This window comes from Novosphingobium sp. BL-52-GroH (assembly GCF_044813085.1).
In the GTDB taxonomy this organism is placed as follows: Bacteria; Pseudomonadota; Alphaproteobacteria; order Sphingomonadales; family Sphingomonadaceae; genus Novosphingobium.
In genome coordinates, this window is sequence record NZ_CP171151.1 from 342983 (window position 1) to 398057 (window position 55075).

General features: G+C 64.4%; 59 protein-coding genes and 4 pseudogenes (2 of these 63 cut by a window edge). 22 read left to right on the top strand and 41 right to left on the bottom strand.

Annotated elements, in window-relative coordinates; genetic code table 11:
- A protein-coding gene (locus ACFFDA_RS11675; protein WP_404478823.1) for an LVIVD repeat-containing protein crosses the window boundary here: on the bottom strand, positions 1-646 show its 5' portion. It extends 848 nt beyond the left edge of the window; the window shows 646 of its 1494 coding nt (coding positions 1-646); it begins with the start codon at positions 644-646; the stop codon falls past the left edge of the window.
- A gap of 343 nt (positions 647-989) precedes the next feature.
- Here ACFFDA_RS11675 and ACFFDA_RS11680 point away from each other — a divergent pair, with 343 nt between their 5' ends.
- The 6 genes from ACFFDA_RS11680 to ACFFDA_RS11705 all read left to right on the top strand — a co-directional run bounded on the left by ACFFDA_RS11680 (position 990) and on the right by ACFFDA_RS11705 (position 5308).
- A complete protein-coding gene (locus tag ACFFDA_RS11680) occupies positions 990-1838 on the top strand; it encodes a fumarylacetoacetate hydrolase family protein (protein WP_404478824.1) in 849 nt (282 codons plus the stop codon).
- Entirely contained in the window at positions 1829-2440 is a 612-nt protein-coding gene (locus ACFFDA_RS11685) for a carboxymuconolactone decarboxylase family protein (RefSeq protein WP_404478825.1), read from the top strand. Before ACFFDA_RS11680 ends, ACFFDA_RS11685 begins: the two co-directional genes overlap by 10 nt.
- Positions 2441-2574: 134 nt before the next feature.
- A complete protein-coding gene (locus ACFFDA_RS11690) occupies positions 2575-3861 on the top strand; it encodes a Rieske 2Fe-2S domain-containing protein (protein ID WP_404478826.1) in 1287 nt (428 codons plus the stop codon).
- A 23-nt stretch (positions 3862-3884) separates the two neighbouring features.
- Positions 3885-4268, top strand: a complete 384-nt coding sequence (locus ACFFDA_RS11695) for an aromatic-ring-hydroxylating dioxygenase subunit beta (RefSeq protein ID WP_404478827.1) — start codon at positions 3885-3887, stop codon at positions 4266-4268.
- A complete protein-coding gene (locus ACFFDA_RS11700) occupies positions 4226-4444 on the top strand; it encodes an aromatic-ring-hydroxylating dioxygenase subunit beta (RefSeq protein WP_404479251.1) in 219 nt (72 codons plus the stop codon). The genes ACFFDA_RS11695 and ACFFDA_RS11700 overlap by 43 nt, the downstream gene beginning before the upstream one ends.
- 285 nt (positions 4445-4729) lie before the next feature.
- Positions 4730-5308 carry a hypothetical protein gene (locus tag ACFFDA_RS11705; protein ID WP_404478828.1) on the top strand — a complete coding sequence of 193 codons (579 nt, stop codon included), beginning with the start codon at positions 4730-4732 and terminating at the stop codon, positions 5306-5308.
- Between the two features lie 6 nt (positions 5309-5314).
- On the opposite strand, the gene ACFFDA_RS11710 is transcribed toward ACFFDA_RS11705, so the two are convergent.
- Both ACFFDA_RS11710 and ACFFDA_RS11715 read right to left on the bottom strand, forming a co-directional pair.
- Positions 5315-6475 carry a 12-oxophytodienoate reductase gene (locus ACFFDA_RS11710; RefSeq protein ID WP_404478829.1) on the bottom strand — a complete coding sequence of 387 codons (1161 nt, stop codon included), beginning with the start codon at positions 6473-6475 and terminating at the stop codon, positions 5315-5317.
- Positions 6475-6795: a winged helix-turn-helix transcriptional regulator gene (locus tag ACFFDA_RS11715; RefSeq protein WP_404478830.1), complete on the bottom strand. Its 321-nt coding sequence runs from the start codon at positions 6793-6795 to the stop codon at positions 6475-6477. The genes ACFFDA_RS11710 and ACFFDA_RS11715 overlap by 1 nt, the downstream gene beginning before the upstream one ends.
- Before the next feature lie 130 nt (positions 6796-6925).
- On the opposite strand from ACFFDA_RS11715, the gene ACFFDA_RS11720 reads away from it, so the two are divergent.
- Positions 6926-7804 carry an SDR family NAD(P)-dependent oxidoreductase gene (locus ACFFDA_RS11720; RefSeq protein ID WP_404478831.1) on the top strand — a complete coding sequence of 293 codons (879 nt, stop codon included), beginning with the start codon at positions 6926-6928 and terminating at the stop codon, positions 7802-7804.
- A gap of 20 nt (positions 7805-7824) precedes the next feature.
- Here ACFFDA_RS11720 and ACFFDA_RS11725 read toward each other — a convergent pair whose 3' ends face one another.
- The 6 genes from ACFFDA_RS11725 to ACFFDA_RS11750 form a co-directional block, all read right to left on the bottom strand.
- Positions 7825-8040 carry a hypothetical protein gene (locus ACFFDA_RS11725; protein ID WP_404478832.1) on the bottom strand — a complete coding sequence of 72 codons (216 nt, stop codon included), beginning with the start codon at positions 8038-8040 and terminating at the stop codon, positions 7825-7827.
- Between the two features lie 15 nt (positions 8041-8055).
- Positions 8056-8250, bottom strand: coding sequence for a hypothetical protein (locus ACFFDA_RS11730; RefSeq protein ID WP_404478833.1), 195 nt, complete (start codon positions 8248-8250; stop codon positions 8056-8058).
- A gap of 12 nt (positions 8251-8262) precedes the next feature.
- The gene (locus tag ACFFDA_RS11735) at positions 8263-8784 is read right to left on the bottom strand and encodes a VOC family protein (protein WP_404478834.1); all 522 of its coding nucleotides are present in this window, start codon (positions 8782-8784) and stop codon (positions 8263-8265) included.
- Positions 8785-8871: 87 nt separating this feature from the next.
- A complete protein-coding gene (locus ACFFDA_RS11740; RefSeq protein ID WP_404478835.1) occupies positions 8872-9237 on the bottom strand; it encodes a VOC family protein in 366 nt (121 codons plus the stop codon).
- Between the two features lie 16 nt (positions 9238-9253).
- Entirely contained in the window at positions 9254-10210 is a 957-nt protein-coding gene (locus ACFFDA_RS11745) for a fumarylacetoacetate hydrolase family protein (RefSeq protein WP_404478836.1), read from the bottom strand.
- 108 nt (positions 10211-10318) lie between these two features.
- Entirely contained in the window at positions 10319-10612 is a 294-nt protein-coding gene (locus ACFFDA_RS11750; RefSeq protein WP_404478837.1) for a hypothetical protein, read from the bottom strand.
- A 14-nt stretch (positions 10613-10626) separates the two neighbouring features.
- On the opposite strand from ACFFDA_RS11750, the gene ACFFDA_RS11755 reads away from it, so the two are divergent.
- Positions 10627-10830 (top strand): nuclear transport factor 2 family protein, encoded by a 204-nt coding sequence (locus ACFFDA_RS11755; RefSeq protein WP_404478838.1) that lies wholly within the window; start codon positions 10627-10629, stop codon positions 10828-10830.
- Positions 10831-10852: 22 nt separating this feature from the next.
- On the opposite strand, the gene ACFFDA_RS11760 is transcribed toward ACFFDA_RS11755, so the two are convergent.
- From ACFFDA_RS11760 to ACFFDA_RS11780, 5 genes are read right to left on the bottom strand one after another with little or no spacing between them, the layout of a single operon-like run.
- Positions 10853-11281, bottom strand: coding sequence for a hypothetical protein (locus ACFFDA_RS11760; RefSeq protein WP_404478839.1), 429 nt, complete (start codon positions 11279-11281; stop codon positions 10853-10855).
- A 12-nt stretch (positions 11282-11293) separates the two neighbouring features.
- On the bottom strand, positions 11294-12058 hold the full coding sequence (locus tag ACFFDA_RS11765; RefSeq protein WP_404478840.1) for an SDR family NAD(P)-dependent oxidoreductase: 765 nt from the start codon (positions 12056-12058) through the stop codon (positions 11294-11296).
- 23 nt (positions 12059-12081) lie between these two features.
- Complete coding sequence (locus ACFFDA_RS11770; RefSeq protein WP_404478841.1) at positions 12082-12867, bottom strand: SDR family NAD(P)-dependent oxidoreductase; 786 nt, start codon at positions 12865-12867, stop codon at positions 12082-12084.
- 30 nt (positions 12868-12897) lie between these two features.
- Entirely contained in the window at positions 12898-13785 is an 888-nt protein-coding gene (locus tag ACFFDA_RS11775; RefSeq protein WP_404478842.1) for an LLM class F420-dependent oxidoreductase, read from the bottom strand.
- A 27-nt stretch (positions 13786-13812) separates the two neighbouring features.
- Positions 13813-14715, bottom strand: coding sequence for a 3-hydroxyacyl-CoA dehydrogenase NAD-binding domain-containing protein (locus ACFFDA_RS11780; protein WP_404478843.1), 903 nt, complete (start codon positions 14713-14715; stop codon positions 13813-13815).
- A 252-nt stretch (positions 14716-14967) separates the two neighbouring features.
- Here ACFFDA_RS11780 and ACFFDA_RS11785 point away from each other — a divergent pair, with 252 nt between their 5' ends.
- The 5 genes from ACFFDA_RS11785 to ACFFDA_RS11805 are packed head-to-tail and all read left to right on the top strand — an operon-like array spanning position 14968 to position 19529.
- On the top strand, positions 14968-16626 hold the full coding sequence (locus tag ACFFDA_RS11785; protein WP_404478844.1) for an AMP-binding protein: 1659 nt from the start codon (positions 14968-14970) through the stop codon (positions 16624-16626).
- A gap of 34 nt (positions 16627-16660) precedes the next feature.
- The gene (locus tag ACFFDA_RS11790; protein ID WP_404478845.1) at positions 16661-17449 is read left to right on the top strand and encodes an enoyl-CoA hydratase/isomerase family protein; all 789 of its coding nucleotides are present in this window, start codon (positions 16661-16663) and stop codon (positions 17447-17449) included.
- A 6-nt stretch (positions 17450-17455) separates the two neighbouring features.
- Positions 17456-17752, top strand: a complete 297-nt coding sequence (locus tag ACFFDA_RS11795; protein ID WP_404478846.1) for a hypothetical protein — start codon at positions 17456-17458, stop codon at positions 17750-17752.
- 5 nt (positions 17753-17757) lie between these two features.
- The gene (locus tag ACFFDA_RS11800; protein WP_404478847.1) at positions 17758-18333 is read left to right on the top strand and encodes a MaoC/PaaZ C-terminal domain-containing protein; all 576 of its coding nucleotides are present in this window, start codon (positions 17758-17760) and stop codon (positions 18331-18333) included.
- Positions 18330-19529, top strand: coding sequence for a cytochrome P450 (locus ACFFDA_RS11805; RefSeq protein ID WP_404478848.1), 1200 nt, complete (start codon positions 18330-18332; stop codon positions 19527-19529). Before ACFFDA_RS11800 ends, ACFFDA_RS11805 begins: the two co-directional genes overlap by 4 nt.
- On the opposite strand, the gene ACFFDA_RS11810 is transcribed toward ACFFDA_RS11805, so the two are convergent.
- On the bottom strand, positions 19519-20520 hold the full coding sequence (locus tag ACFFDA_RS11810) for a GlxA family transcriptional regulator (protein WP_404478849.1): 1002 nt from the start codon (positions 20518-20520) through the stop codon (positions 19519-19521). The two genes, ACFFDA_RS11805 and ACFFDA_RS11810, sit on opposite strands and share 11 nt — an antisense overlap.
- A 256-nt stretch (positions 20521-20776) precedes the next feature.
- Here ACFFDA_RS11810 and ACFFDA_RS11815 point away from each other — a divergent pair, with 256 nt between their 5' ends.
- On the top strand, positions 20777-21241 hold the full coding sequence (locus tag ACFFDA_RS11815) for a DJ-1/PfpI family protein (protein ID WP_404478850.1): 465 nt from the start codon (positions 20777-20779) through the stop codon (positions 21239-21241).
- A gap of 89 nt (positions 21242-21330) precedes the next feature.
- Here ACFFDA_RS11815 and ACFFDA_RS11820 read toward each other — a convergent pair whose 3' ends face one another.
- Together ACFFDA_RS11820 and ACFFDA_RS11825 are read right to left on the bottom strand one after the other, a co-directional pair.
- Positions 21331-22353, bottom strand: coding sequence for a TonB-dependent receptor domain-containing protein (locus ACFFDA_RS11820; protein ID WP_404478851.1), 1023 nt, complete (start codon positions 22351-22353; stop codon positions 21331-21333).
- Complete coding sequence (locus ACFFDA_RS11825; protein ID WP_404478852.1) at positions 22354-23628, bottom strand: TonB-dependent receptor; 1275 nt, start codon at positions 23626-23628, stop codon at positions 22354-22356.
- On the opposite strand from ACFFDA_RS11825, the gene ACFFDA_RS11830 reads away from it, so the two are divergent.
- The gene (locus ACFFDA_RS11830) at positions 23621-23962 is read left to right on the top strand and encodes a hypothetical protein (RefSeq protein WP_404478854.1); all 342 of its coding nucleotides are present in this window, start codon (positions 23621-23623) and stop codon (positions 23960-23962) included. The genes ACFFDA_RS11825 and ACFFDA_RS11830 overlap by 8 nt on opposite strands.
- A 203-nt stretch (positions 23963-24165) precedes the next feature.
- On the opposite strand, the gene ACFFDA_RS11835 is transcribed toward ACFFDA_RS11830, so the two are convergent.
- Positions 24166-25389, bottom strand: a complete 1224-nt coding sequence (locus ACFFDA_RS11835; protein WP_404478855.1) for a cytochrome P450 — start codon at positions 25387-25389, stop codon at positions 24166-24168.
- Positions 25390-25507: 118 nt separating this feature from the next.
- Here ACFFDA_RS11835 and ACFFDA_RS11840 point away from each other — a divergent pair, with 118 nt between their 5' ends.
- A complete protein-coding gene (locus ACFFDA_RS11840; RefSeq protein ID WP_404478856.1) occupies positions 25508-26491 on the top strand; it encodes an amidohydrolase family protein in 984 nt (327 codons plus the stop codon).
- On the opposite strand, the gene ACFFDA_RS11845 is transcribed toward ACFFDA_RS11840, so the two are convergent.
- The 9 genes and pseudogenes from ACFFDA_RS11845 to ACFFDA_RS11885 form a co-directional block, all read right to left on the bottom strand.
- Positions 26478-27272 (bottom strand): enoyl-CoA hydratase/isomerase family protein, encoded by a 795-nt coding sequence (locus ACFFDA_RS11845; protein WP_404478857.1) that lies wholly within the window; start codon positions 27270-27272, stop codon positions 26478-26480. The genes ACFFDA_RS11840 and ACFFDA_RS11845 overlap by 14 nt on opposite strands.
- Positions 27273-27299: 27 nt before the next feature.
- Entirely contained in the window at positions 27300-28544 is a 1245-nt protein-coding gene (locus ACFFDA_RS11850) for an MFS transporter (protein ID WP_404478858.1), read from the bottom strand.
- 150 nt (positions 28545-28694) lie between these two features.
- Positions 28695-29183 (bottom strand): VOC family protein, encoded by a 489-nt coding sequence (locus ACFFDA_RS11855; protein WP_404478859.1) that lies wholly within the window; start codon positions 29181-29183, stop codon positions 28695-28697.
- Positions 29180-30199: an isopenicillin N synthase family dioxygenase gene (locus ACFFDA_RS11860; protein WP_404478860.1), complete on the bottom strand. Its 1020-nt coding sequence runs from the start codon at positions 30197-30199 to the stop codon at positions 29180-29182. The genes ACFFDA_RS11855 and ACFFDA_RS11860 overlap by 4 nt, the downstream gene beginning before the upstream one ends.
- Before the next feature lie 20 nt (positions 30200-30219).
- Entirely contained in the window at positions 30220-30522 is a 303-nt protein-coding gene (locus ACFFDA_RS11865; protein ID WP_404478861.1) for a Dabb family protein, read from the bottom strand.
- A gap of 1 nt (position 30523) precedes the next feature.
- On the bottom strand, positions 30524-31372 hold the full coding sequence (locus ACFFDA_RS11870; protein WP_404478863.1) for a fumarylacetoacetate hydrolase family protein: 849 nt from the start codon (positions 31370-31372) through the stop codon (positions 30524-30526).
- 121 nt (positions 31373-31493) lie between these two features.
- On the bottom strand, positions 31494-32537 hold the full coding sequence (locus ACFFDA_RS11875; RefSeq protein WP_404478864.1) for a WD40/YVTN/BNR-like repeat-containing protein: 1044 nt from the start codon (positions 32535-32537) through the stop codon (positions 31494-31496).
- Positions 32538-32571: 34 nt separating this feature from the next.
- Positions 32572-33507: an NAD-dependent epimerase/dehydratase family protein gene (locus ACFFDA_RS11880; protein WP_404478865.1), complete on the bottom strand. Its 936-nt coding sequence runs from the start codon at positions 33505-33507 to the stop codon at positions 32572-32574.
- An 88-nt stretch (positions 33508-33595) separates the two neighbouring features.
- Positions 33596-33903 (bottom strand): annotated as a pseudogene (locus ACFFDA_RS11885) (integrase core domain-containing protein); the annotation flags it as partial.
- Positions 33904-34117: 214 nt separating this feature from the next.
- Here ACFFDA_RS11885 and ACFFDA_RS11890 point away from each other — a divergent pair.
- Positions 34118-35411, top strand: a pseudogene (locus ACFFDA_RS11890) (IS110 family transposase).
- A gap of 214 nt (positions 35412-35625) precedes the next feature.
- Here ACFFDA_RS11890 and ACFFDA_RS11895 read toward each other — a convergent pair.
- Positions 35626-36213, bottom strand: a pseudogene (locus tag ACFFDA_RS11895) (IS481 family transposase); the annotation flags it as partial.
- A gap of 57 nt (positions 36214-36270) precedes the next feature.
- Positions 36271-36948 (bottom strand): TetR family transcriptional regulator, encoded by a 678-nt coding sequence (locus ACFFDA_RS11900; protein WP_404478866.1) that lies wholly within the window; start codon positions 36946-36948, stop codon positions 36271-36273.
- A 187-nt stretch (positions 36949-37135) separates the two neighbouring features.
- On the opposite strand from ACFFDA_RS11900, the gene ACFFDA_RS11905 reads away from it, so the two are divergent.
- Entirely contained in the window at positions 37136-37579 is a 444-nt protein-coding gene (locus ACFFDA_RS11905; RefSeq protein ID WP_404478867.1) for a cupin domain-containing protein, read from the top strand.
- Between the two features lie 34 nt (positions 37580-37613).
- On the opposite strand, the gene ACFFDA_RS11910 is transcribed toward ACFFDA_RS11905, so the two are convergent.
- Positions 37614-39272: an MFS transporter gene (locus ACFFDA_RS11910; RefSeq protein ID WP_404478868.1), complete on the bottom strand. Its 1659-nt coding sequence runs from the start codon at positions 39270-39272 to the stop codon at positions 37614-37616.
- Between the two features lie 191 nt (positions 39273-39463).
- Between ACFFDA_RS11910 and ACFFDA_RS11915 the strand changes: the two are divergent.
- Positions 39464-40385, top strand: a pseudogene (locus ACFFDA_RS11915) (zinc-binding alcohol dehydrogenase family protein).
- A gap of 94 nt (positions 40386-40479) precedes the next feature.
- Here the strand turns inward: ACFFDA_RS11915 and ACFFDA_RS11920 are convergent.
- The 7 genes from ACFFDA_RS11920 to ACFFDA_RS11950 all read right to left on the bottom strand — a co-directional run bounded on the left by ACFFDA_RS11920 (position 40480) and on the right by ACFFDA_RS11950 (position 49729).
- On the bottom strand, positions 40480-41574 hold the full coding sequence (locus ACFFDA_RS11920) for an amidohydrolase family protein (protein ID WP_404478869.1): 1095 nt from the start codon (positions 41572-41574) through the stop codon (positions 40480-40482).
- Between the two features lie 132 nt (positions 41575-41706).
- Positions 41707-42810 (bottom strand): LLM class flavin-dependent oxidoreductase, encoded by a 1104-nt coding sequence (locus tag ACFFDA_RS11925; RefSeq protein WP_404478870.1) that lies wholly within the window; start codon positions 42808-42810, stop codon positions 41707-41709.
- 16 nt (positions 42811-42826) lie between these two features.
- On the bottom strand, positions 42827-45109 hold the full coding sequence (locus ACFFDA_RS11930; RefSeq protein ID WP_404478871.1) for a TonB-dependent receptor: 2283 nt from the start codon (positions 45107-45109) through the stop codon (positions 42827-42829).
- A 145-nt stretch (positions 45110-45254) separates the two neighbouring features.
- The gene (locus ACFFDA_RS11935; protein WP_404478872.1) at positions 45255-46616 is read right to left on the bottom strand and encodes a spinster family MFS transporter; all 1362 of its coding nucleotides are present in this window, start codon (positions 46614-46616) and stop codon (positions 45255-45257) included.
- 66 nt (positions 46617-46682) lie between these two features.
- Positions 46683-47381, bottom strand: coding sequence for an SDR family oxidoreductase (locus tag ACFFDA_RS11940; RefSeq protein WP_404478873.1), 699 nt, complete (start codon positions 47379-47381; stop codon positions 46683-46685).
- Between the two features lie 33 nt (positions 47382-47414).
- Complete coding sequence (locus ACFFDA_RS11945; protein ID WP_404478874.1) at positions 47415-48557, bottom strand: acyl-CoA dehydrogenase family protein; 1143 nt, start codon at positions 48555-48557, stop codon at positions 47415-47417.
- Entirely contained in the window at positions 48557-49729 is a 1173-nt protein-coding gene (locus tag ACFFDA_RS11950) for a thiolase family protein (RefSeq protein ID WP_404478875.1), read from the bottom strand. The genes ACFFDA_RS11945 and ACFFDA_RS11950 overlap by 1 nt, the downstream gene beginning before the upstream one ends.
- Positions 49730-49833: 104 nt before the next feature.
- Between ACFFDA_RS11950 and ACFFDA_RS11955 the strand changes: the two genes are divergently transcribed.
- The 3 genes from ACFFDA_RS11955 (at position 49834) to ACFFDA_RS11965 (ending at position 52438) form a co-directional block, all read left to right on the top strand.
- Positions 49834-50589 carry an SDR family NAD(P)-dependent oxidoreductase gene (locus tag ACFFDA_RS11955; protein WP_404478876.1) on the top strand — a complete coding sequence of 252 codons (756 nt, stop codon included), beginning with the start codon at positions 49834-49836 and terminating at the stop codon, positions 50587-50589.
- Positions 50590-50613: 24 nt separating this feature from the next.
- Entirely contained in the window at positions 50614-51369 is a 756-nt protein-coding gene (locus ACFFDA_RS11960; RefSeq protein WP_404478877.1) for an SDR family oxidoreductase, read from the top strand.
- Between the two features lie 286 nt (positions 51370-51655).
- Positions 51656-52438: an IclR family transcriptional regulator gene (locus ACFFDA_RS11965; RefSeq protein WP_404478879.1), complete on the top strand. Its 783-nt coding sequence runs from the start codon at positions 51656-51658 to the stop codon at positions 52436-52438.
- On the opposite strand, the gene cofC is transcribed toward ACFFDA_RS11965, so the two are convergent.
- The 4 genes in view from cofC to cofH are tightly spaced (at most 10 nt apart) and all read right to left on the bottom strand, a layout consistent with a single transcriptional unit that may run on beyond the window.
- Entirely contained in the window at positions 52435-53025 is a 591-nt protein-coding gene (gene cofC, locus ACFFDA_RS11970; RefSeq protein WP_404478880.1) for a 2-phospho-L-lactate guanylyltransferase, read from the bottom strand. The two genes, ACFFDA_RS11965 and cofC, sit on opposite strands and share 4 nt — an antisense overlap.
- 1 nt (position 53026) lies before the next feature.
- Positions 53027-53971: a 2-phospho-L-lactate transferase gene (gene cofD / locus ACFFDA_RS11975; RefSeq protein WP_404478881.1), complete on the bottom strand. Its 945-nt coding sequence runs from the start codon at positions 53969-53971 to the stop codon at positions 53027-53029.
- Complete coding sequence (gene cofE / locus ACFFDA_RS11980; RefSeq protein ID WP_404478882.1) at positions 53968-54717, bottom strand: coenzyme F420-0:L-glutamate ligase; 750 nt, start codon at positions 54715-54717, stop codon at positions 53968-53970. The genes cofD and cofE overlap by 4 nt, the downstream gene beginning before the upstream one ends.
- A 10-nt stretch (positions 54718-54727) precedes the next feature.
- Positions 54728-55075: the 3' portion of a 5-amino-6-(D-ribitylamino)uracil--L-tyrosine 4-hydroxyphenyl transferase CofH gene (gene cofH / locus ACFFDA_RS11985; protein ID WP_404479252.1), read on the bottom strand. 1917 nt of this gene lie beyond the right edge of the window; 348 of the gene's 2265 nt are visible here — the last part of the coding sequence; the start codon falls outside the window, past its right edge; it ends in the stop codon at positions 54728-54730.

Here is a 55075-nt window from a genome sequence, read left to right on the forward strand (position 1 = left end):
ACCAGTTGGTCGCCAGTTTAGGCTTGGCTGGATCGAGCAGATCGACGACTTGGAGGCCCCAGGAATAGCCGAAGGAAATCTTCTTGCGCCCGTTGAGTTCGGGAAAGTGATAGCTATCGTCGGGCGCGGTCGACAGATAGGCATAGCGCCCGCCATCGTAGAAAAACCGGTGCGTTCCCGACCCCTGCTGTACCGCCCGCGCGGGATCGCCGCCGTCCACGCTCCAGCGCGAAATCTGCCTCGGTTTCGCCGGATCGGTCAGGTCATAGACGATGATGCCGCGAAAGCCGGGCGTACCGGGCCGGTAATGCGTGCTTCCCGCGACCAGCAGCCACTTTCCGGATGCCTGGTGATAGGCGACCTGGATCTGAAACATGCCGGGATAGCGCCCCTCCTGCCAGGCATTGCCGTTGAGCAGCACCGGCTTGAGCGGATTGGATACGTCGATTACGGCTCCGCGCGTGATGGCGCCCCCCTCGCCATGGGTGGTATAGGCCTGAAACAGATAGCGCTTGTTCCCCACGCTCATCATCTGGAACTTGCCGAAACGGTCGCTGTCGGCGAAGAAATGCCCCAGCACCCTCATATCCTTGATGTAGGATCGCTTTTCGAGGGCAATCGGCTTTACCCCGGGCTGCTGGGCCATGATGTCGATTTCCTGCGCCGCCGCAGATGGCTCCGGATCATGCGCCGTCGCGGCGGCTGGCGCCTGGAGTACAGCCAGCGTGCCCGCTAGCGCGGCCGGAATTCGCCACCGATAATTCACTGCATCTCTCCCGCGCCGGTTCTGTTGCCCGCTCATCGTCAGGTGCACTTGACCTGACCCGCCAAACCTACTGAACCCTCTAGGCAAGCTCAAGATGTTTCTTCCGATATCCGAATATCGTTACACAATCAAAATACCTTCCCGTCGCCCGCACGAAGGTTATAAAGGGGCTCGCGATGGCGTAATATGATTACCGGGCAAAGCTTCTGGACAGGAAATTCGAATGAAACTGTGTCGAGTACTCAATAACGGAACCCCCTGCTGGGGTCTTGTCGGGGACGCAGGTGAGGTTCGCCTTGTCGCCGGACCGATCGCAAGCTGGGCGCCCCGCCTGGTTGCGAGTCGCTTCAGCGAGCCCCCGGCATCGACGGGCGAGGAACTCCCGCTGGACGAAGCGACATTGCTCGCGCCGATCGAGCGCGAGAACAAGGTCGTCATCGCCGGCGCCAATTACCGCAAGCATGTCGCCGAGTTCGGACTGGACGTCGATACGCCGCCGGTCGCCTTCCTCAAGCCCTATGAGGCGATCACCGGCCCGAACGATCCGATCCGTTATCCCCCAGTGACGGGACAGCTCGACTATGAGGTAGAGCTGGTCGCGGTCGTCGGTAGGCCGCTCGCCGACACGCCGGACGCGGCTGGCGCAATACTTGGCTATACCATCGGCAACGATGTGTCGGCCCGCGATCTCCAGAAGGGGACGCCTGGCATCGGCATGGATTTCCTGGGCGGCAAAGGGCTGGACGCCACCACGCCGGTGGGGCCGTGGATCGTGACGCGCGACGAATTCGCCGATGCCTCGCCCGATCTGCGCATGACGCTGTCGGTCAACGGCGAGGGACGGCAGGATGGCCGCTCCAGCGAGATGACGTTCGACGTACCGCGCCTGCTCGCCTTCGTGAACACGCGCACGACGATGCGCCCGGGCGACATCCTGTTCACCGGGACGCCGACCGGCGTGGGCCAGGCCAGTGGGCGGTTTCTGCAGGACGGCGACCGGATCGAGGCCGTGATCGAAGGGATCGGGAGGCAGCGCAACATCGTGCGCAAATTCCCGCAAGAATGGACTTGAACATGTCGTCACACCGGCCGGTCCCATCGCCGCGCATCCAGCCGCTCGATCCGTCCGCGGCCCGCGGCGCCGCCGCAAAGGCGCTGGCCTCCCCGGTCGGCCACATGACCATCTTTCGCATGCTCGCCCATGCCGAGGGCAACGTCATTCCGGTCATGAAGCTGGGCGCTGCGATCCTCCGCGAACAGAAGCTCGACCCGCGCAGCCGCGAGCTGATGCTGCTGGCGGTGTTCGCGATCGAGGGCGGGCGATATGAATGGGCCCAGCATGTCGAAATCGCCCACGATTGCGGCATCACCGACGCGGAAATTGCGGCGATCGCCCGTTCCGACTTCGAAAGCATCTTCTCGGAACGCGACCGTGCGCTTTTAAAATTCGCGGAAACGCTCATTAGTCAGCCAAATGTTCCTAGTAATAAATTTGATACGCTTCGCGAATTTCTTGACGAACGTGAGACAATCGAAGCAATAGTCGCCATCGGTTTCTACATGATGCTGGTCCGGGTGACCGAATCGCTCGACCTCGCGGCGGAGGCGGCGGAAGGCCGCAACGTCATCGCATCACTCGATGCACGGGACGGTTCAGCGCCGGCCCGGAGTTAGAAGACAGACGTGGTGCGCATCGACGCACGTCGCTGCGCCTCCAGGACGGCACTTCGTTCGACGATCTCATCAACGTCAACCGGCATGAGGTGTCGCTGCGCCTACTGCACGATCCCGAAGTGCATCAGATTGAAATGGAACGGGTTTTCGGAAAAACCTGGCTCATGCTGGGCCATATCAGCGAAATCCCCAACCCGCGCGATTTCATCCTGCGCCATATGGGTGAGGATCAGGTCATCGTCGCGCGCGACGCGGCCGGTGCGGTGCATGTTTCGCTCAATGTCTGCCCGCATCGCGGCATGCGCGTATGCACGGCGGAGGCGGGCAACGCGCCCACGCATCGCTGTATCTATCATGGCTGGGCGTTCCGGCCGGACGGCAGTTTCATCGGTTCTCCGATCGAAAAGGAGAATATGCACGGGACGATGATGGACAAGTCGGAGCTCGGCCTGAAGAAGGCGCGAGTTCATCTTTACGCCGGCATGATCTTCGCGACATGGAATATCGACGGACCTTCGTTCGACGAATTCCTTGGCGACATGAAGTTTTACTATGACATGCTGTTCGATCGCACTGAAAAGGGGCTGGAACTCCTGTGTCCGCCCCAGCGCTTCGTGGTCGATGCCAACTGGAAGACGGCGGGCGAGCAATCGGCGGCGGACGGCTTCCACACGCTGACGCTGCACCGCTCGCTGATGGAGACCGGCGTGATCGGCGGCGCGGGCCTTGGCGGCGATGCGGCGGAAGCGATCTATGCGATCGCGCCCGCCATGTACGCCGTCGATGTCGGTGACGAGCATGGCCATGCGCTGCGCTGCATCCCGGCCGAGGTGACCTATACGTTCATGCGCGGCCGTACCGACATCAGCGGGATGAGTACCGACGAGCGGCTGGAGGATCTGCCGCCGCCGGGCATGCAGCGCGAACTGCTTCCCGAACTGCGCGCCAAGATGACGCCCGACCAGGTGCGCCTGATGGCGACCCAGCCGCCACTGGTCGGCGGCATGTTCCCGAACGTGCTGATCGCCTTCATCTACGCCCCGCGCGACGATGGCGGCTATCCCGGCGCGCTGACCCTGCACACCTATAACCCGCGCGGCGTCGACCAGCTTGAATTCGTCAACTACATCTTCGCCGAAGCCGATGCGACGCCGGAAATGAAGCGCGACATGCTCGCCAACTCGATCCAGCAGACCGGCACCAGCGGCACGATCGAACAGGACGATTCGGACACCTGGCCGCAGATGCAGGCCAACGCACGCAGCTTCATGGGCCGCCAGAGCACGATGAAGTACCAGGCGATCGGCGGCGAGAAGAAGCCGGATAACTGGCCCGGCGGCGGCCGCGTCTATGAAGGGTTCAGCAAGGACGACACCCAGTGGAACTGGTGGCTCGCCTATCGCGACCTGATGACCGCATAGTCGATTGATTTAGGAGAGGTTTGATGGCCACCGCCGCAATCACCGCGCTCGACGAGACCGAAGGGGCGTTCATCCCCGTCGGCGCACCGCTGTACAACGAGGTCACCCAGTTCCTGTACGAGGAAGCCCTGTTGCTCGACCATCGCGATTTCGATGGCTGGGCGGCGATGCTGGCGCAGGATCTGCGCTACACCGCGCCTCTGCGCATCACCCGCACCGGCCCGTCGCGCAATGACGACATCGTTCGAAGCGGGGGGCATTTCGACGACACCTATCGCTCGATGATGGGGCGGCTCGGGCGGCTGTCGACGCGCAGCGCCTGGGCGGAGAATTACCGTCGCGCACGCGGCGGCTCGTCACCAATATCCTCGTCCGCGAAACCGCGCGCGACGACGAGTTCGCGGTGACCAGCTACATCCTGATCAAGCGCAGCCGCTATGACGATCCGGTCTATCGCGAGATTTCGGGCGAGCGCCGCGACCTGCTGCGCCGGTCGGGCGAAGGGAAATGGCAGATCGCCCGGCGCGAGATCATCCTCGACCAGACGGTGATCGGCATGTCCAACCTGGCGATTTTCCTCTGACAGACCCCGCCGGCCTCACGGGTCGGCGCCGAACGAAACAGGAGCATGGAATTGACCGATTATGTACGCCCGCTGGAGGGCAAGCGCGCGCTTGTCAGCGGCGCCGGGGCGATTGACGGGATCGGCTGCACGACCGCGCGGGTGCTCTCGCGTGTTCCTGGCGTCCGACGCAGCACGGATGGTCACCGGACACGTCCTTCCGGTCGATGGCGGCTTCTACGCACACATTCCGACCGTACCCGAGACGATCGCGCTGTTCGCGGGCAAATAAGACGAGGATTGTCGATGAAGAGCCTCAACCAACTGCTCGCCGGCGCAGCGGCTGCGGCGCTGTTCCTGACGGCCATGCCGGCGTCGGCACAGAAAGCCCCCGCCCCGGCAGGACAGGGTCCCGACGTCGCCGCGCAGTGTGCAGCGATGCAGCAGCTTGCCTTCCTGCACGGCACCTGGGTCGGCGCCACCACGGCCTTTCGGCCCAACGGTAGCAAGGTGACCTCTCTCAGCAAGGACGTCGTCACGCCGCTGATGGATGGCGAATTGCTGGCCTTTGCAGGGTCGTCCTACGCCCCCGGCGCGACGCTGGCCGATGCGCCCGCGATGCAGAATTACGGTATCCTCAGCTTCGACGATCGTGCCGGCAAGCTGATCCTCACCTCCTTCGCCAATGGCGCCCAGATGCGCGGCGAGGGGCGGATCGTGGGACCGGGCCATGTCGAGTGGACAATGCCCTCCCCGGTCGGCCTGCTGCGCTTCATGGTGACCGCGCAGGGCAAGGATGGCTGGCTCGAAGCGATCGACGTCTCAGCCGACGAGGGCAAGAGCTGGCGCAAGTTCGTCGAGATCGCGTTTCGCCGCGCCCCCTGATCGCTGTCAGGTCAGCGTCGCATATGCCGCCTGGGAAAATGGCGCGAACGGCTCGCCCCGCCGCGCCTTCCCCACCCAGTCGGGATCGACCAGCAGCGAACGCCCCACGCCGATCAGGTCGAACTCGTCCGCCGCGATCCGCGCGGCCACATCGGCCAGATTGTCGACCGCCACCGGCGCGTCCGAATAGCCGCTTTGCAGATCCTTGCTCAGCCCGACGCTGCCCACCGCCATCGACGCCGCGCCGGTCAGCTTCTTGACCCACCCCGCCAGCGACACCGGGGAGCCGGCAAAGGCCGGACGGTGCCACACCCGCGTGCTGCTGTCGAAACAATCGACTCCGGCATCCAGCAGCGGCCGCAGCGACGCTTCGAGCTCGCGGGGAGACGTAGCCAGCATGGCGTCATAATCGTCCAGCTTCCACTGCGACCAGCGATAGATGATCGGCATGCCCGGACCGATCTCGGCGCGGATCGCGGCGATCACCGCAGCCACGAACTGCGCCCGTTGCGCAGGCTCGCCACCCCAGCGGTCGGTCCGGTGGTTGGTGGCATCCCACAGGAAGCTGTCGAGCAGATAGCCATGTGCGCCGTGCAGCGCGATCCCATCAAAGCCGACGGCGCGGGCATTCGCCGCCGACCGGGCATAGCCGGCGATGACATCGGCGATATCCGCTTCGCGCATCGGCGCGATCGGTGCCTCGACCGCGTCGAGATAGGCGGGCGGCAGCGTGGATTTCTCGCGCGGTCCCCAATGGCCGGACGGGCGCATGCTCGGCGCAGACGGCACCGGCCCCGTGCCCGGCGCCCGGATCGGGCCCATATGCCACAGCTGGGGAATGATCCGCCCGCCAGCGCCGTGGACGGCGTCGACCACGGCACGCCGCCCGGCGATCGCCGCATCGCCGTGGATATGCGAAATGCCGGTCTCGTGCAGCCCGCCCGAACCCAGTGCGGCGGGATGGTCGACCCCGATCCCCTCGGTCACGATCAGGCTTACGCCCGCCTCGGACCGGCGCCGGTAATAGCCAACGACGTCCGCGCCGGGAACGCCGTCGGGCGCGAACCGGCGCGTCATCGGCGCCATCACAAAGCGATTGGGCAGGTGCAGGCCCGCCAGATCGAACGGCGCGAACAGCGGCGCAAGCGCGGGGGGACAATCGCTCATCACTGCCCCTCGGCGTCGGCTTCGGCGGTGCGATGTGCGACGGCCCAGCGCACCAGCGCGTCGATCACCGGCTGCATGCTTTGCGAGCGTTCGGTGAGCGAATATTCGACGCGCGGCGGCACTTCGGCAAACACCGCGCGCGCCACCAGCCCGTCCCGGTCCAGCTCGCGCAGGCAGTTAGTCAACATATGCTGGCTGATGCCATCCACCGCACGCTTCAACTCGCCGAAACGATGGGTGCGCAGATACAGGTGCCAGAGGATTTCCAGCTTCCATTTGCCGGCGAGCAACGCGAGTGCATGACGAATCTCGTCATGCATCCGCTGCGGATCCTCGACCCGTATCCCCCAATAGTCACATCTTTAGTGCTAACAGGCATTAATCCATCCTGCTTGCGAGTTTCTGACTGCTTGTTATCAGCTTCGCGGACAAGCGCAACCGGGAGCGGGTATGACAAGCAGAACATGGCCAAAACGTTCGTTGCAGGACGCCAATTTCGTGTTTTTCGGCGGCTCTGCCGGGATCGGCCGCGCCGCCGCGGTCGCGCTCGCTGCGGACGGCGCGAACATCGCCATCGTCGCGCGCGGCAAGGCGGATGGAGAGGCAGCGGCGGCCGAAATGCGCCGCGCGGGTGCGAGCAGCGCCGAGTTCATCGCGGCCGACCTGTCCACCCTCGCCGGCATGAGCGCGGCGGCGGATGCGGTGCTGGCATGGCGCCCCGAATTGCACGGCATCCTCCACACCGCGATGGCCGCGTTCAACGGCAAGCAGATGACGCCTGACGGGCTCGAGTTTGCGTTCGCGCTGCAATATATGGCGCGCGCCGTGCTCAACCGCCGCCTCGCCCCCGCGCTGGCGGCGTCGGGCGACGGTCGCATCGTCCATATCGCGGGCAACGTGCCGAACATGTTCATGCCCGACCTCGACGACCTGCAATTCGAGCGTCGCAAATGGTCGTTCTTCAAATCGGTGCTGGGTACGCATCTGCTCGGTTTCCTGCACCTGCAACAGGCGGCGGCGCTGTTCGGCCCCGCGCCGGTCTGGGTCGGTGCAGCCTGTGTCAATTCGACGAAGACCAAAGCAATGGCCGATCCGCGCATGCCGGTGATCATGCGACTGATGGGCAAGTTCGGCGCGCGGCCTGAGGTTGCGGCGGCGAATGCGGTGCGCCTGCTGGCCGCCGCGGTGCCCGAAGCGCCGTCGGGTTCGATCCTGCGCAATCCCGCCAAATTCGCACCCGAGTCGATCGCGCTCGACCCCGCAAAGGCGGCACGCCTGTGGGAGATCACCACCCGCATCGCTGCCGAGCACGGCGTCGAACTGTCCTGAAGGCCGCGCCGGCCGCGCCTTCATGCGTTGGCCGCGCGTGCCTGGGCGAACAGGTCGTCATCGCCCTCGGTAATCGGCGGCAGATCCTTCAGACGGCCGCCAATCTCGGCGGTGATCGCGCCCTCCGGCCCTATATGATAGGGTCCGTACCATTCGTTGGGATAGGAGATCATCACGTCCCCGGGGCCGAATTCACGCCCGTCCACGGTCATCGAACCCTTGATGATGATCTCCACCCGCCGGGTATCGTGTCAGTGTCGGGTGACGATGAAGCCCGGGGGGAAGGTCACCCACAGGATCGCGCCGGACTCCGGGTCCGCCGATCCGTCGCGCGAAAGCGAAGTGACCGCCACCCGGCATCCGGTCGAGGCACCATGCGCACGAAACTGCCGGAACAGCGGATTGTCGTCGCCGACGAATTCGGGGTCTTCCAGGCTGTGATACATGCGCGCGTCCCTTCAGGCTGCGACCTTTCCGTCCTTGACCTCGCGGACGGCCGGCGCGGGCGCCGTGGCCGTGGCGTTGACCGGACGCACGGTCGCGCCGACCATCGGCCCCACCACCTTGTGCCCCCAGGTCGACAGCGTGGTCGGATTGACCTCGAACCCGACATTATAGTCGATCCAGGGTTGCTCTTCCCACAGGCACTCGACTGGGATCTGGCCTGGCGTGAAGTGGTAGAAGGAAATCACCGGATCGTTGGTGTGGCCGCCCAGCGTCATCTGCATCTTCAGCTCGCGCTCGAACACGCGGTCCTGCGTGATGCCGATATCGTCGAGCGCGTTGAACGCCAGCCCCAGATGCTGCAACCCCTTGTGCCCTGGCATATGGGCATAGGCGATCGAATGGCTGCGGCGGTTCATCGGGGTGCGCAGGAACGTCATTCCCATACCGCCAAAGCCGTAGCCGAACCATTCGAACCCCAGAATTCCCATGAAGAACTCGTCGATCTCGACGATCGGCACCGGCGAGATGAGCACGACATGGCCCAGCCCGTCCGTTCCCGCCGCAAACCCCTTGTGCCCGCGCCGCGGGCTGGTGAAGGAATCGGGGTGCCAGCGCTGCCCCTAGAAAATCTCGTGCTGATAGCCCGCCGGATCCTTGAATTGCGCAAGCTCGCGCACGCCGCGCAGCTTCGCCAGGTCGGCGCTGCCCGGCTCGAACGGAACGCCGCGCTCGGTCAGCCGTGCCAGCACTTCGCGATAGGCGGTGCGGTCCTTCGCTTCCCAGCCGATATATTCGATATCGTCCTGCTCCGCCGGGCGGATCGCGATGCGATGCTCACGGTCGTCCATGCGCAGATACAGCGTTTCGGGGTCATAGCCGTCGCGCGGCTCGGCGATCTCCATGCCCAGCACGCCCTGTGCATAGTCGCGCCATGCATCGACCGAAGAGCTCGACAGCCCGAGATAGCCCAGTCCCAGAATATCCATGTCAGCTCTCCAGTGATCAGCCGGCCGCACTTGCGACGACAGGGTTGCGCAGCGATCCGATCAGGTCGTTGCGGATTTCGACGACGGTGCCGTCGCGCAGCAAGACCGGCGGCTTGCGCGCCAGCCCCACGCCCGGGGGCGACCCGGTGGTCACGACATCGCCCGGCCGGAACTGGAACTGCCGCGAATAATGCGCGATCAGCCAAGGGATCGAGAAGATGAAGTCGCTGGTGTCGCCATGCTGCATCTCGTTGCCGTCGACGATCGTGGAGAACTTCACCGCATGCGGATCGGTCATCTCGTCGGTGGTGACGATTGTCGGCCCCAGCGGCGCAAAGGTCGGGAACGACTTGCCCAGCGTATTCGACATCACCGCCTGATTGGCTTCGGTCGTGTTCTTCGCCTTGCCGATATCCATCGCCCAGTCGCGCGCGGACACATCGTTGGTCAGCGTATAGCCGAGGACATAGTCCATCGCCTGCGCCTCGCTCACCTCATGGCAATGGCGGCCGAAGACGAAGCAGAACTCGCCCTCGTAATCGACCCAGTCGGGGTGCGCGCGCGGGATCTGGATCGGCGTTTCCGGGCCGATCACCGCGCCGCTATATTTGATGAACGCGCCCGGCCGCGTCGGCAGTTCCGCGTCGAATTCGCGCAGGTGTGCGCGATAGTTGGTGCCGCACGACAGCATCAGGCCGGGCCACGGGATCGGCGCGCGCAGCTTGACCTCGGAGGCAGGGCGCAGCGCCCCGATTTCCCGCAGCCGGTCGCCATCCGCGCCGCCGACGCGATCGGCCACGCGGCGGGCGAGCCCCAGCCCTTCATCCTCCGCCGACAGGATTGCGCGCCAGCCCGACGGCAGCAATCGCGCACCCGGCACGATCTTGGCGGCGGCGACCAGATCCAGCACTTCGCCGTCGATCAGGACACCGGGATGCCCGTCGGAATAGGTGTCGATGGTTACGAGCTTCAAGTCACTCTCCCGAATTCGGTTTCGTCCGGATCGCGCGGGACATGGCGGCCCCGCTCCGACGAAATGGTTGCAGACACTCTACGCCCGCCCGTGACAGGGTCAAGGCAATTAATGCAATTGAGTTAATCCGTTCGACGCGGTATTTCGGGCGGCAAGAACAGCACGTCCAAGAGAGGAAACGCCATGCCTGACGCCGATCTGCTCGCCCGCAACGAACGCGCGATGCGCGCCTTTCTCGACGGGATGGAGCGGCAGGACGAAGCGCTGATCCGGTCCGGCTTTCACGACGACGTGATCCTGCGCCTCCCCCGCCCGAGCATGGTCCACAAGACGATCGCGGGCGGCGACAATCTCGCCAGATTCCTCGCCGAACTGAGCCGCGCAGCCTATGTCAATCCGCATGCGACGACGGACATGTGCTGGTCGGTGAGCCAACCGGGGTGGCCGAATGGCGGCTGTGCGCCGATCTGGTGCATGGCGGCGATTACGACCAATATTATTGCTGGACGTTCGACCTGGCCGACGGGCTGATCACCGAAATCCGCGAATATATCGACACCGTATACGGCATGTCGAAGAACGGCCCGGTCGGCCAGCCCGCGATCGAACGCCACGCCTGAACCGCCTCTGCCGGGACGGAGTTCAGATGCCGGTCTGGATCGCAACGCCGCGGGCCTGATCGATGATCCGCGCCTTGCGCTCCGGATCGGCCGGCCCCGCCATCCGGCCCGGCAGCGGCGCGGTATCGAGCAATTTGGCGTCGCCCTCCGGCCGGCCGACGAACATCAGATGGGTGTGGCGCGCATTGTCCCCCAGATGTGCGGTCGCGACGAAGTCGAAGGCATCGTCCTGCACGATCGCCTGGCTGATGTCGCGGATGAACGGCCCGAGCGTCGCTGCTGCGGAATCCGAAATCGTCGCCAGCCCGCCGTCATGCATATTGGTCATCAGCATGAACACGCCGGGCACATTGCCCAGCGCCACGATCGTCCAGTCCTTGCCGCGATGGACCAGCTCGGCGCCGTGGCCTGCGGCCATGCCGCATACATGGCAGTCATGCGTATCAGTCATGATCCCCTCCCCTCAGCCGACGAGCCGGCCGCCATCGACGACGATATCGGTGCCGGTGATATAGGCGGCGGCGGCGCTCGCCAGGAACACCGCCAGCTCGACCACCTCCTCGGGACGGCCCGGCCGCTTGATCAGGCTGCGCTCCAGCACCATCGCGCTCAATGCGGGATTGTCGGCAATCTCGGCGGTGCCGGGCGTCGCGATGAAGCCGGGGCTGATCGCCACCACGCGAATGCCGACGGCTGCCCCCTCCTGCGCCAGCTGGCGGGTCAGCGCCGACACACCGCCCTTGGCCGCCGCATGCGCCGCACAGCCGGGCATGCCTGCCGCATGGCCGTTGACCGATGAGGTATTGATGACGACGCCGCCCTGCTTGGCCAGCCAGCTCCAGGCCGGGCGCGTGACGTGAAAGAGGATATCGAGTTCGTTGCGGATGGTGAATGACCAGTCGTCCAGCGTCATCTGCCCGAACGGCGCGAACCGCGCAGCAGAGGCGTTGTTATAGAGGATATCGACGCGACCGTGCAGCGCGGCGGCGGCCTCCACCCAGTCCTCTGCGCCCTTTGCGTCGCCCAGGTCGACCCCGTCGAAGAAGTCCGCGCGTCCGCCCGCCGCCTCGATCTGTGCCTTGGCATCGGCGTGCCCCGCGCCGCGCTGGTCGCATCCAACGACGATCGCCCCCGCCGCCGCGAACCGCAGTGCCGCCTCCAGCCCCTGCCCGCCGCCGGTGCCGGTGATCAGGGCGACGCGGCCCTCAAGTGATCTCAGTGCGTCCATGCGGCAATCCTCTCAAGTCAGTCTTACTTCGTCAGCGCCAGCGGCATCCGGCTGGATGTGCCACCGTCCAGGTGCAGCGTCGCGCCGGTGATGAAACGCGCCTCGTCCGACGTCAGGAACGCCGCCGCTGCGGCGACATCCTCGCCATCGCCGAACCTCGCCAGCGTCTGCATCGACCGGATGATCGCGCCGCGCGGCGATTCCGCCACCGCCGCCTGACGCGGGCCGCTGACGATGAAGCCGAGCACGAGCGTATTGGCGCGGATCGCGTCGCCGCCCAGCTCGACCGCGAGCGACCGGGTCAGCGCCTCAATCGCCGCCTTCGATGCGGAATGCCCGGCCATGCCGTGCACCCCGCGCGAGGCGACCGAGGTGGAGATGTTGAGGATCGCGCCGCCGTCTGCCGCGCGCAGCGCCGGCACCGCCGCCTGGCACATGCGCAGCGCCAGCGTGGACGCCCCCTCGATGATCCCGCGCCAGTCGGCGACGTCGGTCGTCTCGACCGCGCGGTCGCGTGCTGTGATCAGGTCGGTCGGCGCGGCGTTGTTGATCAGGACGTCGACCCGGCCAAAGGCAGCCAGCGCCAGTTCGACGAGTGCCTGTGGCGCGCCGTCCAGCGCCAGATCGGCCGCGTGAAACTCGGCCCTGCCCGGCAACTCGCCCAGTGTCGCGAGCGCCTCCGCACCCGCCGCCGCGTCGCGCCCGGTCAGCAGGACCGCGCCGCCCTCCTGGACGATGCGCCGCGCGATCGACAGGCCCAGCCCGCGGCTCGATCCGGTCACGATCGCGACCTTGCCGGCAAAGCGCACGGTCAGATCCCCTGCCCCGTGCGCACCGTTTCAACCGACCGCATGCGCGCGCTCGACCAGATGCTGCACCTTGTCGATCCATTCCTTGGCGCGGCCGGTGGTGTTCCATTCGCCATGATCGTCCGACGTCATCATGAAGCTCTTGACGCCGACCTCGCGCATCATCTCCATCGTGCGCAGCGGCACGTCGCCGCCATGCGGCGCCACGATCGGATAGATGGTGATGGTGTCGGGATCGCGCCCGGCCGCCTCGGATTCCTGACGCAGGCGCGCGACCTGTCCGACAAATTTGTCGACATCGTCGACCAGCGGGAACCAGCCGTCGGCGTGGTTGATGACTAGCGGAAAGGCGCGCTTGGGCAAGTGCACCCCGACCAGGATCTTCGGCCCGCCCGGCTGCGCCGGCTTGGGTTCGCTGCGCAGTGCGGGGAAGCGGATATGCTTCCCCTCATAGCTCGCTTCGCGCTCGCTCCACATCACCTTCAGCGCATCGAAGGATTCGGCATAGCGGTCCCAGCGCTCCTCGAAATCGATGCCGAACAGCTCGACTTCTTCCTTCAGCCACCCCGCGCCAAAGGCGAAGATGGTGCGCCCGCCCGAATAGAAATCCAGCGTCGCGATCGTCTTGGCCAGCCGGATCGGGTCATGCTGCGGCAACAGCGAAATGCCGGTGCCCAGCTTGAGCCGGGTCGTGACCGCCGCCGCCATTGCCAGGCAGATATAGGGGTCGGGCCAGCGGTTGTAATGTTCCGGCAGCTTCCCGTCATTTCCCCAGCGGTAATAGGTGTCGTAGTTCACCGGAACCGCAATATGCTCCGGAAAGAACAGCGCATCGAAACCGGCCGCTTCGACATAACGCGCGAGTTCGACGATATGGCCGCTGTCAGCGGTCGTTTCGAGATCGACGCCGATTTCCATCACGCTCTCCTTTGTCGGGATGACAGCCTAGAAGCTGCTCGCCCGTATGCCGGACCCCGGGATTTTCGCCCCGTCCTCGCCATAGCGATACACCCCCGCGCCGGTCTTGCGGCCATGGCGCCCGGACGCCACCATCTTGATGATCAGCGGGCATGGGCGGAACTTGTCGCCCAGCGTCGAATGCAGATAGCGGATCACGCGCAGGCGCGTGTCCCAGCCGGTCAGGTCGCCCAGTTCGAGCGGACCCATCGGGTGATTGAATGCCAGGCGGTGCGCAGTGTCGACGTCCTCGGGCGTCGCCACGCCTTCATACACCATCCACATCGCCTCATTCCCCATCATCGCGGACACGCGGCTGGTGGTGAGGCCGGGCGAGTCGTTGACGACGATGACCTGCTTGTTGAGCACTTCGCCGATCGCGCGGGTGCGGGCGATCGTCTCGACCGATGTCTCGAGACCGGCGACGATCTCCAGCAGCTTCATCTTGTGGACCGGGTTGAAGAAATGCATGCCCACGACGCGCGACGGATCGGCGCAGGCGCCGGCAATCTCGGTCACGCTGAGCGCAGAAGTGTTGGTCGCCAGGATCGCTTCCGGCGCGACAAGTTTGTCGATCGTCCGCAGGATTTCGAGCTTGACGACAATGTCCTCCACGGCGCTTTCCACCACCAGCGCGGCGCCGGTCGCAGCGGCTGCCAGATCCGTCGTCACCGAAAGCCGTGCCAGCGCACTGTCGGCGTCCGCCTGCGCGACCTTGCCCAGCTTCACGCCTCCTGCCAGGATCTCCGCGATCTTCGTGCGGCCGCGCTCGGCGGCGGCGGCATCGACATCGACGAGCACGGTCTCATATCCGGTGGTCGCAAACGCATGCGCAATGCCGTGCCCCATCAGGCCGGCGCCGATGACAACGACTTTCCCCTGCTTTTCCATGTTCCCCAAGCTGCCCTCATCCCGCCAAACTATTCGCTTTCCCCCTGCCTAGTCAGCGTGCCGCGCGACATCAAGTGTCATTCTGAATAAGGACATAAATTTCGGTGAACGAATTTTGATAAATTCCATTCTCCATTCCGAGTTGACACCCTAGATCAGAATTGAAAGAAAGGGCCTCGCAGCGCCTTGGGCTCCCGTGCATCGATTTTGCGCGCATTGGCCCCGCATCGGTGCAATGCAGGCGGGATGAAGATGCTTAGCTTTCCGGAATATAAGAACCTGTTTCCGCGCGAGCGGTGGACCGTACCTGCCGTGCTCGAGCATCAGGCCGAGTCGCGCGGCGACGCGCCGTTTCTCGACTTCAACGACGGCGTCCGCCGCCTGACCTTCGATGAGTTGAACCGCGAGGTGAACCGTTTCGCGCATGGCATGGCCGCGCTCGGCATCCGCAAGGGCGACCGCGTCGGACTGATGCTCCCCAACGGGGTGGAGTTCCTGTTCGCCTGGTTCGCGCTGGCAAAGCTCGGTGCGGTCGAGGTCGCGATTTCGGACGCCTATAAGGGCGCCTTCCTCGAGCATCCGCTCAACCTCGCCTCGGTGCGCATGATTGTCACCTCGACCGAGTTGCTTCCGCTGGTCGAGGAAATTGCGCCGAACATTCCCGGCGTCGAGCGTGTGATCGTCTGTGGCGATGCGCCATTGACCGAAGGCGGGCCGATCCCGCTGACCGCGTTCGCTGCGCTGCGCAGCGAGGACGAGTCCAACCCGGGCGTCGATGTGCGTCCGTCCGACCTCGGGGCAATCCTGCTGACGTCCGGCACGACCGGCCCGTCGAAGGGCGTGATGATGCCCCATTCGCAGATGTATTTCTTTGCGGAGGAGAATGTCCAGATCACCGGCCTCACCGCCGACGACACCTATCTCACCGGCTTTCCGCTGTTCCACGGCAATGCGCAGATCCTGACCGTATTCGGCAGCCTGATCGCCGGCGCGCGCTGCGTGCTGTATCCGCGGTTCAGCGCGTCGGATTTCATCGGGCGTATCCGCCGTTCGGGGGCAACCGTCACCAATCTGCTCGGTGCGACCATGGCGTTCGTTCTGGCGCAGCCGGCGGCGGACGACGACCGCGAGCACGGGCTGCGCACTGTCTATGCCGCCCCGCTCTCGCCCGACCTGGGCGCAAAGTTCATCGAGCGGTTCGGGCCGGTCGAATGGGTTGACGCATTCGGCCAGACCGAGATTTCGCTGCCCTTACTCACCCCACGCGGCGTCGCCCGGCCGGCCGGAGCCGCCGGCGTGCTCAATGCGCAATGGTTCGACGTGCGCTTGGTCGACGAACATGGGGTGGAAGTGCCGACCGGACAGGCCGGGGAGTTGCTGGTCCGCAACAAGGCCGACGGGATCATGTCGATGGGCTATGTCGGTATGGCGGACAAGACGGTCGAAGCATGGCGCGACCTGTGGTTCCACACCGGCGATTCGCTGAAGCGCGACGCGGACGGGTGGTATTATTTCGTTGGCCGCGTGAAGGACGCGCTGCGCCGCCGCGGTGAGAATATCTCGGCGTTCGAGGTCGAGGAGGTCGTCCGCGCTTTCCCCGCCGTGGCCGAATGCGCCGTGGTTGGCGTGCGCGCCGATCAGGATGCGGGCGAGGATGAGGTGAAGGCCTGCATCGTTCTGGTCGAGGGCGAGACGCTCGATCCCGACGCGCTGATCCGCTGGTGCGACACGCGCATGCCCGGCTTCATGGTGCCGCGCTATGTCGAGACCTACGTACAGCTGCCGCAAACGCCGTCCGAGAAGATCAAGAAGAACGAGCTTCGCGAAGCGGGCATTACCGACGCGACCTGGGACCGGGTCGCGGCAGGGTGCCTGTTGACCGGCGAGCGCGACCGCACCAGGGCCGCCTGACCGCCCGTTCGAGCGAATAGAAATGGAGATGGAAATGTCGAGTTCAGACCAGATCATAGTCGAGCGCAGGGACCAGACCGCCTGGATCACCTTCAACCGCGAAGATCGCTTCAACGCCTTCGACTATGAGACGTTCGGCGCGCTGCGCGACGCGATCGAGGAGATCGGCTATGATCCCACGATCGGCGTGATCGTGCTGACCGGCGCCGGCGACAAGTCGTTCTGCGCAGGCGGCTATCTCGCCGATCTGCAGGATTTCAAGATCTCGACGGCGCGCAAGCTCTACAACATCTCGCAGGAGCTGTTCCAGACGATGCGCAAGGTGCCACAGCCGATCATCGCGGCGGTGAACGGCTATGCGATCGGCGGCGGCAACGAGATCGTGATTTGCTCGGACCTCGCCATCGCATCCGAACATGCCAAGTTCGGCCAGACCGGTCCCAAGATCGGTTCCACGCCGATCTTCGGCGGCAACAACCTGCTGGCGATGTCGATCGGCGAGAAGAAGGCGCGCGAGGCTATCATGCTCTGTCGCCAGTTCGGCGCCGAGGAAGCCGAGCGTATCGGCTGGATCAACAAGGTGGTGCCGCACGCCGAGCTCTATGCCGAAGTGCAGCGCTGGGCCGACGAAATCCTCGACAAGAGCCCGTCCTATATCGAGCTGACCAAGATCTGCTCGAACGTGTGGTGGGATTCGCTGACGCCGACGATGGAGCATGCCAAGCAGGCGCTGTTGCGGCTGGCAGGCGGCCCCGAGATGACCGAGGGGGCGACCGCTTTCATGGAAAAGCGCAAGCCGGATTTCCGCAGCTTCCGGCGCTGATCCCTCATGCCTGCGCTCGACCCGGAACGCCTGCTTGCCGCCCGGGTCGAGACGCGGCAGCGCTATAGCGCGCGCGACTGCATCCTCTATGCGCTGGGCATCGGCATCGGTGCCGACGCGGCGGCGACCGAACCGGCGGCAATGCGGCATCTGCTCGAACCCGGGCTGGTGCCGGTCCCAGCCTTTGCCACGATGCTCGCCTATCCCGGCGCTTGGTATGCCGATCCGGCCTTTGGCCTGGACGCGACGCGGATGGTCAATGGCGAGCAATCGCTGACCTGCACGCGCCATTGCCGACAGTAGGCACCGTGACCAGCCTCCTCACCGTCGAGGCGCTGACCGACAAGGGGCCGGGCCGTGGCGCGCTGATCCATGCGCTGCGCACGCTTTCGCTGGAGGGGGGCAGCGCGCCGCTGGCGACCATCCGCCAGACCTATTTCTGTCGCGGCGCGGGCGGCTTTGGCGGCGCCGGCGATGGCCCCGTGCTGGCCGCCGCCGAACCGCCCGACCGTCCCGCCGATGCCACCGTCGCGCTGCCCACACGGCGCGATGCGGCGCTGCTGTTCCGGCTGTCCGGCGACTGGAACCGGATCCATGCCGATCCCGCGGTGGCGCAGGCCGCAGGATTTGCGCGGCCGATTCTCCAGGGGCTGGCGACCTTCGGCATGGCGACGCACGCCGTCCTGACGCGGATAGGCGGGCCACTGGCTTCGGTAGAGGCCCGCTATTCCGCTCCGGTCCTGCCCGGCGACACGCTGGAATGCGAAATCTGGGATGGCGGCGCGGCGGCGATGTTTCGCGTCACCAACCGGTCAACCGATCAGGTCGTGCTCGAACGCGGCCGCATAACCATAGCAAGACAAGAAGCAGGAGCGATGCTGTGAACAGCCCAAAAGTCTTCCCATCCTATGAAGTCGCCAAATGCCCCTATCCCTTCTATGAGGAGATGCGCGGCCGCCCCGTCTCCCCGGCCGGGGTCGGCGACGAATATATCGTCAGCTCGTTCGAGGATGTCTCCTTCGTCCTGACAAATCCGCAGCTTTTCTCCAGCGCCAGCACGCTGCCTGAAAACGGGCGCCACCGCACCCGCACCGTGGAGGAGGCACGCGGCGCGACGCAGGGCGGCTTCGTGATGCTCGACCCGCCGGTCCAGGCCAAGCGCCGCCGCGTGGCGCGGCAGATCCTGAAGGCCGACGACATCAACAGCCTCAAGCCGCTGATCGAGGCCACGGTGGACGAGCTGATCGACGAGATCGAAGCGCGCGGGTCGTGCGAGTTCATCCATGATTTCGCCGAACGCCTGCCGGCGCGGGTCGTGCTGACCATGCTTGGCCTGCCGCTCGAGGATCAGGACCGGGCGATCGGCTGGGCGCGCTATGACGGCCGCGGCACCCGCTTCCACCCGGTCGAGCGCCAGGACGGGATCCAGGGAACGCTGCTGGACGTCGCGGACTATATGAAGGACGCGATTGTCACCCGTTACGAAAGCCCCACCGATGACGGGCTGAGCCGCTTCGTCCACGAACATGTCGCGGCGGAGGGCAAGTTCGATCTGGTCAACATCCTGTCCGATGCCTCGCTGCTCATCTTTGGCGGGGTGACGACCACCGCGCACATGCTGGGCAACACGATGAAGATCATCCTCGATGACCCGGCGCTGCGTGGGCGGATCCTGAAGGACAAGGCCGCGATCCCGCTGATCCTCAACGAAGGCTTGCGGCTGGAATCGCCGGTCCAGTGGGTCGATCGCCTATGCCTGGAGGATACCGAGGTGGGCGGCGTGATGATCCCCGCCGGCGCGATCGTACTGGTATTGATCGGATCCGCCAACCGCGACGAAAAGCTGTTCGAGAACCCCGACGATTTCGCGTTCCAGCGCCGCCAGCCGCATGTGGCGTTCGGCAAGGGCATCCATACCTGCATCGGCGCGCCGCTCGCGCTCGCCGAAGGAAAACTGGCGCTCGAGAAGATCTTCGATCGCTTGCCGAACATCACCTATGACGACGACCGCAACGATTTCCAGACGATCGGCGACACGATGCTGTTTCGCGGCCTGGAGCGGCTGTATCTCAAGGTTTGAGACGGGGGACGGGCGCGGGCATGTCGCGCCCGTCCTTCTTTCTTGATCCCGCAGGGATGACCCGACTGCGCATGGCTTGCGGCGTTTTTCCGAAGACACGGATGCATGCACGCCGCATCCGGTCCGGGTTACCGAAGCCGTGATCCCGGGTGATCGCTTCGATTGATGACGCCCCCTCCTCCAGCGCGGCACGGGGCCCCTCCAGCCGCAATCGCTCGATCGCCCTTGCGGGGGACACCCCGGTCGATTCGGTAAAGGCTCGATTGAACTGGCGCACACTCAGCGCCGCACGATCCGCGAGGCGTTCAACCGTCAGCGGCTCCGCCAGATGCACCCGAGCCCAGGCAAGCAGTTCGCCAAATCGGTCGTTCGGACGGACCAGATCAAGCATCGCCGAATGCTGGGACTGCGCACCGGGCCGACGGAACGGCACGACCAGCGATCGTGCGGTGCGCCGCGCGATCTCCACACCATAATCCGCCTCAATGATGGCGAGTGCCAGATCGATGCCGGCAGTGATGCCTGCCGACGTCCGGATGTCGCCGTTGCGGACAAAGATGCTGTCGGCATCGACCGTGATCGTCGGGTGCAGCCGCGCCAGCTCGGCGGCCTGCGCCCAATGCGTCGTCGCGCGTCGACCATGCAGCACACCCGACTCCGCCAGCAGAAACGCGCCGGAGCAGACGCTGGCGATCCTTCGCCCCTGCAATGCCGCGTCCCGGATAAGATCCAGCAATCCCTGCACATTGCTCGCATTCTGCGCCCCGGACCCACCCGGTATCAGCAGAAGATCGCAACCCGCACTGTCGCGGAATGCCATTGCATTAAGCGTCACACCGCCGCTGCAGCGCACCACGCCGGCTTGCTCGGCAACCAATTCGATCGAATAGGCGCCCGGTCGATGAATGGATGCGATTTCGAATGCAGTTAGCGGGCCGGTGGCATCCAGCAACAGGAACCCGTCATAAATCAGACAAGCAATGCGGATCATGTCATGTCCTAAAACGACGGATATCCGTCATTTCATCCATAGGCTAACCACCCTATCCAGAGGGGGTCAAGCTGGAGGAATGCCACGGCTACGTTTGAGATTGTCTTCATTCTCTACCCCAACTTCACCCAGCTCGACTTCTCCGGGCCATATGAGGTGTTCAGCCGCATAGCCGGCAGTCGAGTGCGGATGGCCAGCCCTGAGCGGAGGCGAACTGCGCACCGAACATGGGCTGACTTTCTCTGGTATCGAGCGATTGGCAGATATCGAGCGCTGCGACCTGCTGTGCATTCCCGGCGGAGCCGATCAATCGGCGATCACCGCGCCGGACATGCTGGCGGAAATCCGGAGGCTGGCCGCCTCTTCGCGATACATCACCTCGGTTTGCAACGGATCGCTGATACTCGGCGCAGCGGGGTTGCTTCACGGGATCCGAAGCGCCTGCCATTGGGCGATGCGCGAACGGTTGGCGGAATATGGCGCCATTCCCGATCACGGTCGCGTCGTGCGCGACGGCCACATCATCACAGGTGGCGGGGTGACGGCTGGAATCGATTTCGCATTGACCTGCGCCTCGGAAATCTCCGGGGAACTTGTTGCACAGGCGATTCAGTTGTTGATCGAATATGCGCCAGCGCCACCATTCGATTGTGGCCGACCTGAAACTGCCTCGCCCGCCGTGATGCACGCTCTTCAGGGACTGACCGCCATACGCTCGTAAGCGCGTTCCGAAGGATCGCCTGCCGAAAAAGGTGTCAGGCTGCTCATGACAATAAGGGGGCGCGAACCAGGTTCGCGCCCCCTCCCCTTTTACTGTCCGAAGCTGAAGCGAACGCCCACGCCATAGGTGCGCGGATCGCCCGGAAAGTTGGTCGCCACACCCAGCGAGCCGGCCAGCGACGCGAAGGTATTGGTGATATACTTCTCGTTGGTCAGGTTCCGCCCGAACACGAACACTTCCAGCCCGTTGTCGAGCGTCAGCCCGACGCGCCCGTTGACCAGCCCGTATGCGGGGGTCTTCGAAAGCTCGTTCGCCAGCGCGCCAAAGGCGACGGCAGCAGGCGGCGCACCGGGCGTTACGGTGAACGGGTTGGTGTAGGTGTCACCGATCCAGGCATAGTCGGCGTGCAGCGCCAGCTTGGCCGTACCCAGTTCCACGGTGTAGGTCGCGCCGACGGCGAACTGCCACTCCGGCACCTGCGACACGACTTCGCCGCTGCGATCAACGGTGATGAACCCTCCCGCACCGTTCGGTCGCTGCTCTTGAAACGTGCCCTTCTGATATTTGGCGTTCAGATAAGCGACGTTGCCATTGAGCCGCAGCCCTTCCACCGGATTGAGGAACACCTCAAGCTCGCCGCCATAGATCCGGGTATTCCCCGCTGGGACGATGTAGCTGGTCGAGTTGTTGGTGACCGGATCGACCGTCAGAATGCTACGCTGGACACCCTCGGTCCAGGTGTGGAAACCGGCCAAGTTGACGCGCAGCAAGCCGGACGGATCGCTGTACTTCACACCCAGTTCGACGTCCTCCGCCTTTTCAGGCGCGAAGGCCGGTGCGTTTTCCGAACCTTGGCGCACGTTGAACCCGCCCGCCTTTGATGCTCGGCTGGTCTTGGCATAGATGAACAGGGCTTCCGACACCTTGTAGTCCAGCCCCAGCGTGTAGGCCGGATAGTTGAAATGCGCTGCACGGACGAGCTTGCACGTCGCCGCCGCCGTCGCGTTCCCGGTGACATTGGTGTTGACGCAGTTGAAACCGGTAGCGGACGCAGGCGCGGGAATCGGCGTGTTGCCAGGCAGGCCGACCTGAGCAAGGTTCTTGATGATCACCTAGCGATCATCCCACGTCCAGCGCAGCCCAGCTGCCAGACGAAGACGGTCGGTGATGTCAAAATAACATTGGCCATAAAGACCGACCGAATCGTTCTTCACATCAGCGTCATTCAGCGCAGTGCGCGCCGCCATGCCTGGCGGGGTCAGAAACGCAAATGTTGCGAAGTTCGAGAATTCGATGCCGGTCTCATGCGAGAAATAGATGCCGCCGATGTAATCGAAGCGATCCCCGAAACTTCCACTGAGCTGGAACTCCTGAGAGATTTGCTTCGACATGAAGGATGTTTCGGTCGCGATCAGATCAATCGGGCTGGCATAGAGGTCGATGAGACCGATATTCTTGCTGTAGCGATAGGCGGAAATCGACTTGAACGCGAAATCGGCAAGATCGACATTTACCGTCAGCGATGCGCCATGCGCGTCGAGCGTGTTGTAGGGTCGAAGGCCCGCACCATAGGAGCTGAAGCTCGCAAAGCCCTTGCCATAGCTCGTATAGAAGGCATTGGGGTTCTTCACATAAGGCGCGAAGCCAGCGAAAATCGCTGCCGTGCTGAACGGAAGCGCGGGCGCCCCGTTCGGATTGGAATAGGCCAGCGCGTTGCCGACACCATTGTCCGTCATACGGCTGTAGTCGCCGGACAGGACGAAGCTGATTGCACTGCCCTCCGGCGCGAAGCGCAGCTTCACGCGCGCGGAATCGCTCTGGCTGTCATTCTGGTCGACGTTCAGGAAGCGGTTGAAGACATAGCCGTCCCGCTGCGAATGCTTGTAGACCGCGCGAATGCCCAGTTCGTCGCCGGAAATCGGCACGTTCACCACCGCGCCAGCGCTCCAGTAATCGTAATTGCCATATTCGCCACGCACCGTCCCACTCAGCGATCCGTCCGGATCATTGGTCACCATGTTGAGCGCGCCGCCGGTCGTGTTGCGGCCGAACAGTGTGCCCTGCGGCCCGCGCAGCACTTCGATCCGCTTGATATCGTCCAGATCGACCACACCCTGCGACGGGCGCGGAATGTAGACACCGTCCAGATAGACGCCGACTGCCGTATCGTTGGTCACGCCGGGCTTCAGGTTCCCCTGACCGCGAATGGACAGATAGACGAAGCCGGAGGTCGCCGGCGCACCGCGCTGCGCGACCAGGCCCGGCGCCGAGCGCTGCAGATCGGCTTGGTTGACGACCTGAAGCTGGTCGAGCGCCTGCGCGCCAAGCGCGGTGACGGCAACCGGGGTCGTCTGGATGTTTTCCTCGACGCGGCGGGCGGTGACCACGATCTCACCTTCCTGCCTGGCCGTGGTGGCCTATTCGTCCGCAGGCTGTTCACTGGCACCGCGCGGCGCGGCGCTTTCGTTCGCCGACGCCGGCGTGGCAACGCATGCAATGATGCCAAGCACGGCGCCGCCGCTCAGCAGACGCATCTTGGCGCTTGAAAAATCGACCATCGATATCCTCCCCATGGCTTCACGGATTCAGGCGGTTCGCCTTCCCCGTTTCTCCGCGCAATCTAAAATCGAAAGGAAGGACCGTCTACAGAATTCGCGCTTCAAAAGGCCGTTTTTGAAAGTTATCTCAATCCTCACCAAAGCGAGACCTAGTAACAACTAGTTGACCTATGGGGGCGTTTCGATGCTTGAGGCGAAATCGTCCTGGTCAACTATTGATGACCGTAACGCGTGCTATGATTCTTTTGCACCGCGGCATTTTTATGCACGGGCCTTATTGCGCGTGATAGGCAGTCGCCTGGCGACAATTTCGGCCGCACGCAAGATACCGGCGCACACTACATGTACGACGCCGGCCGCGCGCCGCTACCACGCCAGCAGTACCGCCTTGGGCTGGATCATCCCGCCCAGGCGAAACTCCATTTCGGTCCCTTCCTTGAGCCTGAATTCGGGCAGGGTCGCCAGCATCTCTTCCATTGCGATCCGCAGCTCGCGACGCGCCAGGTGCATGCCGACGCAAACATGCGGGCCATAACCAAAGCTCAGCTGGCGCGGCTTACGGTCGAGATCGACGACATGCGGCGCCTCATATTCGCTCGGATCGCGGCCAGCGAGCGAGGTGCTCATCGCCACGCGATCCCCCGGCATCATCGTAACGCCTTCGACCTCGACCTGCTGCACACAGGTGCGGAAGGTCGTGACCGCCGGATAGGCACGCATCAGCTCCGAAATCGCGTCGCCGATTAGCGCCGGCTCGGCACGCAGCCGCGCCTGGTCCTCCGGATGGGTCGCCAGGTGCCAGAATTGCAGCCCCATATTGGTCGATACGGTGTCGAGCCCGCCGATGAAGAGGTTGAAGGTGAATCCGATCAGCTCATCGCGGTCCAGCTTGCGCCCGTCGAACTCGGCATGGACGCCATAGCTGATCAGATCCTCGGTCGGGTTGGCGCGCCGCGCCTCGATCTCGGCGTCGAGATAGGCAACGACATTGCGCGTCGCGGTCCGGATACCGGCGAGCTCATGGTTGTGCAGCAGCCCCATTTCCCATTCCAGGAATTCCTTGGTACGATCGAGCGGCAGACCCATCAGCTCCATGAAGACCTTGATCGGGAATTCGAAAGAAAATTCGGACATGAATTCGCATTCGCCCTTGTCCTTGAAGCTCGCGACATATTCGCGGGCATAGTGGCGGATTTTCCCGTCGAGCGCCGCCATCGCCTTGGGAGTGAACAGCGGGTTGACGAAATTGCGATACAGCCGGTGGAGCGGCGGATCCTTCTCGGCCGGAAGGTTGCTCCACTTTTCCCCGATGAGCTTCGCGAACGGCGCGAAATCGGCGCTCGAAAACCGCTCGGGATCGAAATAGATGTCGCGCAGGCTTGCAGCCCGCCGAACGATCCAGGCAGGTGCGCCGCCCGGATAGGCATGGGGTGCATAGAAGACCGGCGGCGTCGTCTCGTGTAGCTTGTCGATCAGATCGGTGAACGGATTGAGTTTCGTCGTCGCGCCGAAATTGAGCGGAAAATCAGGGCGAATCAGCGCCGGCGGAACATGGGCAGGCGCAGGTTGGGAAGTGCCCGGCAGCTGCATTTCAAATCCTCTTCTTATATCCAAATCATATTTGCTCATCCGCATAGCAGCCACTAACGCTACGTCCAATATCATGGACGGCTTGTATCCATGGTGCCGCCATCGCAGGAGACGGATTTTGGGGACCATCATCGACGTGCATGCGCACGCCATGCCACAGGAATATGCGCAGTGCCTGATCGAACTGGGCGTCAAATTCCCGGTCATGCCTCCTCCGCCGCCGGGCGTTGTCGTACGGCCGATCGCGCCGATGCGCGACACCGATGAAGATCTGGCCGCGCGGATCGCGCTGATGGACAGCGCCGGCGTCGGCGCGCAGCTTCTGTCGCCAACCTTCGCGCCCTATCTCAAGGAGGCTGACGCCGCGGCCCAGGCTGCGCGCAGCATCAACGATGCGCTCGCCGCGCTGGTCGCTCGGGCACCGGGACGGTTCCACGCCTATGCGTCGCTGCCGTTGCCGCATGTCGAAGCGTCGCTCGCGGAGTTACGACACGGGCTCGACAAACTGGGTATGATCGGCGTGACGCTGCAAACCGCATGCGACGGCCGGTCGGTGGCCGATCCGATGTTCGACCCGATCTATGCCGAACTCGACCGGCGCAGCGCCGTCCTGTTCCTGCATCCCAATGTCAACGGCCTGTGCTCGCACCTCGTGACCGACTGGAAACTCGCTTCGGCCGCCGGCCCGACACTGGAGGATGTCGTCGCGGCGATGCACCTGATCGTCGCCGCCATCCCCAGCCGCTTCCCCAATGTGAGGATCATCGTCCCGCATCTGGGCGGCGCGCTCGCCACGCTGGTCGCACGGCTGGACAACCAGCTGCCCTTTTTCGCCGAGCTGCCCGAGCCGCCGTCGGTCACCGCACGGCGGCTCTATTACGACACCTGCTGCCACGGGTCGGCCCCCGCGATGCATGCGGCGGTCTCCGCGTTCGGCACGGATCGCCTGCTTCCCGGCAGCGACTATCCGCTGCTGACACTGCATGAGGAATATGCGGAAACCTTCGCCTTCATCGAGCGGATCGGCCTGGCGCCGGCGGACGCGCAGGCGATCCTGCACGACAACGCCGCCACGCTCTTTCCGAAGGTCAGCGCCCCGTAAACACAGGCGGCCGCTTCTCGCGGAACGCCGCCGCCGCCTCGCGCCGGTCCTCGCTGGTCAGCAGCAGCGCGAAGGCGGTCTGTTCCAGCTCCAGTCCCGCCGCCAGCGGCGAGGTGGCGGCGGTGTGCGCGGTCCGCTTCGCCGCGATCACCGCGTTGGGCGGCATCGCGGCAATCCCCTGCGCGATCTCCAGCGCATGCTCCAGCAACGTCTCACGGCTGTCGGCGATGCGCGTGACGAGGCCGATCCGCAACGCCTCCTGCGCGTCGATCACCCGGCCCGTGATGAGCATGTCAAGCGCCGGGCCAAGGCCGACCACGCGCGGCAGCCGCTGCGTCCCGCCGCCGCCGGGGATCAGCCCCAGCTTCGCCTCGGGCAGTGCGAACCGCGCATCAGGCGATGCGATGCGGATGTCGCAGGCCAGCGCCAGTTCCATCCCGCCGCCCATGCACGCGCCGTGGATCGCCGCCAGCACCGGCTTGCGCGCCGTCGCCACCCCTTCGATCCAAGGATTGAGCCCCATGCGATGCAGCGCCTCCAGCGGCGTTTCCGCCCCGCGCTGCTCCTTCACATCGGCACCGGCGCAAAAGCCGCGATCGCCGTTTCCGCTGATCAGGATGACTCGAATCCCGGTGTCACGGTCGAATTCGGCAATCGCATCGGGCAGCCCGGTGCGGATCGCGTCGTTGACGGCGTTGATCTGGCCGGGACGGTTCAGCGTGATCAGGCCCACCGTGCCGTCGCGCGCGACCTGGACCGCAGGCTCAACTTGATGGTTCATCGTAACTCCTGTGAATGGGCGCCGCCATCATGCCTCCATCGGCGCGCGTGGCCGTGGCAGTAGCAGGAAGGCGAGCGCCGCCGCCCCCAACAATGCCGCTGAAAGAATCAGCGCCGCGAAATAGCTGCCGCTGCCGTCGCGGATCGCACCGAACGCGAGCGGGGAGACGGACGCCCCCGCCACCGTGAGCGCGTAGATGATGCCATAGACCCGCCCGAACCGCGCCATCCCGAAATAATGCGCGACCAGATAGGCCATCAGGTCGAATTCGGCGCCGATCGACAGGCCGATCGCGATCGAGCCGAGCCAGGCGAAGCGGCTGTCGGCGAAGGAGAACAAGGCGAGCAGGATCGCCGCCATCAGCATGATCGCCGCAGCGAAATGCGGGGCGAACACGCGATCGACGATATAGCCGGACAGCAATCGACCGCCGATCAGGAAGATGCCCGTCAGGCCCGCGACCGACGCCGCCTGTTGCGGCGAAACGCCGCGGTCGATCAGCATCGGCACATAATGGATGATCAGGCCCGTCGCCGCATAGGCGATCAGTGGAAAGGCGATCGCCATGACCCAGAAAGGCAAGGTGCGCAGCGCATCGCCGATCGTCCCGCCATCATCGGCGACGACACCCACCTGCTCGCACTTGATCGCATCCCGCTCCTTCTGCGAGCGCAGGATCGGCCACACGACAAAGGGATAGGCGAGCAGGATGATCGCCGCGACCGCCAGATAGCCCGCGCGCCAGCCCAGCGCGGCGACGACGGCGGCGACGATCGGCGGCCCGAGCAACGCGGCGAGGCCCGTCCCCGACAGCGCAATCCCGAGCGCCAGCCCGCGATTGCGCACGAAATGCGTGCTGACCACCTGTGAAAAGGTCAGCGTCGTGACCCCCGTCCCGGCCAGCGCGAGCAGGCCGAACAGCAGCCAGTAATATTCGACCGAGCCGCCGATCTGCGACAGCAGCACGATCGGCACGAGCATCAGTGCCAGTGAAATCGCGATCACCCGCGCTTCGCCCAGGCGATCGTTGAACAGCCCGACCAGCGGCGAGGTCAGTGCGAAGATGATCGGCACAATCGTCTGGGCAAAGGACAATTCGGTCCGCGACCAGCCGAATTCGCGCTCCAGCGGCGCATAATAGATGCCTGCCGTATAAGTGACCAACGCCTGGGGCCCGACCAGCAGGCCGATGATGCAGGCGAGCAGGATCGCCCAGGATCGGGCGAATTCGCCAGTTGAGGCGGGCGTGGCGGAATCCCTCGTCCGACTCATGACAACTATTCCCTCACCAGATTGTCTCTCGCCCCAAGCTAGCGATGCTTTTCGCCATTCGCCAGACGTTTCGCGTCGATGGCAGCGGATTCCCGGCGCACGAAAACGCCGAGCCCGCGCGCGAGCCCGGCCGTGCAGATCACGCAAAGCCTAGTTCGCGACCTTGTTGTGGTCCGGTACGCCGACCGACGCGACCAGCGAACGGCATTGATCGACCGTGGCGTCGAGCAGTTCGATGACATGCCCGTCGGGGTCGGTGGCATAGACGAAATGATGTCCCCCCCATGGCCGGATCGGGAATTTGCTGTCCCCGCCAGCCTGCCGGATTGCATCGACCGTGCCGGGAACATCGTCCACCCACACGCACAGGTGCATCAGTCCGGCTTCATATTGTCTTGTGTCGCCGGTCGGCAGTCCGGGCACGAACTGAAAGATCTCGATCGCCCAGTCGCCGAACGAGATCACGCGGTTCAACCCGCGTGTCCCGGCCGGCGCACCAAAGATGCTGGCAACGAAATCGGGCGCCAGTTCCAGCTCGATCACCACTTCGCCGCCGAACACCTCTTCATAGAAACGTGTCGACCGATCGAGATCGGCCACCCGTAGCGCGATGTGATGATAGGCGTTGCGGATCGTCAACGCTTCATGACCGCCTGGGTATAGCCGTCGATATAGCTCAGGAAAAACTCGTGCCAGCCGCGCGGCGGATATTTGCGCGCCTCGCCGGGCGGGACCGCGCCGGGAACCGGATCGTTTACCGCCTCGTCATTGGGGTTGATGAAGACCGGCATGGAGATACGGTCCTCGGTCGGCGCCTCGACGCGGTGGGGGGTGGCGAGGTAACGGCCGTTGGTCAGCTGGTTCAGCCACTCGCCGGTATTCACGATCAGCGCTTCGGGCGTGTAGGCCGCGTTGATCCAGTTGCCGTCCGGCGTGCGCACCTGCAAGCCCGGCACCGGCGAAATCGGCAGAAGCGTCAGGAAGCTGTGGTCGCTGTGCGGCGTCACGGCGTTCGCCGCGGTCTTCTTCATGAAGTTATTGCGCGAATACCATTCCAGCTTGTCGAAATCCTTCGCGAAATAATCGCGCGGCAGGTCCAGCGACAACGCATAGACCTCGATCAGCTTGAGGCCGAGATTGACCATCTCGCTGTGATATTTGCTGACGATTGGGCGATAGTCGGGCAGCAGTTCCGGGTTCGGCCATTTGTTCATCGCGCGGTGGCGCATGCCCGACACGACCTTGGGGTCATCCGCCTCGCGCTCGCGCAGGAAGGTCCAGCCGCCCAGCTGCGACCCCTGCTCGCTTTCGCCTTCATAGCCGGGTCGCACCGCGACGATCGACTGCATCGGCCAATAGCCCTGCATATGCCCCTGAAACTCATAGGGGCGCCGCGCTTCTTCGGGCAGCGCGAACAGCTTGCGGTTCTGGTCATAGGCCTGCTCGATCAGCGCGGGATCGAAGCCGAAATTGACGATACTGTAAAAGCCCAGCGTTTCCTGGATCAGCCGGATATCGGCGGCAAGCTGCAGCTCGGCGCCCGGCTCCCCGGCGATGAACGCGCCCAGATCGAGCACGGGCAGGGCGCGACCTTCCTCGATGACGCGAACCACCTCGGGGCTGGGCGCGGGAAGGGTTTCAACAAGCTGGGTCATTTCAGTCGCTCCGGGACGGGTCAGTCGGCTTCGTAATCGGTGATGGTCAGTTCATCGACATTGGGCATCAGCACCGCGCCCAGCTCGGCGTGGAGCGGGTGCGGCCCATAGCGGTCAAGCGTTGCGCGATCGCGCATCCTTACGATCAGGATGCTCTGGATACCCCGGCCAAACGCGGGCTGGGCAAGGCCGAGATTGGCATGGAGCTCGACCGATTCCACGCCTTCGATCCCCAGCAGCACGGGCGCCTTCGCCTTGATCGCAGCGATCTGGTCGGGGGTCGTCCCCGGCTTCCAACGCGCCAGCACCAAATGCGTCAGCATGTCAGGCGATCCGGCCCGCATAGGAGGTCGCGGGGTCGAGATGCGTGCCGTCCTTGCGCCACTGCCGGATCGCGCGGCCGATATTGGGGTCGATTTCCATCGGCCAGCGGCGGCCGTGCGGGTCGCTGACCTTGACCGTCAGGCGACCGACGCCCTCGACTTCCAGCGTGGTCGTCTCGCCATCCTGCATCGGACCCAGGCCCTGATGGTTGGTGCCGCACGCGATGATGTCGCCCGGATACAGCCGGGTGATGTGCGAGGCATAGGCGATCAGGTTGCGAATCTGATGTTCCATGTCGCTGGTATGGTATTCCTGACGCGGCTGATCATTCTGCCACAGGCGCACGGACACATTCTGCGGATCGGTGATCTCGTCGGTCAGCGTGATCCACGGCCCCATCGGACAGAAGGTCTCGAAGCTCTTGTCGATGAACCCGACGCCCATGCCCATGCCGCGCGCCGAAACGTCGATGATGCCGGTATAGCCGAACACGACGTCCAGCGCGTCTTCGGCCGCGACGTCCTTGCATTCCTTGCCGATAACGACCGCGATCTCCGCCTCGTGATGGAAAATCTTGGCGTCATCCGACGGCAGCACGACGGTGCCGCCGGGATCGAGGATCGTGGACGACGCCTTGAGGAACAGGCCCAGCGGGCGTGCCGTACCCTCCAGCCCCTCATGATAATTGCCCATCGCGAACAGCATCTGCACGGGGCGCTGCACCGGCGCGCGCAGCTGCGCCTCGGCGAGCGGGCGACCGGCGCCGGTCGCCGCTTTTTCAATCGCACCGCGGAACTCGTCAAAGCTCTCGATCAGCGCATTCATCCGGTACAGGCCCGGCAGCGCCATGATCGCTGGCAGCGCGGCCGACAGGTCGACGACCTCGTCGCCCCGGATCACTGCGGGAATATAGTCGTCGATCAGTCCGATTTTCATGTGAATTGCTTTCCAGGCTAGTCGCGGGAGGGGCTTATTGCGGCGCGAAGGCGATGGCGCGGATCTCGCCGAATTCGCGCTTCACCTTTTCCCAGCTGTCACCGCCGTCGCGGCTGATATAGATATAACCGTACATCGAGCAGGCGACGATCGTTTCGGGATCTTCGGGATGCACTGCGGCCCAGTACATCGTGGTGTTGGGCGGGACCGGCAGCTGCAGTCGCTCCCAATTATGGCCCTTATCCTTGCTGCGGTAGATGGCGCCGTTCTTGCCTGGCGTGAAATCCCCTACGGTCACGAACACCGTATTGGGATCGTCCGCCTTGATCACCGTGCAGCGGCAATAGCTGACGATGTCGCGCTCGATCGACGTGGGTTCGCGGTCGGGGAACGGCTCGAACACATGGCGGTTGAAGGTCTTGCCGTCGTCATAGCTGACCTGCACGCCGCGCGGCGTGGCGATGTAGAGATTGCCCTCCGGCCCGATCGCGAAGCCGTGAATATCCTCGAAGATATTGGCGGCCAGATCGGGATCGGACGGCCCCAGCTCGTCGGTCTTGGTCCAGCTCTGGCCGTCATCCTTGCTGTACCACAAGCCGCCGATTTCGGCACCGGCCCAGATCGTCTTGGGATCGCGCGGATCATAGGCGACATGGGTGATATGCGTGGCGCCATAGCCCGAACGCCCGACCAGCGGGTGCTTCAGATTTTCCCAGGTCTTGCCGCGGTCGCGTGTGCGATACACCGCCTTGTCGGTTTCGAACGGTGCCGCACCGACCAAGATCGTGTCGGGCTCGGTCGGATGCCAGGTGGTCGACCAGACGCGCATGCCGTTCAACGGCGAATCGATGAACTCCCAGCGCTTGCCGCCATCCTCGCTCAGATGGATGCCCGAATCGCTGCCGCCGATCACGTGGTTCTTGTTGAACGGGGAGACGTTGACCGACCGGAACTCGATCCACGGTGCCCAGGGGGCCACCGGCATTTTGAGCACCGACTGTTCCCACGTCCGGCCGCTGTCATGGCTCCAGAAAGTGCCGGAACCGATCGTGCCGATCACGATGTTGATGTCGTTCATTCTGAATATCCTCGCATGTCTTTCACGGCGGCGTTCAGCCGACCTTTTCCTTCAGAAGATGCGGCATATGTGCCTCCACCGTGCGGCGAATGCCGTCGCGCCAGTCGACCTGGGTCGGCCCCACCAGCGCCTTGCGCTTGGTGCTGTCGGAGACATAGGTGTCGCGCGTCGTCGGGCTGCGCACGAACTCGACCGGCAGGCCGGTAATCTCTGACACATAGCCCATATATTCGGGCATGGTGACAACATCGTCCCCGCCCAGATTGACGACCGTCGCCGGCACCGACGCCGCCGCCCAGAATCCGGGCATGAACCGCGCGATGTCGTCGGTGTGGATCAGGCTGCAATGGTTCTCGCCATCCAGCGGCGCCTCGATCGGCTGGCCCTCGACCATGCGCTTGAGGAACAGGATCGGCACCCCACCCCAGCCATATGGGCCGTAGATCACGTTGGGGCGCACGATCGTCGTAGGCAGATCGTAGAGGCGTGCAAGGGCGCGGGCGACGCCTTCGCTCGCGATCTTGCCGACGACATAGGGGCCCATCGACGAATGGTCGCCGCCCAGCGCGTCGGTCTCGACATAGGGATAGTCGCGCGCGTTGCGCTTGTAGACGCCCATGGTTGACACGAACACGAACGATTCCGCGTTTCGACAATGCGTCATTAGTCGCGCCACGGAAATGCCGTTGGTCTCCACCGAATCGTCATAGCTGCTGGTTTCGCGCAGCATCGCGGTGTGCAGCACATGGGTGAAATCCGTCGGCAGGCTGTCGACGCCTTCGCGCGCCATGTCCCACGCGACGGTCTTGATCCCCTGCGCCTCCAGCGCTTCGCGCACGGGCTGCTCGAACTCGTCGAACAGGGAGGAAACCCACACCTCGTTGTCCGGTGCCAGCATCTCGGCGACCGGGCGACCCATCATGCCGGCACCACCGGTGATCAGGATTTTCTTGCCAAACAACATGGCCATTCACTCTCCCCGACTCAAGCGCGGTCCTGCCGCGCTGCTGGGGCGAGCTATTCAACAGCCGTTGAAACTTGTCAATGCGGAAGCATGCCTAGTTGTTTAGTCCCGGCATCTGGTGGATCGGATCGACGATGAAGCGTTCTGGCTCTGACGGCCAAACCCTGGCGATGTATTCGTAGGGCGTGAGGCCGCTGAGCGTCTTGAGCCGGCGGGCGAGTTGTAGGCGGCCATGAAGTCGGCGAGATGCGTCCGGAGCTGGCCGTAGCTGTCGTAGTGGAAGCGCTTGACGGTGGCTTCCTTGATGGTGCGGTTCATCCGCTCGACCTGGCCGTTCATCCACGGATGGTTCGGCTTGGTGAACCGGTGCTCGATCTCGTTTGCCTCGCAGATCATGTCGAAGCGCATCTGGCGCGACCAGGCGGTGTTGCGGTTGCCAGGTTACTCGGCGAACTGGATGCCGTAGCACATTGGGAAACGCCGGATCGGGAGCCGCTATGGCCCTGATGAAGACAAGGTCGCGAAGCGGCCGCCGGCTTCATCAGGGCAAGCCATGGCCGGCCAGCATGTGTCTAAAGTGAAGTTGTCGAGACAACACTTTGGAGGCCAACCGACCATGACCAAGCTCATCCCTACGCCTGCCGATGCCGTGCTGGTAGCCATCGATATGTCCAAGAACCGGCAGGAGGTTCTCATCGAGCGACCGGAAGGCGGGCGGCGCCGACGTATGACCGTTATGGCGACCAAGGAGGACTACGACGGCTTTGCCGAACAGCTCGCCGCCATCGGTCGTCCTATCGTCGTTGGATTTGAAGCGACTGGAAATTACCATCGCACGCTGGCGCACAGACTGCTGACCGCGGGGTTCGAACTGCGCCTCATCTCATCAGTCGCGCTCGCTCGAACCCGCGAAGCGCTCCATAATGGCTGGGACAAGAACGATTCCAAGGACGCGCAGGTGATCCTCCACATGCTGCGGATCGGCGCCACACAGCGCTACGTCGATCCGCTCGCCGCTGGGATCAACGACCTTCAAGAGCTGTCCAAGACCCACGAGGTCGTCTCCAGAATGAAGACGCAAACCTGGCATCGCATCTTGACCCATTACCTCCCCCTGTATTTTCCCGAGATGGCGCGCTTCGCCGGCAACAGTCGGTCGGATTGGTTCCTGGCGATGATCGAACGGTTCCCGACCCCAGCCAGCATCACCTCGCTTGATCGGGAAGAATTCTCTGCCGCGGTATGGCCTCTGATCGGGCGCAAGGTCTCCAAAGCCCGTTTGATCAACGATGTGTATGAGACCGCCCGCAGTTCTGCGGCGTTGCCGGTGCCCGAGGACTCGATCGCGATCACCATGTTTCGCATGGTCATCGCGCAAGGTCGCAGCCTCATACACCAGCGCGACGAGATCGAACGGCTCGCCCATGCCCGGCTTGCCGAGCATGTGGATTACCGGCTGCTGCGCAATATTCCTGGCATCGGTCCGATCAACGCCCTGACGATCCTGGCTGAGGCAGGCGACCTTCGCCGCTTCAACCATCATCGCCAGTTCCTCAAGTTCTGCGGCCTCGATCTTGCAACTTGCCAGTCCGGCACGTTTCGCGGTCGCACGAAGCTATCCAAGTACGGCAATGCGCGATTGCGTCGTACATTCTGGATGGCAGCTCAGGTCGCCGCGCGTCAGCGCGACAACAGCTTCCGCGACAAGCTCGGACGATACACTGCCGGGCACGCGGACGATGCCGATCGCCGCCGCAAGGCGATGACGGCGCTCACCGCCAAGATGGCGCGCGTGGCTCACGCCGTCGTCAAGACGGGGACAGAGTACCGGCCGTTCGTCGAACGGCCGGGTGCCAGGTGGAAGGACCCCTCTCTGCAAGTGCCGTGAGGGCGCGAAAGCGACCCTGTAGATAATGTTCGGGCCTTCCACCTGGGTGCGTATCTCATTCTAAGGACGGTGAGGACCACGGCTGCTTCGGCGCCGCTGGATCCTGTGTTTGCTATGGCAGAGAGCGATCCCGTTGACGGTGGAAGCCATCTGGCTCAGAATGCATGCCGTGCCGATCATTGTCGGCGCATAGAGACCTGCTGGCCAAATCTCGCCGTTGCTTCCCTACCCAGGACGTTGTCGGTGAGGATCGTGTGGATGCGGTAGGGAACGGCTTTCAGCAGATGTTCCAGGAACTCCCAAGCCGTGCGCCGGTCAGCCTTGTCGACCAGCTGAGTGACTGCGAACTTGCTGGTGCGGTCGATAGCCACGAACAAATAGAGCCTGCCTTCGGCGGTCTGAACCTCGGCGATATCCATGTGGAAGAACCCGATGGGGTATCGCTTGAAGCGCTGGCGCTTGGGCCTGTCGCCTTCGACATCGGCAGGCGGGAGATGCCGTGCCGCTGAAGGCATCGGTGCAGCGCTGAGCGCGTCAGGCGCAGGATCGACGGCTGCAGGGCGTAGAGGCAGTCGTCGAGCGGCAGCAGCGTGTGGCGCCGGAACGCGACTACCATTGCCTCCTCGGCTTCCGTCAGGGTTGTTGAATGAGGGGCCTTCGGCCCGGTCTTCAGATCCTCGACCGTGGCCCCCTTACGCCACTTCGCCACCATCTTGGGATTGATCCCCAGCTCCCGGCTCAGCGTCGCCAGCGAAGCTGCGATCGCTGTATTGCGGCTCGGACGGCGTGCGTAGTCGTGGCGCTCCGTGGCGAACCTGTCCCATACGGCTTCCTTCCATTCCAACGAAACGATCGCACCATTAAACCGTGGGATCAAACACCTAGCGATCCGCTCCCGGCGCGGTCAACGCGCCGATGATGAACGCACGCGCCTCTACGGCCGCACGGGCGATGTCGCGCATATCGACCGCACCTTCCGACATGTTCGAGACGCGCGACGTCGAATGCAGCACCTCGATCACACACGCCGCCATGAAAGCGTACCGGAAGTAGAGCGAGCCTGGATCGACATGCGCCAGCGACCGCTGAAGCTCGCGGATGAAGACCAGGCTGATCTCGTCGACCTCCTCGCGCTGGTGGGTCAGCACGGGAGGTGTCGAGTTGATCCGGGCGGCGATCCGCCCCCAGTCGCGCCACCCCGTCGCCTTCGCCATCAGCCGCTCGAAAATGGGGTCGAGGAAGCAATCCACGATCACTTCGGGCGGAATTGCGTGCGGCGCGGCATCGCGGCGCGCCTGTTCCAGCCTTTTCAGCCGCTTGCGGTTGATCGCGAGATTCCGGCGCGAGAGGATCGCGATGTAGAGCCGCTCCTTTGAGCCGAAATGATAGTTGACCAGCGCGAGATCGACCCCGGCACGCGACGTGATCTCGCGCAGCGACGCACTTTCGTATCCGCGTTCGGCGATCACCGCCTCGGCCGCGCGCAATATGCTCAGCCGGGTGCGCACGCCCGAACGATGGCTTCGTCGTTCCGAGGCTTCCTTCTTCCTGCTGGCCAACCGGAACTCCCAAACAACGCGCTATGCTTGTCCCCGCATATCGTGCCCGATATGCAATTGACAACCGGGCGACAGCACCGCGCGATCCTGCGTCACCCGGCGTTCATTCTCGACATCGAATAATATTTCCGAATTCGGCCGAAAAATCGCATAACGATTCGACGACGAGATCAAATGGAGAGAATGCGTGCCCAGCAAGACCCTCAACATTGCCCTGCTCGCTCTCGGCCTAACGCTGTCGGGACAGGCGATGGCCGCCGAATGCCCGGAGGCGGATCGCAAGGAAACCGCGTTGAGCGGGGCGCCCGACAAGCCGACTGGTGCAACGCAGGGTGCATCGGCGGCGATCGACCTTGGCCCGGAAATCGGTGTCGCGGGCCGCGCGTTGCGGTTTCGCCAGGTGACACTCGCACCCGGCGCCAGTGTCCCCGCACACAGCCATCAGGGGCGGCCCTCGATCATGTATGTCCTCTCGGGCGAGGCGACCGAATATAGCAGCAAATGCCGGATCGCGGTGGTTCACAGGGCAGGCGACACTATCCGCGAGATCGGCGGCTTTTCGCATTGGTGGAAGAATGCCGGCACGGTGCCCACGGTGCTGATCGTCAGCGAGGTCGCGCCGACTCAATAGCGACTCGGCCCACGCCGTCGGGGGCGTTGGCGCATCAAGGGATGATGCCGGTCGGCACCTGCCCGCGATCAGGCGTGTCGTCGCGCCAGCGCACGGATCCGACGGGGCGCTCCAGCAAGCGCGTGATCCGCGTTTCGCCGACGATGCCGTAGCGATCGGAGATTTCCGTCACCAGCACCAGTTCGGCGGCGGTCAACCGGCTGCGATGACGCAGATAATCATGCCAAGTCGGGCAATGAAAGCGTTCGACCCAGCGCTCCGCATCGCCGATGTCGCGCGCCAGCGTCCACGCGCTCACACCGTTGCGGCGACGCAACAGCCGGATCTCGAGCATGGCCTCGTAGAAGCCGCGCGCCTCTTCCTTTGGCACGCGGAATTCGATCTCGATCACGATCGGCCCGCTCCGCCCCGTCAGTGCCAGATCGATCTGCGGGTCGTCGAATTCGCGGAGAGATGCGGTTGGATCGGGAATGTCTTCGGCCGCTTTCAGCCAGCGCCCGGCGATCGACAGAAGCACCAGCGTCAGGCCAGACGCGCCGAGCGTGACCGAAATCGACGTCTGTTCGGCGACATAGCCCCCCAGCCAGCTGCCCATTGCAAAGCCGCCCGCCGCCGTCGCCTGAAACGCCGCCAGCGCCCGCCCGCCGACCCAGCGCGGCGCACCGATCTGAACGGCGACATTGAGCGAGGTCAACGCCTGGGTCCACACCGCGCCGATCAGGATGAGGACGATCGAAGCCGCCCAGATATTGTGACAGAATGCGAGGACAACGACCCCGATTCCGGTCAGCGTCACGCCGCTCTCGACGGGCGCGCTGCCCAGCCGCGCGCGGAACTGGTCGATGAACAGCCCGCCGACCACTGCTCCCCCGCCATAGCTTCCCAGCAGGATCCCGAAGACCAGCGGCCCCCCGTTCAACGCATATTTCGAGATCAACGGCATCAGGCCGACGATCGACGCGAGGCAGCTGCAATACAGGAAACTGCGCACGATCACGGAGCGCAACGCCGCCGAGTGCGCGATATACCGAACCCCGGAGACGATCGCGCTTCCGACGCGCTCGGGCGGTAGGCGCGGCTTTTCCGGCACGCGCTTCCAGCGCCAGAACGCGGCCAGCATCGGCATATACAAAAAGGTGGAGACACAGAATGCCGCTGCGGCGCCGGCCAGCGCCACGATGGCGCCGCCCACCGCCGGGCCGAAGCTGCGCGCGATATTGAAACTGATCGCGTTGAGCGTGACCGCGCGCGGGATGACCTCCCCCGGCACCTGTTCCGAAACCAAGGATTGCCAGGACGGCGTGTACGTACTGGTGGCGATGCCGAGCAGAAAGCAAAGGCCGAGCAGTAGCGGCGGCGTCATCAGATCGGTCACGGTCACAAGGACGATCAGCACATTGACGAACGCGGCGCCGCCCAATGCGATCATCCCGATCTGGCGCCGATCATAGCTGTCGGCGATCGCACCGGCGGGCATCGCGAACAGTAGATAGGGAAGCATCAATGCCGACTGAACCAGGGCCACCTGCTGCGGGCTGTCGGTCAGCAAGGTCATCGTCCACGCGGCGCCCACGCCCGCGATCATCAGCGCCAGGCTTGCCAACAGGCTGCCGAACCAGATTTCGCGGAAATTGCGATGCCCGAGCGGCCCGACCGGAGGCGCCGGCGGGCGCGTTGCAGATCGATCGCTCACGTCGATACCCTAGATCGCACAACGGTGCCCGGCAATGCCGTTTCGCGGCACTCGCGAATGCGGCCCCGCCCACAAGGGCGGGAATATTCGGTATTCAGAATTATGTTCCACGTCCGGGATTTTGAGATAGTGATTGCCGCAAGCCATGCGGGCACGTGGATCGCAGGCGAACGGACAGGCGGGAGGGGCGAATGAAAGCTGCAATCATCGATCGCGCGGGTGAGGCGCCGCATTACGGCACCTTCCGGAAACCGGAGGCACAGGAGGGTTCGGTCCTGATCCATGTGGACACGGCGGGCCTGGGCGGCTGGGACGTGCTGGGCATGTATCAGTTCGGCGTCGATTATCCCTGCGTCCTGCGTGGTGAGGGCGTCGGGCGACTCGACAATGGCCGGCGCGTCTATTTCGGCGAACGCGCCCACCCGCCCTTTGGCGCCTGCCGAACGGGTGGTCGTCCCGCGCGCGGAGGTGTGGGATGTGCCCGACGCCGTGGACGACGCGCTGGCGATTACCATGGCGATTGCCGGGACGGGCGCATGGGCGCCGCTCGATCAGGCCGGCGTGAATCCGGGCGACAATGTCCTGATCGTCGGCGGCACCGGTGCGATCGGCCAGATTGCGCTGCAGCTCGCGCGCATCATGGGCGCCGGTCATGTCGTCGCGGCGGCGCGCAGTCGGCCCGCGCTGAACCGGCTGGTCGCGCGCGGCATCGCCGATGCGGGTGTGGCGCTGGGCGGGCCGGATGATGTCGCGGCGCTGGCTGCGCAATCGAATGGCGGATTCGACGTGGTGCTGGACATGGTCGGTGGACCACCACTGCATGCGGCGATGAAGGCGACCCGCTGGGGCGCGCGGATCAAGACGATCGGGGTGGGCGCCGGCGATCAGATGAACTTCAACATCCGCGACCTGCTGTTCCGCTCGCTTGCGCTGGTCGGCACCGGGCAGCGGCCGCCCGCCGAGCGCGAACACACGTGGCTCCACCTGCTCACCCTTGCCCTCGAACATGATATCCGGGTGGACCATGACGTCTATCCGCTGGCGGAGGTTGCGAACGCCTGGGCCGCACAGGCCGGCAGCCCCCACGCGAAGGTGCTCGGCAAGGTCCGATAGCTGCCTCGCGGCGCTGCCGCAGGGCCAGCCCCTGAAAACAAGATGCCCGCCGCACGAGAGTGTGCGGCGGGCATTGTCACCACAGAGCCTGTCCTCAGACCGGCACTGCCATCGCGTCGGCAGCCGGCACCTGGCAGCGGCCGATATCGCTCTCGTCCTTGTGGAACAGCTTGAGCGCGTTGATGTAGCGGATCTTGTCCTTGTCCTCGTCCGAGATCCGCAGATCGGCGGTCATGTCGAACCGGATCGCATCGCTGCCACCGAAATTGGTGCCATAGACCAGCTGGTCTGCACCGATCAGCTCGACCATCGCCTGTCGCATCGGCAACGCGTGGATTTCCGGATCGAACCAGAAATTCTTCATATAGTGCATCATGTCGTGCTTGTTGTGGCGCACTTCCAGGTTCTTGTTGCACTCGTCGAGACGACCCAGCTGATAGGGCACGAAGCCGCCCGCATGGGTGATGTAGACCTTCAGGTCCGGGAACCGGTCGAGCACGCCGCCGCACACTAGGTTCCAGAAGCACTGGCTCTCGTCATAGTTCATGCCGACTATCGCGGTCGTCTCGTAGCGATCGTTGTTCGCCTTCTCGCCCCAGGTCACCGACTGGTTATAGCCATGGACGAAGATCGGCAGGTCGAGATCGCACATCGTCTTCCAGACGATGTCGAGTTCCGGCGAGTCGAACTCGAGCCCGCCGAAGTTCGCGCCACCGGCCGACAGGCCGACCGCGCCATATTCCTTCACCGCATGGCGAATGATGTCCGGGCAGGCTTCCGGCACGTTGAGCGGCGCATGCGCCCAGTAGAACAGGCGGTTGTCGCTGTCCGCGCAATATTGCGCCGCGACCTCGTTGAACCGCTCGGACAGCCGGATCGAGAATTCGGCGGAAGTCCAGTACATGTAGCAATGCGACGGGATCGACAGCACCTGCGCGTCCTGGCCGGCCGCATCCATGCTCTTGAGGCGATTGCGGTTATCGCGCGCCATCTTCCAATATTCTTCGAGGCGGGGCGCGGTGCCGGCGGCAACCGCGGCGCGGCGCTCTGGCTGGCCAAGGGTAAGGATCCAGTGTCCGACCTTCAGGCTGAAATCGCCATTGTTCTTTTCCTGAAACTGCGGGCCCCAGAACGGATCCTGATCGTAGAAATCAGGATGGACGATATGGGCGTGGAGGTCGATCAGCATCTTGACTAAATCCTCTCTGAGAGCTGCTTTAACCGGGCGCGTTCGCGCATGTGCGCAGGGTAACGCGGAAGGCCTCCCCTTGCAAAATTTTTCTTGAAATGAAATCGAATTCTTTCACCAGAACGCGAACCGCTATCGAAGTCCGATCCGTTCGATCCTGGGCAGCACAAGCCGCTGAAATCGCTCCAGACCGACATGATATTGCGGCCATGCCAGCAACACACCATCCAGGCCATAGCTGCTCAGCCGCGCGAGCCCTTCGGCGATCTGGTCCGGCCCGCCCATCAGGGTGCAGCCGGTATCGCCCGCGATCAACTTCTCCAGATAACGTCGATATTCCTCGGGCGGCATGGGCGGCGAGGTGACGTTGCGGACGCGCGCATGATGCTCGGCCTGTGCCCAGTCCCCCTTCTCCTCGACAAAATAGTGATAGAAGTCGTCGGCATCCTGCTCGGTCTCGCCATCAATGACGCTGGCATAGGTCCATACCTGGATCTCGCGCCCGAATTCCTCGCGCGCCAGCCGGCGGTAATCGGCGACCTGCGCCGCGATCTCTTCGTTGATCCCCTTGGGCGCGATGAACACCATGTCGCAATGCGCGACCGCGAAGCGTTTGCCGACCTCCGACACGCCAGCATTCATGATCGGCGGCCGCGGACGCGCCGTCACGTTCAGGTTCAGCGCCGCCCCCTTTACCTGATAATATTCGCCGGTGAAGTCGAACGGGTCGGGCGATGTCCATAGCCGCTTGATGATCGTGACCCATTCGGCAGCCTGGGCGTAACGATCAACATGCGTGCCCGCAGCGCTCGCGCCGAACAGGTCGATCTCCGACTGCATCCAGCCGCACACGATGTTCAGCGCAAAGCGCCCGCCGCTGATCTGGTCGATCGTCGCGCCCTGTTTGGCGGCGACGACCGGGTGGAGGCTCGCGACGTGCGAGGTGGAGAACAGCAACGGGTTTTCCGTGACCGCCGCCAGCGCCGCTGCCCAAGTATAGCTTTCCAGCGTATGCCGCCCGTACCACCGGCCGAGCGGCACGATCGCCTCGAACCCCGCCGCATCGGCAAGTTTCGCGGCGTCGAGGGTGGAGGGCCAGCTCGCCGCGATCTGCCCCTCGACCTTCGAGACGATGAACCCGCCATCCGAATTCGAGCAGAATGTCCCCAGTTTCAACTTGCGGTCGCTGAATAGCTTGTGGCCGGAAGCGCGGAACAGGTCGAAATCGTCGGACATGGCTGCCCTCACACCGTTAGAAGCTTGCAGATAGCGACACCCCGTAGGTGCGTGGCTCCCCGAGCACGATCGAATTGAAATTCGCGCCCGCCAGCGATCCGGTCCGGCCCGCAAAATATTCGTTGGTCAGGTTCTTGCCGAACAGCGAGAAGGTCAAGTCCGAGTTCCGCAGCTTGTACGAAATGCGCGCGGCGAGCAGGCCATAGGCTTCCTGCGTGACCGCCGCCGCTTGGAATGCGCTGTACGGAACCAGCCCAGCCGCGCCAACCGAACCGATGTTCAGGAAATTGACCTTCGATCGCCAGTTATAGTCGGCGTGCAGCTCGATCTCGCTGCCATCCGACAATTCGATCGGATAGTCGCCGCTGACCGCCCAGGTGACCTTGGACACTGCCGGAACCGACGTGTCCTTGTACGGGCCAGCCGTGAATTCCGGCTCGATCAGGCCGAGCGAGCCCGACAGGCGCAGATCGCCCAGCAGGGCCGTCGCCTCGAATTCGGCGCCGTAGATCCGTTCCTTGCCCGCATTGACGACGGCGATGACGATCGACGGCGTGCTGGACAGCAGCGAGTTCTGCTGCACATCGCTGTACAGCGAGTAGTAGCCCGAAGCGGCGAATTGCAGCCTGCGGTCGAACAGCGAGAGCTTCGCACCGACTTCCCAGCTGTCGACCTTCTCCTCCTTGAACGGGGTGAAGAACGTGACGGTGGTGCCGGTCGGCTGCTGATGCCCGCCGGCGCGGAACCCGCGTGCGAACTTGGCATAGAGCAGGCTGTCGGCGTCCGGCTTATAGTCGATGCCGACCGTGAACGGCACGGTCTTGAACGTGATCCGTTTCGGGCTGAAGCTGCACTTCACGGCATCCGTCGTCAGGCCGAGCGTCGCATAGGGACAGGTCTGCGCGCCGATCGCGCCGGCCGGCAGGTCGGCGGTGACGGTGTTGGCAAAGGCGGCCGCGACCGGGAAGAGCGGACGCCGATAGGTGATGTCGCGGTGATCGACGACATAGCGCAGGCCGCCGGTCAGCCGGAGGCCGGGCGTCACCTCATAGGTCAGCTGCGCGAAGGCGCTGAGCGATTCATTCTCCGGGATCAGTTCATTGACCTGGATCGTCGCGCCGGCGCGGACGAGTCCGGTGTTGCGGACCTTTTCACGAAAATAATAGGCGCCCGTCACCCATACCAGGCTCGAATCGGCCGACTCGCCGGTCAGCTGAAGCTCCTGACTGAACTGGTCGCCCACAAATTCGAATTCGAGCACATCGACCGTCGGCAGCGGCGTGCCGTCCTGATCGTTCGCGCCCTGGAAGTCCATGTTGCGGTAACCGGTGATCGACTTCAGTTCGGCAAATCCCAGATCGACGGTTGCGATCCCGGTCAGCGTGTAGATTTCCGATTGGTTGAGCGGATTGAAGCCCTGCTGGCTGACCCGACTGCCCTTGGGCGCGACATAGGGCGCATAGGCGGCGGGCGACGTGCCAGGCAGATAGTCGCGCAGTACCCACAGCGACTGGTGGTTCTTGCCCGCATAATAGTCGCCGATCAGGTCAAAGCGAACACCCTCGGCAGGATCGGCGCGCAGGCTGGCGCGGACGAAATTGTCGTTCTGATCCGCCACATCGCCGAAGCGCGCGTTTTCGCCCCAGCCGTCATGCTGGACATGGGCGAGCACGACCCGTGCGGCCAGCTTGTCGTCGACCAGCGGCAGGTTGGCGATGCCCTGGGCGGTGATGGCATTGTAATTGCCATAGGCCAGCTTGAGCGAACCGCTGTGCTCGTAACTCGGCTTGTTGGTCGCGATGTTCAGCGCGCCGCCGATCGTGTTGCGACCGAACAGCGTGCCCTGCGGCCCACGCAGAACTTCTGCCGATGCAATATCGACCAGCGCGAAGTTGCTGCCCTCCGACCGCGCATAATAGATGCCGTCGACATAAGTGCCGACCGCTTGATCGACATTCGGAAGCACGCCGCCCGGGGCCACACCACGAATGGCGAGGATCAGGTCGTTATTGCCGTAGGGCGTAGCCGAGAAGGTGATCGCAGGCGCGTTCTGCGTCAGCGCCTGGACGTCGCCGATCTGGCGCTTCTCGAGTTCGGCAGTGCCGAACGCGGTCACGGCGACCGGGACGTCCTGCAACCGCTCCTCGCGCCGCTGGGCGGTGACCACGATGTCCTGCAGCCCCTGAGCCTCCTCGGCCTGCTGCGCGGGCGCCGCGGGTTGCTGCTGGGCCTGAGCAACCGCCGCAAAGGGCGATGTCAATGCAGTGCCGATGATCAGCGCGCGACGAAAAATCTGCATTGGAAATCCTCCCTGGCCGCCGCTCTCCGGGCGTTGGTCAGGCCCAGCTAACCAGCGAGCCCTGCCAACGCAAGTGGTATTCTTTTTTCAGATACATATTCTGTATCAAGATGTACTTTGGCGACATTTTTGCGCGGTGGCCGCTTCAACCTGCCATCGCTTCCTTCCGCCGCCCGACTTCGGCGTAGGGGCGCTGGCTCGCCACGGCGACGATCAGGCCCAGGAGCGCGATCGGGAAGCCGACGATCGCCAGCGACAGCCCAACCGCCGACTCGTCCTGGAACACATAGTCGGTAATCAGGGCGACGGCGGTCGGCGCCAGCGCGATGCCGCCCAGACCCGCGATCAGCAGATAGATGGCGACGATCTGCCCGCGCATGCGATTAGGCACGACTTCCTGCACCATCACCGGCGCGGAGCTGTGGCCCAGTACCGACGCGAACAGCATCACGCCCAGCACCGCCAGGCTCAGTTCAGCGGTGGGCATCAGACTCCAGATACCGGCAGTCAGCACCGTGATGAGCATCGACACCTGCATCACGCGAAGCCGGGCGGCCGGAATGCCGCGCGCGACCAGCCAGTCCCCGAAGAACCCTGACGTCAACGTCCCCAACATGCCACCGCTGGCGACGATGATCCCCAGAGTCACGCCGATCTGTTGCGGCGGGATCCCGAACGTCCTGCCATAATAGGCGACCGCCCAGTTGACTGCCGCATAGCCCACGATCGCCAGCGCCGTCGGGCACAGAAAGATCGGCCACAGCGCGCCCATGTTGCTGCGCATGAACGCGAACAATTCCTTGTACGTCGGAGTCTGCGTGCCGCCATCGCTGCCGATGACCGTCTCGCGCCGCACCGGTTCCCTGACCAGGAACAGCAGCGCCGCGAGGAAGATGCCCGGCGCGCCCGCGATCAGGAACGCCATGCGCCATGGCTCGAACGAACCCAGCAAGGGCACTTCCGCCCCCGTCGGCGGGATCATCTTGAGGATCAGGCCGCCGATCAGCAGCGATGCCCCCTGCCCGATCGCCAGCGACAGATAATAGACCGAGATCGCCCGCCCGCGCCGGGCCGGCGCGACATAGTCGGCGATGATCGAATAGGCGGCCGGGGCCAGCACGGCCTCACCCACGCCCACGCCCATGCGGGCGATGAACAATATGGTGTAGCTGTTCGCGAAGGCCGTCAGTGCGGTCATCGCGCTCCACACGATCACCCCCCCGACGATCAGGTTGCGGCGGTTGGTGCTGTCGACCAATCGCCCGAACGGCAGGCCCATCAGCGTGTAGATCAGCGCGAAGGCATAACCCTGCAACAGGCTGAACACGGTATCCGAAATCCCGAACTCGGCCTTGATCGGCGCGACCAGCAATGCCGGGATCTGGCGATCAAGCTGCGACAGCAATGTCACCACGAACAGGATCGCGACAACCGACCATGCCTGCCACGCAGGGGGATAGGGTGCTTCGTGGCGGGCTGTGGCGCCCGGGCCGGCTTCGTTCGACATATCCACTCCTGAGCCTTGTCAGCACTTTGTCTATCCGAACCCGGTTCCGGGCCCCCCCGTCGTCCGTCAGATGCTCCAGCCACCACACACGAACAGCGTCTGTCCAGTGGTGTATCCGGCCTCGTCGGACAGGAAATAGTTGACCGCGGCCGCGACCTCGCCCCCCTGGCCGAGCCGGCCGAGCGGGACGCGGCTCATGTCCTTCTGGGTCTGTGGGCTGTCCGGCGGATTGTTGCGCACGAACATCTCGGAATGGATGAATCCGGGTGCGACCGCGTTGACGGTGATCGCGCTGTCGGCGAATTCGAGCGCCCACGACCGCGTCAGGCTCTCCACGGCGGCCTTGCTCGACGCATAGATCGACGTCCGTTCACGCCCCAGCATCGCGCGGCTGCACATGTTGACGATCCGCCCGCGCCCGTTTGCGCGCATCGCCGGCAGCACAGCCTGTGTGACCTTGATCGTCGCGTTGACGTTCAGCTCATACATTGTGCGAACGGCGGCGAGATCGACGTCCTCCAGCGCGGCGCGGTCCGATGCACCGGCGTTATTGACCAGATTGTCGACGCGGTGATCGGCCAGAATTGCCGCCATCGCAGCCGCCGTGGAGACATCGTCCGCCAGATCGGCGCTGTAGAAATCACCCGCAAAGTCGGGAATCGGGCGCCGCGCGACGCCGATGACATGATGGCCCCGTTCGGCCAGATACGCACAGAGCGCGGTCCCCAATGTCCCGCCTGCCCCGGTCACCAACGTCGTCGGCATCGCAATCCCCACTCTACCCTTTTCGCTGCCCGTTCAGAGCGTGCGAGCGATAATTTCGCGCATGATCTCCGAACTGCCGGCATAGATGCGCATGACGCGCGCATCCACCCAGGCCCGCCCGATGACATATTCGCTCATATAGCCATAGCCGCCATGGAGCTGCAGCAGTTCGTCGAGCACCACGCCCTGCACCTCTGCCCCCTTTAGCTTCACCATCGCCGCCAGTTCGGGGGTGAGTTCGCCCTTCAGGTGCAGCGCGAGGCAGGTATCGACAAAGGCGCGCAGCATCACCGACTGCGCCTTGGCGTCGGCCAGCTTGAAGCGCGTGTTCTGGAAATCGAACACCGACTGCTCGAACGCCTTGCGATCGCGGGTATAGGCGATGGTGCGCTCCAGCATCGCCTCGATCGACGCGGCGGCGCGGATGCCGACCACCAGCCGCTCCTGCGCGAGTTCGGTGAGAAGGTAGTAGAAGCCCTTATTCTCCTCGCCGAGCAGATTGCCGACCGGCACCCGCACATCGTCGAAGAACAATTCTGCGGTGTCCTGTCCGTGGAGGCCGATCTTTTCGAGGTTGCGGCCCTTCTTGAACCCCGGAGTGCCGTCCTCGACCGCGATCAGCGAAATGCCCTTGCGCCCCGCTTCCGGGTCGGTCTTGACCGCGACGATGACTAAGCCGGAATTCTGGCCATTGGTGATGAACGTCTTGCTGCCGTTGATCACATAATGGTCGCCGTCGCGGCGCGCGGTGGCGCGCACCGCCTTAAGGTCGCTGCCGATGCCCGGCTCGGTCAGCGCGAGCGCGCCGATCAGTTCGCCGGATGCGAGCCTGGGCAGGTAATTGGCCTTCAATTCCGCCTTGCCATAGCGCAGGATATAGGGCGCCATCACATCCGAATGCAGCGTGAATCCCACCGCCGTCGCGTTCACCCGCGCCAACTCCTCGATGATCACAGCGGAGAAGCCGAAATCCGCGCCGGCGCCGCCATATTCCATCGGGATCAGCGGGCAAAGCAGCCCCTGCTCGCCCGCCTTGCGCCAGACGTCGCGCGAAACGATGCCCTGCCGCTCCCACTCGTCATGGTGGGGCACGATCTCGGTCTCGACGAAACGTCGAACCTGATCGCGGAACATCTCATGCTCTTCGGTCAATACCGTGCGGGGAATCCCAACCATCAGTCGACGCGCTCCAAAATGGTGGCGGTGCCCAGCCCGCCCGCACAACAGATCGCCTGTAGCCCGTAACGGACGCCGCGGCGCTCCATTTCATGCAGCAGGCTGGTCATGATCCGCGCGCCGCTCGCGCCGAGCGGATGGCCGAGCGCGATCGCGCCACCATTGACGTTGAGCTTGTCAAACGAGACGCCGGTTTCCTGCATCCATACCAGGGGTACCGGCGCGAACGCCTCGTTGACCTCGAACAGGTCGATGTCGTCGAGTGTCAGCCCCGCCTTCGACAGCACTTTCGCGGTCGCGGCGATCGGGCCGAGCAGCATCAACGTCGGGTCCGACCCCACGGTCGTCACGGCACGAACGCGCGCGCGCACCTTCAACCCGCGCGCGCGGGCATTCTCCTCCGCCATCAGCAGCACGGCCGCGGCGCCGTCGGAAATCTGCGAGCTGTTGCCGGCGGTCACCTTGCCGTCGGGACGAAAGGCGGGCTTCAGCCCAGACAGCTTCTCGCGGCTGGTGTCGCGGCGGATGGTCTCGTCGTGCGACAGCGACTCGATCGTACCGACCGCATCGTGCTGGCGCCATTGCATGACCGGGACCGGCGCGATCTCACGGTCGAAATAGCCGGCATCGGTGGCGGCGGCGGCGCGGCGATGGCTCTCGCTCGCATAGTCGTCGAGCTGGTCGCGGCCGAAGCCCCATTTGTCGGCGATCCGCTCGGCCGCTTCGCCCTGCGAAATCTGCGGAAAACGCTCCTGCAGCGCCCAGCCGAATTGCTCGCCATAGATTTCCTTGTTGCCGCCCATCTTCACACGCGACATGTTCTCGGCACCGCCAGCGGCGACGATGTCGAACGCTCCGCTGGCGATCTCACCCACCCCCATGTGAATGGCAGCTTCGGAGGAACCGCAACGCCGATCGACCGTCGTACCGGGGATCGATTCGGGCCAGCCCGCCGACAACAGCGAGGTACGGCCTATATTGCCCGATTGCTCGCCCACCGCGGTCACGCAGCCCATGACGACGTCCTCGACCTCGGCCGGGTCCACGCCCGCGCGATCGGTGACCGCGTTAAGGACGACGGCACCCAGATGGTCCGACCGGATTTCAGACAGCCCCCCTCGCACCCGCCCAATCGGCGTCCTTGCGGCACCGATAATCGCAATTCCCGTCACGAATGACCCTTTCAACTTCAGAATTATCGAGCCATATGAGCGCACGGTCGGCGGAACGCAACGCCTAATGGCAATATGTCGCGGACATTCGGAGAGGATAGAATATGCGTGTGATCATCACCGGCGCGGCCAGCGGAATCGGCGAGGCAGTGGTGGAGCAACTACTCGAGAACGCCGAATCGCGCCTGTTGCTGGTGGATCTCAACGGAGACGGGCTGGCGCGTATCGCGGCGCAGCATGGCGATCGCGTATCGACACTGGCTGCCGATCTGTCCGCCCCGGATTGCGGGGAAGTGGTCGTCGCAACGGCGATGCGCGAACTGGGCGGGATCGACGGGTTGGTAAGCAATGCCGGCCTGCTCCCGCGCGGATCGCTGGCCGACGCCACGCTTGCGGATTTCGACCTGTCGTTCGCACTCAACGTCCGAGCAACCTGGCTGCTGGCGCAGGCCGCCTACCCGCATCTGCGCGCGAACGGCGGCAGCCTGGTCGCCACCGCCTCGATGGCGGCCAGCGACCCGACGCCGGGTTGCAGCTTCTATGCGCCCAGCAAGGCCGCATTGCTGATGCTGGTGCGGCAACTTGCGAATGAATGGGGTCCGGACAGCATCCGCTGCAACTGCGTGTCGCCCGGACCAACGCTGACCGGCATGAACAACGATACGTTCGCCGACCCGGAAAGGCGGCGCGCGCGCGAATCGACCATTCCGCTGCGCCGCATGAGCATGCCGGCCGATATCGCGCGAGCGATCGTGTTCCCGCTGAGCGACGCGGCATCTCAGATTTCGGGCGTCAATCTGCCCGTCGATGGCGGGCTGACCAGCACGCTGATGTCGGCGGGCATGGTGCAGCGCGCCTAGCACGGGATTTCAAGGAGAAGATCAGTGAAGCAGTTTGAGGGAAAGACCGCGCTCGTCTCGGGGTCGTCGCAAGGCATCGGCAAGGCCGTGGCGATCGAGCTGGCGCGGCGCGGCGCGGCCGTGACGATCAACTATCCACGCGAAAGCGATCGTCACAACGCCGATGCGGTGCTTGAGGAAATTGCCGCGTTCGGCGGCAAGGCCGTCGCCGTGATGGCCGACATCATGAAGGTTTCGGCGATCCTCGAGCTGTTCGACGGCGCGGAGGCGGCGCATGGAAAGCTCGATTTCGTAATCGCCAATGCCGGCGGCAATATCCGGCACGCCACCTTCCTCGATACCGATGAGGAGTTGTTCGACGCAGTGAACGCGCTGAACGCCAAGTCGACCTTCTTCATGTTTCGCGAGGGGGCGAAGCGGATGAACGACGGCGGGCGCCTGATCGGCCTGTCCTCCTCCACCACCCGCGTCGTCTATCCCGGCACGGGCGCTTATGCCGGCTGCAAGTCGGCGATCGAGATGTATTGCAAGACGCTGTCAAAGGAGGTTGGCCATCGCGGCATCACCGTCAACAGCGTGGCGCCCGGCATGACGGTGACCGAAGGATTGCAGGCGTCCACCGTTCCTGAAGAACGCTACGAACTGGTCAAGTCGATCACCCCGCTGGGGCGGCTCGGCGTTGCGCAGGACGTCGGAAACGTCATCCTAATGTTGCTGGGCGACGATGCCGGATGGGTCACGGGGCAGCATGTCAATGCGGGCGGCGGCGCGTTCCACTGATCCCGGTTCGCTATTTGCCAATGCATGGCGTCCCTTCTATGTGTTATTGACGTTGTCTTGCATCACCCAGTAACTGCTGTGGCGCAGGTCTGGTTGATCCCCCGGCGCGCCGGGTCAGAACAGAGGGAACCGAGCCAAATTGTCCGAAAGCAGTGATTTGCCCGCGACCCGAAAGACGCGCGGGTCCGGCGCAAAAAAGGTGCCGGCCGGGTCTGCGAAAGCGCCGGCCGCAACCGCGAAGGCGCCCGCGCGTGCGTCACGTGCTACCCCGGCGCCTGCGTCCGAGATGGTCAACGCCAAATGGGCCGGTTCGGCGGCGCTGGAGCTCAAGACTCCGGTGCGTCCGGTTGCCAATGCGATCGGCATCCTGCGGCATCTGAGCGACGGTAAGTCGAGCACATCGACCCAGATCGCACGCGACCTGAAGATCAACGCCAGCACCTGCTTCAATATCCTGCGCACGCTGGTCGCAGAGAATATCCTGAGCTTCGACCAGGCGGGCAAGACATACAAGCGCGGCGCGGGCCTGCTGGGCCTGACGGCCGGGATGATGAGCCAGGAAGGGCGCATCCTGGCGGCGCGCGAGCGGCTGGCGGAATTCGCGCGGGAGCAGAATGCTACGGTCGCGCTGTGGGAGCGCGTGTCGCTCGACCGCAATGTGCTGGTGGCAACCGAGCATGGCAGCGGCAATGTCCGCATCTACCTGCAGGTGCAGGACCGGTTTCCCGTCTTGCTGGGATCGACCGGGCGGCTGCTGGCGACCCGGCTCGGCTTGTCCAAGGCGGAAATCCGCCGAAGGTATGCGGAGACCCGGTGGTTCAACAAGCCCGAGTTCGAAAGCTATTGGGATGACGCGGTAAAGGCTGCCGATACCGGACACGCCGTCGACGACGGCGATTTCTCTGCCGGCGTACTGACCGTATCGGTCCCGGTCGAGGATGGCGCGGGCAATATCGGCTATTCGCTTACCGCGCTGACCTTCCGCGAGCTTTGCCGCGGTCGTGCCGTTGCGCGCATGACCAAGAAGCTGACGGTCCTGTCGGAAGAAGTGGCGAAGTTCCTCTACTAGCGCGCCTCATCGAAGGCGCGAAGGTCCGTCGGCAGATCGAGATCTGCGGCGAGTCCGGGCCGCTGGATCAGTAGCGGCTCAACGCCGATTGACTGCGCCGCAAGGACGTGGTGCCGGCAGCTGTCGATTCCATGGCGATAGGGTATTGCGAGCGGGGGCCGGACCAGCAGCGCATTGGTTCCGAGACCGGAGCGGTCCGGCGCGATGACGACCGCCGAGGCTTCGCCTGCGGCGATCATCGCCTCCAGGTCGGCCGGTTGCAGCAACGGAAGGTCGGTGCTCACCGAAAGCACCGAGGTGGCGCCATTCGCTCGTGCCGCCATCGCGCCCTGTGTAAGCGCGAGGTTCAGATCGCGCCCTTCCTCGGGGTGCGCGCTCATGCCCGCTTGTGCGGCCTCACGCAGCAACGCGGGCGATCGGCTGACGACATGACAGCGTTCTGGCGCCACGACCGCCATGCACGCCCGCAGCGTTTGACGGTACAGCCGAAGGTTCAGGTCATACCGTTCCGCGTCGCAGAGCACCGAGGCAAGTCGGCTCTTGCCCTCTTCCGGCGGGTGGACCGCAATGACGATGCGCAGCGGCATCTCAGCGGCTCCGATCGCCGGAGCCGATCCGCGCGGCGAACGCCACGATCTCCTGTGCCAGCCGCCGACTATCCTGTGCATCGCGCATCAGGATATCCGTAGCCAGAATTGCGGGAGATGCATCCGGTTCCGAGACCCCGTCCGCGCGATCCACCACCAGCCCGTCGAGCAGGTCGCCATAATGCGCCGCCAGTGCCGCCGGTGACGGCGCGCTGCCCACCTCGCGCATGATCTTCGCCGCAGGCCCCTTCACCGTCTCCCCGCCGATGAATGGGGACAGCGCGACCAGCGGCACGCGGCGCGCGCGCAGCGCGGCGGCGATCCCCGGCACCGCCAGGATCGGCGCGATGCTGAGCCACGGATTCGACGGGCACAGCAGGATCGCGCGCAGCGACGGGCTGTCCAGCGCGGCGATGACGCCCGGCGCCGGGCGCGCGGCCTCCGCACCCTCGAACCGAATCGCCCGGAACCTCGGCTGCGCCTTATGGTCGACGAAATAGCGTTGAAACGGCAGTTCGCCCGCGTCGGTCAGTACGATCAAGCGCACCGGCTCCTCGCTCATCGGAACGATCGGATGATGCACGCCCAGCCGGGCGGCAAGGCGCCCGGTGACGACGGACAGCGAGTCCGTTGCGAGCCACTGCGTCCGCAGCACATGAGTCGCGAGATCGCGGTCGCCCAGGTTGAACCACGCCGTCCCGTCCAGCGCCCGGACCGCGTCCATGAACTGCCAGCTCTCGCCCGCCAGCCCCCAGCCGCGCACCGGGTCGTTGAGCCCCGCCAGCGTGTAGATCACCGAATCGATATCGGGACAGATATTGAGGCCGAAATGCTCGAAATCGTCGCCGGTGTTGACGACGATCGTCAACTCCTCCGGCGGAAGGATCGCCGCCAGCCCGCGCGCCAGTTTCGCGCCGCCGACGCCCCCGGCCAGCGCGACGATCATGGAAACAGGTCCATCGCGCGGTTGCGGACCAGGTCGGATGCCCGCCCTGCCCCCGCGCTCATTGCCAGGCCACGCAGGAGAACCATCGGCCGCCCCTCCGCCGCCTGCTCCATCAGTATCGACGCGGCGGCGGCGACCTCATCGGCCAGCCCCAGCTCACTCGTCGCGAGCGGCCGACCGAACAGGTCATGGACACCGCGCAGGTCTAGCAGCGCCGGCATCCCCGCCACACCGATCGCGGTGCCGATCGCCCCGTTGCGCCATGCCCTCCCGATGCTGTCGATGATCACCACGCCAACCTCCGCGCCGGTTCGCGCACGCAATGCCTTACCTAGCGCCGCCGCGCTGGCATCGGGATCGACGGGCAGCAGCAATGCTGACTCTGCGCCTTCATGGTCGATATTGGACTGGTCGATCCCGGCATTTGCCAGCACCAGTCCCAGGCGGTGCCGCACGATGATGAAGCCGGTGCGCACGCGCATGACCTCGCTGCTTTCGGACAGGATCAACTCGGCGAGGCGCGGATCCTTGCCCGATTCAGCCGCCAGCTCGAGTGCTGCTGGACCGGGGCACACGTCGGCGAGCCGAACGAGCCGCCCCTCCGCCTTGGACACCAGCTTTTGCGCCACCGCCACGATGTCACCGTCCGCCAGCGCCAAGCCTTCGCCTGCGAGCGCGGCAAGAAAGATCTCGGCAAGGTCATCGCCGGCTTCGATGCGCGGCAGGCCCTCGGGTGCGACCAGCATCAGCCGACTGCTAGGCATGGACAAGGCTCGCGCTGGTCACGCGGCCATACAGCGTCGTGCGCTGCTCGGCCGTCCGCCCGATTGACGCCGCCAGATCGGCCATGCCGCGCGCATCGAGGCACTGGCCGTTGACGCCTCCCGCCACCCGCGTGATCGATTCGTCCATCAGCACCCCGCCCAGATCGTTGGCGCCCGCCAGCAATGCCTGCGCCGCGCCGTCCGGCCCCAGCTTGACCCAGGATGCCTGGATGTTCGGGATGACATCGCCCAGCACGATCCGCGCGACCGCATGCATCAACAGCGCCTCGCGCCAGCTCGGCCCCGAACGCGCCTTGCCGCGCAGCCAGATCGGCGCCTC

Excerpts from the sequence above, each read along its gene's own strand:
- ACFFDA_RS11680 (WP_404478824.1), top strand. The coding sequence starts at position 990 with ATGAAACTGTGTCGAGTACTCAATAACGGAACCCCCTGCTGGGGTCTT.
- ACFFDA_RS11685 (WP_404478825.1), top strand. The coding sequence starts at position 1,829 with ATGGACTTGAACATGTCGTCACACCGGCCGGTCCCATCGCCGCGCATC.
- ACFFDA_RS11690 (WP_404478826.1), top strand. The coding sequence starts at position 2,575 with ATGGAACGGGTTTTCGGAAAAACCTGGCTCATGCTGGGCCATATCAGC.
- ACFFDA_RS11695 (WP_404478827.1), top strand. The coding sequence starts at position 3,885 with ATGGCCACCGCCGCAATCACCGCGCTCGACGAGACCGAAGGGGCGTTC.
- ACFFDA_RS11705 (WP_404478828.1), top strand. The coding sequence starts at position 4,730 with ATGAAGAGCCTCAACCAACTGCTCGCCGGCGCAGCGGCTGCGGCGCTG.
- ACFFDA_RS11710 (WP_404478829.1), bottom strand. The coding sequence starts at position 6,475 with ATGAGCGATTGTCCCCCCGCGCTTGCGCCGCTGTTCGCGCCGTTCGAT.
- ACFFDA_RS11715 (WP_404478830.1), bottom strand. The coding sequence starts at position 6,795 with ATGCATGACGAGATTCGTCATGCACTCGCGTTGCTCGCCGGCAAATGG.
- ACFFDA_RS11720 (WP_404478831.1), top strand. The coding sequence starts at position 6,926 with ATGACAAGCAGAACATGGCCAAAACGTTCGTTGCAGGACGCCAATTTC.
- ACFFDA_RS11730 (WP_404478833.1), bottom strand. The coding sequence starts at position 8,250 with ATGTATCACAGCCTGGAAGACCCCGAATTCGTCGGCGACGACAATCCG.
- ACFFDA_RS11740 (WP_404478835.1), bottom strand. The coding sequence starts at position 9,237 with ATGGATATTCTGGGACTGGGCTATCTCGGGCTGTCGAGCTCTTCGGTC.
- ACFFDA_RS11750 (WP_404478837.1), bottom strand. The coding sequence starts at position 10,612 with ATGCGGATTGACATAGGCTGCGCGGCTCAGTTCGGCGAGGAATCTGGC.
- ACFFDA_RS11760 (WP_404478839.1), bottom strand. The coding sequence starts at position 11,281 with ATGACTGATACGCATGACTGCCATGTATGCGGCATGGCCGCAGGCCAC.
- ACFFDA_RS11765 (WP_404478840.1), bottom strand. The coding sequence starts at position 12,058 with ATGGACGCACTGAGATCACTTGAGGGCCGCGTCGCCCTGATCACCGGC.
- ACFFDA_RS11775 (WP_404478842.1), bottom strand. The coding sequence starts at position 13,785 with ATGGAAATCGGCGTCGATCTCGAAACGACCGCTGACAGCGGCCATATC.
- ACFFDA_RS11780 (WP_404478843.1), bottom strand. The coding sequence starts at position 14,715 with ATGGAAAAGCAGGGGAAAGTCGTTGTCATCGGCGCCGGCCTGATGGGG.
- ACFFDA_RS11785 (WP_404478844.1), top strand. The coding sequence starts at position 14,968 with ATGCTTAGCTTTCCGGAATATAAGAACCTGTTTCCGCGCGAGCGGTGG.
- ACFFDA_RS11790 (WP_404478845.1), top strand. The coding sequence starts at position 16,661 with ATGTCGAGTTCAGACCAGATCATAGTCGAGCGCAGGGACCAGACCGCC.
- ACFFDA_RS11795 (WP_404478846.1), top strand. The coding sequence starts at position 17,456 with ATGCCTGCGCTCGACCCGGAACGCCTGCTTGCCGCCCGGGTCGAGACG.
- ACFFDA_RS11810 (WP_404478849.1), bottom strand. The coding sequence starts at position 20,520 with ATGATCCGCATTGCTTGTCTGATTTATGACGGGTTCCTGTTGCTGGAT.
- ACFFDA_RS11835 (WP_404478855.1), bottom strand. The coding sequence starts at position 25,389 with ATGCAGCTGCCGGGCACTTCCCAACCTGCGCCTGCCCATGTTCCGCCG.
- ACFFDA_RS11845 (WP_404478857.1), bottom strand. The coding sequence starts at position 27,272 with ATGAACCATCAAGTTGAGCCTGCGGTCCAGGTCGCGCGCGACGGCACG.
- ACFFDA_RS11850 (WP_404478858.1), bottom strand. The coding sequence starts at position 28,544 with ATGAGTCGGACGAGGGATTCCGCCACGCCCGCCTCAACTGGCGAATTC.
- ACFFDA_RS11860 (WP_404478860.1), bottom strand. The coding sequence starts at position 30,199 with ATGACCCAGCTTGTTGAAACCCTTCCCGCGCCCAGCCCCGAGGTGGTT.
- ACFFDA_RS11865 (WP_404478861.1), bottom strand. The coding sequence starts at position 30,522 with ATGCTGACGCATTTGGTGCTGGCGCGTTGGAAGCCGGGGACGACCCCC.
- ACFFDA_RS11870 (WP_404478863.1), bottom strand. The coding sequence starts at position 31,372 with ATGGCGCTGCCGGGCCTGTACCGGATGAATGCGCTGATCGAGAGCTTT.
- ACFFDA_RS11875 (WP_404478864.1), bottom strand. The coding sequence starts at position 32,537 with ATGAACGACATCAACATCGTGATCGGCACGATCGGTTCCGGCACTTTC.
- ACFFDA_RS11880 (WP_404478865.1), bottom strand. The coding sequence starts at position 33,507 with ATGGCCATGTTGTTTGGCAAGAAAATCCTGATCACCGGTGGTGCCGGC.
- ACFFDA_RS11920 (WP_404478869.1), bottom strand. The coding sequence starts at position 41,574 with ATGCTGATCGACCTCCACGCCCATATCGTCCATCCTGATTTCTACGAT.
- ACFFDA_RS11925 (WP_404478870.1), bottom strand. The coding sequence starts at position 42,810 with ATGTCCGACGATTTCGACCTGTTCCGCGCTTCCGGCCACAAGCTATTC.
- ACFFDA_RS11930 (WP_404478871.1), bottom strand. The coding sequence starts at position 45,109 with ATGCAGATTTTTCGTCGCGCGCTGATCATCGGCACTGCATTGACATCG.
- ACFFDA_RS11935 (WP_404478872.1), bottom strand. The coding sequence starts at position 46,616 with ATGTCGAACGAAGCCGGCCCGGGCGCCACAGCCCGCCACGAAGCACCC.
- ACFFDA_RS11940 (WP_404478873.1), bottom strand. The coding sequence starts at position 47,381 with ATGCCGACGACGTTGGTGACCGGGGCAGGCGGGACATTGGGGACCGCG.
- ACFFDA_RS11945 (WP_404478874.1), bottom strand. The coding sequence starts at position 48,557 with ATGGTTGGGATTCCCCGCACGGTATTGACCGAAGAGCATGAGATGTTC.
- ACFFDA_RS11955 (WP_404478876.1), top strand. The coding sequence starts at position 49,834 with ATGCGTGTGATCATCACCGGCGCGGCCAGCGGAATCGGCGAGGCAGTG.
- ACFFDA_RS11965 (WP_404478879.1), top strand. The coding sequence starts at position 51,656 with ATGGTCAACGCCAAATGGGCCGGTTCGGCGGCGCTGGAGCTCAAGACT.
- cofC (WP_404478880.1), bottom strand. The coding sequence starts at position 53,025 with ATGCCGCTGCGCATCGTCATTGCGGTCCACCCGCCGGAAGAGGGCAAG.
- cofD (WP_404478881.1), bottom strand. The coding sequence starts at position 53,971 with ATGATCGTCGCGCTGGCCGGGGGCGTCGGCGGCGCGAAACTGGCGCGC.
- cofE (WP_404478882.1), bottom strand. The coding sequence starts at position 54,717 with ATGCTGGTCGCACCCGAGGGCCTGCCGCGCATCGAAGCCGGCGATGAC.